Below are 55,605 nucleotides of genomic sequence, written 5' to 3'. Positions count from 1 at the left end.
AGAAGAACATCTTCGGCAAGCTCGACAAGATCGCAAAGCAGGGAGCCATCCTGGCGACGAACACGTCGGCGCTGGACGTCAACGAGATCGCCGGCGCCACCGCGCGCCCCGAGAGCGTGATCGGCCTGCACTTCTTCTCACCCGCCAACGTGATGAAGCTGCTCGAGGTCGTGCGCGGGGAGAAGACGGCCAAGCCCGTCATCCGCACCGCGATGGAGCTTGCCCGCAAGATCGGCAAGGTCGCCGCGCTGGTGGGCGTATGCCCGGGCTTTGTCGGCAACCGCATGCTGGCCCAGCGCCAGCGCGAGGCACAGAAACTGGTGCTGGAAGGCGCGCTGCCGTGGGATGTGGACCGCGTGCTCTACGACTTCGGTTTCCCGATGGGCCCGTTCGCCATGAGCGACCTGGCCGGCCTGGACCTGGGCTGGAGCCGCGAGGCATCGAGCAGCTCCACGCTGCGCGAGATCCTGTGCGAGATGGACCGGCGCGGCCAGAAGACCGGCGCCGGCTACTACGACTACGACGAGAAGCGCAACGCCGTGCCCTCGCCCAAGGTCGAGCAGATCATCCGCGCCTTCGCCGCGCAGCAGGGCAAGACCAGCCGCGAGGTGTCCCGGCAGGAGATCCTGGAGCGCTGCATCTACCCGATGATCAATGAAGGCGCCAAGATCCTGCAGGAAGGCAAGGCCATCCGCGCCTCCGACATCGACGTGGTGTGGGTGAACGGCTATGGCTGGCCGGTCTATCGCGGTGGCCCGATGTGCTATGCCGACACCATCGGGCTGGACAAGGTGCTGGCGGCCATGAAGCGCTTCGAGGCCAGCTTCGGTGCGGATTTCAAGCCCGCCAGGCTGCTCGAAGACCTGGTGGCGCAGGGCAAGTCGTTCCGCGACCTGAAATGACGACCTGAGGTAAGCCGGCTGCGGCCGGCCTCCCCACCGTTCGCGTTCAGAACCGGTGGCGCAAGCCCACCCCGAGGGTGTCCGCGTGCGCTTGCGCCGTCAGCCGGTCATAGAAGTACGCGGCGTACACGTCGGTGCGCCTCGACAGGTTGTAGTCATACGCCAGCCCGGCCGTGTTGCGGCGGAATTCGCCCGCGTTGCTGCTGGTCCTGGCGTAGGCATACGACACCAGCATGCTGCCGGCGCCGAGCGGGACCGACGCGCCGAGCTGCCCGTTGGCGTGCCGGATATCGCCGCTGGCGCTGTCGACGCCGGTCTTGATGTACTGGCCCTGCGCGAACAGCTTGACCACCTTGAAATCGTAGCTCAGCCCGCCCTGCACCGCATTTTGCCTGCCGAAGCCGGCCAGCGCCGCCGGCGCGGTGACATCGCCCGGCGCGCCGTTGAACTTCGCCTGCTGGAACGCCACCGTCGCCGCGAACGGCCCGTTGAAGTACAGGACGTTGCCGCCCCACTTGTTCTGGCCGCCGCTGCCGGGCTGCTCGCCGAAGGCATAGATCAGGTTGACCGTCAGCCCGGCCAGCACCGGGGTGGAGTAGACCACCGAGTTGCTCCAGCCGGAGTCTCCGATGATGCCGGGATCATAGAGCGCGCCGCTGCCCGCCGTCTTGTAGGTCTGGAAGATCGACGGCGCGAAGTTGTACGAGTCCACCAGCGGGTTGAACAGGATGGTGGAGAGAAAGTACGGCGTGGTGTTGCGGCCCAGCTTGAGCGTGCCATAGCTGTTGCTCTGCAGGCCTGCGAAGGCGTTGCGCGTGAACATCGGATCGGTATCGGAGCGGCCCGACTTGCCCGCATCGACGCGCAGGAAGCCGTTGAGATCGAAGATCGCCTTGAGGCCGCCACCGAGTTCCTCGCTGCCGCGCATGCCCCAGTACGAAGTCTGCATGCCGCCGGCGCCGAGCACGTAGGCGCGGTCGCCGCCGGCGGCGCGGGTGCTGCCGACAAAGCTGTCCACCTGCCCGTAGAGCGTGACGCCGGACTGCGCGTGCCCTGTGCCGGCCACGCAGAGCGTGCCGAACAGCAGCAGCGCTGCCTTGCTCCTGGCCATTGACGTTCTCTTCGCGATCTTCCGCATGTGTTTCCTCCTCGTCGTTGTTGTCTTTGCGTGTGGCTCTTGTGTGTCTCTTGCTTGTGGCTCTTGCTTGTTGTCCTGGCTTGCCTGGCCGCCGGCGTTGCCAGTGCCCTGCCCGCCGGCTGACGGCAAAAGGGGGCCCCGCCGCCTGCCTGCTGTGGCGGGCGGCCGGATGATTGCTCTGCGGGCGAAAGGCGCGGGCTAGGTCGGCAGCGTGCCGATGCCGCCGTGGTCCTGCGACCAGCGCACGGGGTCGTCGAGGAAGCGGCGCAGCTCGTCGAGGCTGCGCTGGCCGACATGCCCTGAGGCCTGCGCGGCATCGAGGATGTCGCGCCAGTCCGCGAGCGCATGCACCGTCACCTGCCATGGCGCGAGCGCCTGTGCGGTGGGGAAGGTGCCGTAGTCGAACAGCACGAAGATGTCCTTCACGGTGGCGCCGGCGGCGCCAAGCGCCGCGCAGAAGATGCGCTTGGAGCGGGCCGCCGCCATCATGTCGTCGACCAGCAGCACGCGGTCGCCCGCGGCCAGCAAGCCCTCGACCTGCGAAGCCGGGCCGAGGCCCCTGGCTTCCTTGCGCACGTACAGCAAGGGCAGGTCCAGCGTGTCGGCCACCCAGGCGGCGAAGGCAATGCCGCTGGATTCCGCGCCGGCGACGGCGTCGATGCCCTCCAGGCAATGGCGGTCCCGCAGCATTGCCAGGCCGCGCGCCACCAGTTCGCGCCGCAGGCGCGGAAAGGCGATCAGCCGGCGGCAATCGATATAGACCGGGCTGGCCCAGCCCGACGGCAGCCGGAACGGCTCGTCGGTGCGGAACTTCACGCAGCCGGCCTCCAGCAGGGCCTGGCCGACGGTGGCCGCGAGCCCGAGACGGGTTCGTAGTTCAGACATGGCTTGCTCCATTGCTTGCTACCGGGATCGGGCTTCCGGCTTGCCGGGTTGGCCGGCATCCGCCAGCCGCCATTGCAGTGTTTCGCCCGCCAGGAAGGGCCGGATCGCTCCGCCGTCCGGCAAGGCAATTGATTCCGGCGCACGGCCGGGCTCGCGCACGAAGGTGATGCTGCCCTCGTTCGGCGCCAGGCCGTAGAAGCGGCTGCCGTTCTCGCTGGCGAAGGCCTCGAAACGGTCAAGCGCGCCCTCCTCGCCGAACACGCCGAGATAGGCTTCGAGCGCCACCGGCGCGCTGAAGATGCCGGCGCAGCCGCACGCCGCCTCCTTGGCGGCGCGCACATGCGGGGCCGAGTCCGTGCCGAGGAAGAAGGCCGGCGAGCCCGATGTGGCGGCGCGCCGCAGGGCCAGCCGGTGCCGCTCGCGCTTGAGCACGGGCAGGCAATACAAGTGCGGCCGGAGCCCGCCCGCGAACATCGCATTGCGGCTGTACATCAGGTGCTGCGGGGTGATGGTGGCAGCCAGCCGCCCGCTGCCGTCGCGGCCGACGAACTCGGCGGCCTGCGCCGTGGTGATGTGCTCGAGCACCACCTTGAGGCGGGGAAAGCGCTGCAGCAGCGGCTTGAGCGTCTGTTCGATAAACACGGCTTCGCGGTCGAACACATCCACGGCGGGATCGGTGCTTTCGCCATGGACCAGCAGCGGCATGCCGATCTCCTGCATGGCGGCGAGCACCCCGGCCACGCGGGCGATCCCGGTCACGCCATGTTCCGAGTGCGTGGTGGCACCCGCGGGATACAGCTTGGCCGCGGCGAACACGCCTTCTGCGTAGCCGCGCCGCAGCTCGGCGGGGTCGGTGGCGTCGCAGAGGTAGCAGGTCATCAGCGGCGTGAAGCGCGCGCCGGCCGGCAGCGCGGCCACGATGCGCTCGCGGTAGGCATGGGCCGCGTCCACCGTGGTCACGGGCCGCTCCAGGTTTGGCATGACGATGGCGCGCGCAAACTGCCGCGCCGTATAGGGCAGCACCGCGCGCAGCGTGTCGCCGTCGCGCAGGTGCAGGTGCCAGTCGTCCGGGCGGCGGATGGTCAGGCGGCGGGGGTTCGGGATCATCTCGGGGGTCTCCTTCCGGTGTGCGGGGCGTGGCGCGTCAGAGGCGGGCGATGGTGCCTGCCAGCACCCCCACGCCGAGCATGAAGTCGTCCAGGTCCATGGCCTCGTCCGGGTTGTGCGAGCCGTGCTCGTTGCGGATGAACAGCATGCCGGTCGGGATGCCGGCATTGGCGAACAGGGACGCATCGTGCCCTGCTCCGCTGGCGACCATCTCGAACGGCGTGCCCTGCGCGCGGCACTGCTGCGCCAGCAACTCGGACAGGCCCGCATCCATCGTCGCCGGCGCGGAATCCACGCGGCGGTCGAAATCGAAGCGCACGCCGCGGTCGCGCGAGATGGCCTTGCACTCCGTGCGCATCAGCTGGTAGAAGCCTTCCAGCGTCTCCACGCTCTTGCTGCGCGCCTCGAAGCTGAAGCTCACCGTGCCCGGGATGCGCGAGACCGAATGCGCCTCCGGGCTGGTGGTGACCACGCCGGTGGTCACCACCAGGTCGATGCCGCGCTCGAGCAGCACGCGCCAGTGTTCGTCCAGGCGCACGATCAGCTCGGCCACGGCGAACATGGCGTCCTTGCGCAGCCAGCGCGGCACGGCGCCGGAATGCCCGGCCTCGCCGAGGCAGGCGATGCGGTTGTGGCGCACATTGCCGCGGATGCCGGGCACCACCGCCAGCGGCAGGCCGCGCGCCACCATCACCGGGCCCTGCTCGATATGCAGCTCCAGGTAGGCGCGCGCACGGGCGCGGTCGAACAGCGGCTGCTGCGCGCGGATCGCTTCCATGTCGGCGCCGAGCGCGGCCATGCACTCGGCCATGGTGCGGCCGTGCTGGCGGTGGCGCAGCGCGAGATCGTCGGCCGACAGCTTGCCGAGCGCGGCGCCGGAACCCATGTAGGCCTTGCCGAACCACGCGCTTTCCTCGCCACGAAAGCCGATCACGTTGAGTGGCACGGGCGACGCGCGGCCCGCGCGCTGCTGCGCGACCAGGCACAGCAGCCCGGCCACGATGCCGGCCATGCCGTCGAAGTTGCCGCCTTGCGGCACCGAGTCCAGGTGCGACCCGACCCAGGCGGCGGGGGTGTCGCTGGCCGCGCCGCCAAGGCGGAACACGAGGTTGGCGGCGCCGTCGGCCTCCACGTGCAGGCCCTCGCGCTGCGCGAAAGCGCGCAGGTAGTCGGCCGCCGCGGTCTCGCCCGCGCCGTAGCTGTCGCGCGTCACGCCGACGCCGTCTGACGACAGCGCGCGGATGTCGTCGAACAGCATCTGCGCGAGCGGCTTGAGTTCCTCAATATCCATGACAGATGTCCATTGATGCGGTGCGGGCGCTCAGCCCGATTGCTGGGCGAAGCGCAGCCAGCGGTCGCTCAGCTGGCGGTCCAGCCTGACCTGCCCGGTGAGGTCGCGCAGCGCCGGGGTGCCGGTCTCGTCGCAGTACGCATGCAGGCCGTCGACGATCTTCTGCATGACGCCGGGGTCGCGGAACGAGGCGGTACCGACCTGCACCGCGGAGGCGCCCGCGAGCATGAACTCCACCGCGTCGTGCGCGCTCTGGATGCCGCCGCAGCCGATCACCGGGATGCGCACCGCGCGGTAGCACTGGTGCACCAGCCGCAGCGCGATGGGCTTGATGGCCGGCCCGGACAGGCCGCCCATGACATTGCCGAGCCTGGGCTTGCGCGTGTGCACGTCGATGGCCATGCCGAGCACGGTATTGCCCATGACGATGGCATCGGCACCCGCGTCTTCCGCCGCGCGCGCCACCGCCGCGATATTGGAGGCGTTGGGCGTGAGCTTGACCCAGAACGGATGGCGCGTGCGCCGGCGGATCGCCGCCACCGCCTTGTAGGTGGTCTCCGGCAGCATGGCGAAGGCCATGCCGTCGGCCTCGAGGTTGGGGCATGAGATATTGGCTTCGATCACCGCCACTTCGGGCAATGACATTGCCTCGCATGCCAGCGCGAACTCCTCGGCCGTATCGGCGGAGATCGACACCACCACCGGCGTGTCGTACCGCGTGTAGGGCGGCAGCACGTGCGCGCGGTAGTAGTCCAGCCCCTTGCTCGGGATGCCGATGGAGTTCAGCATGCCGCCGTGGGTTTCGGCCACGCGCGGCGTGGGATTGCCGGCGCGCGCCTTGGGCGAGACGCTCTTGATCACCAGTGCGCCGAGCTGGTTGAAGTCCAGCGCCTCGCGGTACTCGATCGCGAAGCAGCCGGAGGCGGGCATGATGGGGTTGCGCAGCGTCAGATCGCCAACCCGGACGGATAGATCAGCCAAACTCCACCTCCCCTACCACTTCGCGAATGGAAAATACGGGGCCTTCGCGGCAAACCCGCAGGAATTGCTTGTCGCCGTCGCAGTCGAACATCCGCACGCAGGACAGGCAAACGCCCATGCCGCAGGCCATGCGCTGCTCCATGGCGACCTCGCCGCGCACCTGCGGGTAGTCCGCCAGCACGCGCTGCAGCAGCATCAGCAGGCGGTGCGAGCCGCAGGTGTAGAGCGCATCGGGCCGCTGCTCGTCGATCAGGCGGCGCAGCAAACCCTCAACCGCCTCCACCGCGGACGAACCGTCCTCGTCGAACACGCCGTGCACCTGTGCGTCGGCGCCGCGCAGGAACTCACTGTCCATCAGGTCGTCGCGGGTGCGCGCGGACATCACCGCGGTGATCGCCACGCCCGCCTCGGCGGCCTGCCGCACCAGCGGCGCCATGGTGGCCAGGCCCACGCCGCGCGCCACCACCAGGATGCGCCGGTACGCGGGCTCGAAGGCGAAGGTATTGCCGAGCGGGCCGACGATATCCATATGGCCGTCGGCCGGCAGGCTTGCCATGGCCCGCGTGCCCAGCCCGGTGACGTTGTAGAGGAACTCGATGCGGCCGTCTTCCGGGCCGGCGCCGTACACGCTCATCGGCCGCAGCAGGAAGGGCTGCGCTTCGTCGCTGACCGGGCACTTGAGCTGGTAGAACTGTCCGGGGCGCGTGATGCGGGCGATCGGCGCATCGGCTTCGAGCCGGATGTACTTGTAGCGCCGGTTGACCCAGTAATGCTCGACGACGCGGCAGCGGTACGACGCGACCGTCGCGGCGCTGTCCGCGCCGCACAGGGATGGTGACATGGTGACTCCTGTCTGTTTGATGCCTGCCGGCGGCGGCCGTGATCCGGTCCGGCGATGTGGTTCGGGCGATGTGGCTCGGGCGATGTGGCTCGGGCGATTCGGTTCGGGCGATGCGGTCCCGGCTATTCCAGCTCCACGCCCTTGAGCTCGGGAATAAGGAAGAAGGTGGCGATCATGTCCAGCACATAGATGCTGGCCAGCAGCGCGATGGCGACCTGGAAGGAGTACGTCGCGGCGAGCGCGCCCACCACGATGGGCCCGAATCCACCCACGGCCCGGCCGATATTGAAGAGCACGTTCTGCGCGGTGGCGCGCGCCGCGGTGGGATAGGCTTCGGAGATCAGCGCGCCGTAGCCGCCGATCATGCCGTTGACGAACATGCCCATCACGGCGCCGGCCCACAGCATCGTCACCGGGTCCGACATGCGCGCATAGGCCAGCACCATCGCCACCGCGCCGGCCTGGAAGATCAGGAAGGTGGGCTTGCGGCCGATGCGGTCCGCCAGGTGCCCGAAGACATAGACACCCACCATCATTCCCACGATCGTCACCGAGGTCCACATTGCCGACTTGGTCAGCGAGAAGCCCAGCGCCCGCGACAGGTAGGTGGGCAGCCAGATCATGATCCCGTAGTAGCCGAAGTTCTGCACGGCGCAGAGGATCACGATGCCGAGGCTGGTGCGCGTGGTGCGCGCATCGGCCACCAGCAGCCGGAAGGCGTTGACCTTCTTCTTCTCCGCGCTGCGCACGAACACCTCGGGCTCATGCAGCCGGTTGCGCACGAACCAGGCCACCAGCGCCGGCACCACGCCCAGCAGGAACATGCCGCGCCAGCCGATATGCGGCAGCAGCAACGGCGTGAGCAGCGAAGCCATCAGCACGCCCGCCTGCCAGCCCAGCGCCACATACGACGACACCCGCGCCCGCTTGCTGGCCGGCCACGCCTCGGCGGCCAGCGCCATGCCGATGCCGAACTCGCCGCCCAGGCCGATGCCCGCGATCGTGCGGTACACCAGCAAATCCCAGAAACCCTGCGCGAACGCGCACAGCCCGGTGAAGACCGCGAACAGCACGATGGTCCAGGTCAGCACGCGTACCCGGCCGTAGCGGTCGCTCAGGGCGCCGAAGATGATCCCGCCCGCCACCGCGCCGATCAGCGTCCATGTCACCAGCGCGCCGGACTGCCCCGTGCTCAGGCTCAGCGCAACGCTGATGGCCGGCAGCATGAAGCCGAGGATCAGCAGGTCGAACCCGTCCATGGCATAGCCGATGGCCGAGCCCGCCAGCGCCTTCCAGGCGTAGGACGAGGTGCGCCCGGGCCGTGCGGATCGGGTGGAGAGCGCCTCGGCGGGCGATGCCGGCGCTTTTGCGTTTGCTTCCATGTGGGTTGCTCCTGCTGTTGTCATGCTGGTCTGGCGACACTGCCGCCTGGTTTGGGTCTGACGGCCGGCGGGTGTGGCGCCGGTCACCGTCTTTGAGTTGATCTCATTTTTTAGACAATATCGCCGAAAATTTGCCCGAAGCATCGGAGTGACTGCTATCGGGCCGCATCTGCATGCCTATCTCTTTTTTTAGATTACGACTCGGACTTTGGCTTTGCAAGGGGTTTTTGCGTGCCTAGGGTATCTCCGGAGATGGGGGAAACTGACACCCCGCAGGACGTCGGCCACATGATGGTTGCTGTCCGTCCAATTACTGAGACAAACACCAGCAAGGTCACTTGGGCATGCCCCACCGTCACGAAGCAGGGGCCGGGGCACCCGCGCGCTCCGGGCCTGCCGGGTGCACGGGCCGTCCCGGAAGCACCCCGCGCGCCAGCGTGCGGCTGCACATTGCTTTGTACCGCTGTGTATCCAGGCCGCCCGCCGACAAGAAACACCGCATTTCCGGCTCCTTGCTGAAACAGGCCGGATACACGCGGACGCTGAAATGCCGTGACGGCCCCCCGGGTTTCAGAACGCCGCACGCGATGCGGACATGGAGAGAGAAAATGACGACCACCCAGCATGACGCGCACGCCGCACAGCCGGCCCAGCAGTGGCTTCGCGTCGAGACCTACACCAGCGGACTGATCGGACCCAGCCAGCCAATGCTGGGGCCGCTGGCCGATGGCGGCACCCTGGTTACCGGTACCCCGCCAGGCTGCTGGGGGCCGATGATCACGCCGTCGTTCCAGGGCGGGCACGAAGTGACGCAACCGGTCGCGATCGCCGGCGCCGAGATCGGCGACGCCGTCGCGCTGAAGATTCAACGCATGCGCGTCACCTCGGTGGCCACCTCCTCGGGCGTCATGCGCTTTGTCGAAGGCCGCTATCACGGTGACCCCTTCGTTGCCAAATTCTGCGCCGCATGCGGTACCGAACACCCGGCCAGCCACGTCGAGGGCATTGGCGAGGAGGCGATCCGCTGCAATCACTGCGGGGCCGAGGTGAGCGCCTTCCGGTTCAGCCATGGCTACGTGATCGTGCTGGACCAGGAAAATCAGGTCAGCCTCACCGTCAGCCAGGAAGTGGCCAACCGCCTGGCGGGCAATGCGGCGGAGATGTCCGCACTGCCCTCGCTGGCAGCCCAGCACTCGATCCTGTCGCTGGCACGCGCCGACATCCCTGGCGTGGCGGCGCATATGCGCCCGTTCCTCGGCAATATCGGCACCACGCCGGCACGCGACTTGCCGGACTCGCACAATTGCGCCGATTTCGGCCAGTACCTGGTGGGTGCGCCGCACCGGTACGGCATGACCCAGGAGGAGTTGCACGCGGCCAAGACTGACGGCCACATGGACACCAATTCGGTGCGCGAGGGCTGCATCCTGATCTGCCCGGTCAAGGTGCCGGGAGCCGGCGTGTACATGGGCGACATGCATGCCCAGCAGGGCAACGGCGAGATCGCCGGCCACGCCACCGACGTGTCCGGCGAAACGGAACTGACGGTGGAGGTCATCAAGCACCTCACGCTCGACGGGCCGATCCTGCTGCAGAACATCGACGACCTGCCCCCCATGGCCCGGCCGATGAGCGCCGAGCAGCGCCAGCGGGTGCGTGAACTTGGCGCGCGCTGGGGACAAGGCGAAATCGAACAAAACGGCCCGATCACCTTTATCGGCAGCGGCGTGAACCTCAACGCCGCCACCGAGAACGGTCTGCGCCGCGCCGCGGCCGTTACGGGCCTACCCTATGAAGAGGTACTCAACCGCGCCACCATCAACGGCTCCATCGAGATCAGCCGCCTGCCCGGCACCGTCCGCGTCACGTTCCTGTGCCCGCTGGACACCCTGGACCGCATGGGGATCGGCCACCTGGTGCGCGAAAAGTACCAGCTGCCATAAGGCGCAAGCCGCGCCAGGAAGACCGGCCGGCGCGCGAACCTTGCCGGCCGGCATCGCTCCCAGCCACCTACTTGCCCGTCAGGGAAAGGATTTTCATGCCTACCACTGTCAACGAACGGCGTCGCCTGCTCTTGAAGGGCGCCGCCGCAAGCGCTGCCGCAAGCGTCGCCCTGCCGCAACTGGCATTTGCCGCCAAGGCCCAGGCCGATCCCGGAAACGCCGCGGCGATGCAGCAGCTTGGACCGCTCAAGCACATCGACGCCGGGGTCCTCAACATCGGCTACCACGAATCCGGGCCGGCCGACGGACCGCCCGTCGTGCTGCTGCATGGCTACCCGTACAGCGTCTACAGCTTCATCGAGGTCGCACCGATGCTTGCCAGCCGTGGATGCCGGGTGATCGTGCCGCATCTGCGCGGACATGGACCGACCCGGTTCCTCGATGCCGCCACGCCCCGGTCGGGCCAGCAGGGCGCGATCGGCACCGACGTGATCGCGCTGATGGACGCATTGCGCATGCCGCGCGCGGTCCTTGCCGGCTTCGACTGGGGCGGCCGCGCGGCATGCGTCGCCGCCGCGCTCTGGCCCGAGCGATGCGCCGGGCTGGTTTCGGTCAACAGCTACCTGATACAAGACATCGCCAGATCGACATTGCCCATCCCCCCGCAGATCGAATCCGGGCTGTGGTACCAGTACTACTTCCAGACCGAAAGGGGAAGGGCGGGCCTGGCGGCCAACAGGCGTGAAATCGCCAGGGTCATCTGGAAGCGGAACTCGCCGAGCTGGCAGTTCGACGACGCCACGCTGGATCGTGCGGCGAGCGTGTTCGACAACCCGGACTACGTCGACGTGGTGATTCATTCCTACCGTCACCGCCTGGGTCTTGCCCCGGGATTCCCGGCATACGAAGCGACGGAGAAGCGACTTGCCGCCCAGCCCGTCATCACGGTCCCGGCCATTACGCTGGACGGAAAGGCCGACGGGAATTTCCCCGCGACCGATGGCAAATCGTCCGCCGCGAGGTTCAGCGGGCCGCGCTCGCATCGCGTGGTGGACAACGCAGGGCACAACCTTCCGGAGGAAGCGCCCCAAGCGTATGCTGCCGCGGCGCTGGAGCTTGCCGGCATTGCCCGCTGAGCCCGGCAAGGGGGCCGCGGGGCGCCGCATGCGCCCGGCATGCGGCGCCCCGCGTCAGCCTTGCGCCGCCCTGGTGCTGGCCGGCATGGCGACCAGGCCTGAGGCGAACACCACGCCCAGGATCACCCCGCCCGCTCCCACCACCTGCCATGCGTTGGGGGGCACGCCGAGCACGGTGGAAACCAGCATGGTGAACACCGGCGCCAGGTTGAAGAAGATCGAAGTGCGCGCCGCGCCGATGTGGTGGATGCCGCGGAACCACAGCAGGTAGGCCAGCAGCGAACCGCCCGCGGCGAGATACAGGACGGCGGCATGGATGCTCGCGGGCGCGGCGGCGATGCTCGCCAGCGGCCGTTCGAAGACGAAGCCGAGGATGATCAGGCCGATGGCGCCGAACAACATCGAGAAGCCCGTGTTCTCCAGCGCCGTGGCGTCCTTGACGAAGCGCCGCGTGCCGACCATGTTGGCGGCCCAGGCCAGGCTGCCCGCGAGAATGATGGCATCGCCGCGCGCCACCTTGAGCGCGAGCAGCATGTGGATGTCGCCGCGCGTGATCACCAGGCCTACGCCGAGCAGGCCGAAGACCAGGCCGAGCGCGCGCCCGGGATCGATACGTTCGCCCTCGAAGACCACCGCGAGGAGCATGGTCCACAACGGCGTGGTGGCAAGGATCAGCGCGCCGTTGATCGGGGTGGTGGTCTGCAGGCCGAAAAACGTGGCGAGGTTGAATGCGGTGAACCCCAGCAGGCCCAGGCCGATGTATGCCCACAGGTTCTTGCGCAGCACGCTCAGGCGCAGCTTGCCCTGCAGGCCAAAGATCAGCAGCAGCAGGACGGTCGAGATGACGAAGCGCTCGATCGAGGCGCTGATCGGTGTCATATGCCGGATGATCAACGCACCGGCGTTGAAGTTCGTCCCCCAGAAGAAGGTCGAGACGACGATGCCGAGATAGGCGAGGCTTTCTGGCTTGCGCATGGCTGACTCCTTGTCAGTTGAGTTGCATGCGCCTGGCAAGCCCTGGCCGTGCCGCGCATGCGTGTGGAAAGTCGCCGGGCAATCCGCAAGGACCGCTGTTGCTTGCGTCGCGACGGCATGGCTGCCATTCTGCAAGCTTCTCCGCCTGTGTAAAATTCCCCAAATATTCACATCGCATGTGAGAAATCACCCATGTTCGACTGGGAGGATCTGCGCCATTTCGGTGTCTTCGCGCAGGAGAGTTCGCTGTCCGGCGCCGCGCGGCGGCTCAAGGTCGACCATGCGACGGTGGCGCGGCGCATCGCCGCGCTGGAAAGCTCGCTGGGACTCAAGCTGGTGGACCGGCGCCCGCGCAGCTATCTGCTGACCGCCGAGGGCGAACGCATCGCCGCCCTGGCCACGCGCATGGAGCACGAGTCATATGCCGTGGAGCGTACGGCGGCGGCCGGCCAGACCGGCGTCAGCGGGGAGGTCACCATCAGCGCGCCTCCATCGATGGCCGCCGCGGTGATCGCGCCCCGGCTGGGCCAGTTGCGCGCGCGGCATCCGGCCTTGCGCGTATGCCTGACCGGGGCCACGCGCGTGGCCTCGCTGACCCGGCGGGAGGCCGACCTGGCGGTGCGCCTGAGCCGTCCGGCAGAAGGCGAGCTGGTGGTGCGCAAGCTCGGCACCGTGGCGTTCTCCCTCTATGCCTGCGCTGCCTACCTGGACGCCACCGCGCCGTCCGACTACGGCTATATCGCCTATGACGACAGCATGGAAGGGTCGCCGCAGCAGGAATGGCTGAAACAGCAGGCGCTAGGCCGGCCCATCGTGATGGTCAGCAACGAGCTGGACATCCAGGCTTCGGCCGCCCGTGCCGGCGTGGGCATCGCGGCGCTGCCCCATTTCCTGGGCGAGCGCGACGGCGCCCTGCGGCGCGTGAAATGCAAGGGAAAGCGCCTGACGCGCGAGATCTGGCTGGTCGTGCACGCCGACATCCGCCGCGCGCCACGGATCCAGGCCGTCATGCAATTCCTGGGGCTATGTTTCGCGGAGCATGGCGGGCTGTCCTGAGGCACGCCCCCTGGCGGTGTCGCGCGGCATTCGGTGGCGGGCGCCGCCTGCCATCAATGCGCCCGCAGCGCATCGACGATGTTCATGCGTGCCGCGCGCAGCGCCGGGAGGAAGCCGCCGATCAGGCCCATCGCCATCGAGAATGCAAGCGTCTTCACCACCACGGAAGGCGTGAGGATAAAGCGGAACGAGAGGTCGGCAAAGGTCTGGAAGTTGGTCGTGGAAAACGAAGCCAGCTGCATCAATGCCGCGCAGCCCAGGCCGAAGATGCCGCCTGCCAGGCCCAGCAGCAGGGCCTCGACCAGGAAAGCGGTGAGCACGTTGACGCGCTTGAAGCCGAGCGCGCGCAGCGTGCCGATTTCCGCGACGCGATTGGCGACCGATGCGTACATGGTGATCATGGCGCCGATCATCGCCGCGATCGAGAAGATCGTCGACAGCGTGAAGCCAAGGATGTTGATGAAGGTGGAGAGCGCCTTCGACTGGTCGCTGTAGAAGGCCTGTTCGCGCTTCGCCTCGTTGGCAAGCCGCGGGTCGACATCGATGTCGGCCTTGAAGCGCTCGAAGCTGCCTGTCTGCGCCAGGCGGAACACCATCGCCGAATAACTGGTCCGCCGGAACGATTGCATGAGCTGGTCGACATCGCCCCAGATCTCCGAGTCGAAGCCGCTGCCCCCTGCATCGAAGTGCCCCACGACCGTCCAGTCGCGCTGGGCAAAGCGCAGGTGTTCGCCGATCTGCACGCCGCTGAATCCCTTGGCGATGCCGCTGCCGACGATGATCTCGGACGAGCCGGACCGGAACATGCGCCCCGCCACCAGTCTTACCTGCGGGCGCAGATCCAGGCCCGCTGGCGACACGCCGCGAATCACCACGTTAGACGGCCGCTCCGAACTGGTCTTGGTGAGCGAGATGAGCACCACGGCTTCCTTGGACACCAGGGGCCGTCCGCCACCGCCCATCGCCACCGCCGGATGCATCTCCATGATGCTGGCCTGGTCGCGCGAGATGCCGCTTTGCACCTCGGTTTCGGCGCCCTTGCGGATCACCACCACGTTGTCTTGCTCGCCGGTGGTCACGAGTGTCTTCTTGAGGCCCGCGTCGAGCATCAGCATGGTGGCGAATACGAACACCACCAGCGCCAGCCCGCCGGCCGTGAGCGACGTGGTGAGCCGGCGTGCCCACAGGTTGCGCGCGATATAGGAAAGCGGAATCGCCATGGCTGCCCCGGATCCGCTAGCCGATGGCCCGCAGGCCTTCGACGATGCGCACGCGCGCCGCCTGCACGGCCGGCACGATGCCGGCGGCGACCCCGATCACCAGCGCGCATGCCGCCTGCAGCCGGAACGTCTCGCCCGACACGCTGAAGACGGGAAACACACCGCCCACTGCCTGCTTGAACAGGCTCGCGACGGGCGACGTGGCGAGCATGCCAATGCCGCCGCCCACGATCCCGATGGCGATCGATTCACCGAACACGAGCAGCGCCAGGAACCCGGGCCCGAAACCGAGCGCCTTGAGCGTTGCGTACTCGACGGTGCGCTCGCGCGCGCTCATGGCCATGGAGTTGGCCATCACCGCCATGATGATCACGATCACCACGTAGGAGACGACGCGGATCGCCGCGATGATCTGGTTGGACATGGCCACGAAGCCGAGCTGGAATGCCTGCTCGGTCTCGGTGAGCGTCTCGGCAAGGGAGTTCTTGAAGACGCCATCCACGCCGCGCGAGATCGCCGCGGCATTGTCCGGGTTCGCCACGCCGATGACAAAGACGCCGACCTGGTCCGCCTGCCGGGGCGAGCGCTTGCGCACGGTCTCGTTCAGGTATTCCCAGTGGAACACCATCTGGCGCGTGATGGTGCTCTCGTCGCGGCCGTCGAGGATGCCGCGCACGACGAACTCCCAGGTGCCGGGATAGATGGTGCCTTTGATCGGGATGACGTCGCCCACCTTGAACCCGAACTGGTCCGCGAGCTGGCGCCCGACCAGGGCGCCCTTGCGGTCGCGCTGGTAGTCGGCGCGCTGCTGCGGCGGCACGACGAACTCCGGGTACAGGTCGAGATAGTTGTCGGAAACCGCGAACTGCGCAAAGAAGTTCTTGGGATCGCGGTAGACGCCCCCGAACCAGTTGGAACGGGCCACCAGCGTGACCCCGTCGACACCACGGATACGGTTCTCATAGCTCAGTGGCAAGGCGAACACCAGCGAGATGGCGTTGCGGGTCACCAGCCGCGCATTGGATGCCGCCGCGGCGCCCGCGTACCAGGCGTCGACCACCGTGCGCAACAGCCCGAAGGCCAGCACCGCCACCACCAGCCCCACCACGGTCAGCGTGGTGCGCAGCTTGTGCCGCAGCGCGTTCCTGACGATCAGCTTCAGCACGTACATGGCATACGTCCGCAATGCCCGCAATGCCCGCAACGCCGTTCAAGCAGCCTTCCCATGGCTGAGTTCCCCCTTCTCCAGGTGCACCAGCGACTTCGCCGCGCCGGCGGCGTGCGCATCGTGCGTGACCATGATGATGGTCTTGCCGAGCTCCGCGTTGAGCCGCTGCATCATCGACAGGATCTCCGCGGCGGAGGCGCGGTCCAGGTCGCCGGTAGGCTCGTCGGCCACGATCAGCATCGGGTCGGTGATCAGCGCGCGGGCGATGGCGACGCGCTGCTGCTGGCCCCCGGACAGTTCGGAAGGATAGTGGCTCATGCGGTCGGCCAGGTTGACCATCTCGAGCACCAGCCCGACCCGCGCGCGCCGCTCCGCGCGCGTGAGGCGCGTCAGCATCAGCGGCAACTCCACGTTCTCGTAGGCGGTGAGCACGGGCATCAGGTTATAGAACTGGAAGATGAAACCCACGTTGGCCGCGCGCCAGTCGGCCAGCGTTGCTTCCGCAAGCCGCGTGATGTCGAGCCCGGCGACCAGCAGCTCGCCGCTGTCCGGCCGGTCGATGCCGGCAATCAGGTTCAGCAACGTGCTCTTGCCCGAGCCGGACGGCCCCATCAATGCGATGAATTCGCCCTCGCCGATGTCGAGGGTGATGTCGGTCAGGACCGGTACGGTCTGCGCGCCGCGCCGGTACGATTTGGCGACGTGGCGGATGGCGACGAGCGGCGCGGTGTTCACGTTACTTCTTCGCCACGGTGACCTTGGCGCCGTCCCGGATCTTGTCCCCGGGAGCCAGCACCAGCACGTCGCCCGGAGCCACGCCGCCGACCGCGACGAGATCCCCCAGCCTGGCGCCCGTGGTGACCGCGACTTCGCGCACCATGCCGTCCTTCACCACGAAGGCCACCTTCCTGCCGCCACGCTCGACGATCGCGCCCGGTTGCACCGCAACCAGGGGCTGCCGGTCCTGCGGCGATACCGGCTTCGACAGGAACGCGATCTTGGCGCTCATGTCGGGCAGCACGCGCGCGTCGCGGTCAACGAAACGCACCTTGACCAGCACGGTCGCCTTCGACCGGTCCACGGTGGGCACGATGCGCGAGACCCGGCCCTCCATCCTCAGCGCGGGCAGCGCGTCGAGCTGGAGTTCGCAGGGCTGGTCCACGCTGATCTTGCCGATATTGGACTCCGCCACGTCCGCTTCGACTTCAAGGGTCTCCATGTCGGCGATGGTCACGACGGCACCCTTGGTGTCGGACGCGGACGAGAACGGTGTGATGTTGTCCCCGACATTGGCATGCTTGATCAGAACCACGCCATCGAAGGGCGCGCGGATCACGGTCTGGTTCACCGCGACCTGGGCGACACGGGCATTGGCCTGCGCCGAGGCAATGGCGGCGCGGGCGCTGCCGACCGATGCCCTGGCCTTGTTGTAGCGCGCCAGGTCGGCCTCGTACTGCGCCGTGGAAATCGCCTGTGGCACGAGCAGGGTCTCGGAACGGCGCAAGCTGGTTTCCGCATCCTTCAACTCGGCGACCTGCAGCTCGAAATTGGCCTGCGCCACGCCCACCTGGGCCGACGCCTGGGCCAGGGAGGCCTCGACGTCCCTGCTCTCGATCCGGGCAATGATCTCGTCCTGCTTCACCCGGGAGCCTTCCAGCACGCCGAGCCATTCGAGCCGGCCTTGCGCCTTCGAGCCGACCGCCGCCTTGCGCTGCGGCACCACATAGCCCGTCGCGTTGAGCATGGTGTAGTTCTGCGACGGGTAGGCCGAAGTGACGGTCGCCGTTTCCACGGCCTGCGGGGCAGTCAGCCGGACGGCAATGCCGGCCACGGCGGCGATGACCAGCGCAATGGCAGCGTAAGGCACCCAGCGCCGGCGCCGCGGCGCCGGCGCGAGCGAGCCGCGGTCGATTTTCAGCCTTGCCAGATCGTGATCAGCCAATTTTTCGGACCTTTCCCAGAAAACCAGAGCGTGTTCCGGAGCGCCTTGCAAGGCGCACGCCCCGGCGAAGCGCCCCGCCCGCATGTGCTGCGGCAGACAGGTCCCCAGTATAGTGCCGCGCCCGGACAGTGCTTGCAATGCCACATCGGCAGCGACACGACGGAGATACGGCGGCCCGGACCTGGCGGGCGGCCGGCATCGTCCTTCCACGCGCCCGCGGAGATGCCGGCGTCAGGTATCCCCGACGACGCAGGGCCGCCAGGTCGAGGCTCGCCATTCATGCACGCCGCCTGATGCCTCACTGATAGTGATGGATACCATCAAAAATTATCGTTGTACATGATTCGACCCGGCGCATAACTTTAGTGCACACGCTCTCGGGTCCATTCCCCAGGCCATTTGAGCGGACAGCCAGGCCGCTTGCCCGGCGATCGACTTGATCGATCAGGCAGGCGTCGAGCGGCACCGGCCAATAAAGAAATTCAAATAATTGGAGGAGACATGACAGAACGGATCGGCTATGCCGGGATTCAAAGCAATCCCGTGTTCAAGGAGCTCGTCAGCAGACGCAGGCGGCTCACAATTCTTCTTTCCGCGGTGACGATCGTCCCTTACTGCATCTTTATCCTGGTTGCCGCACTAAGCCCGGGTTCGCTTGCATCGCGGCTTTCCGGGCAAAGCAATATCACGATCGGCTGGGTCGTTGGCGCGATGCTTATCCTGGGAAGCTGGCTACTGACGGGATTCTATGTCCGGCAGGCCAACGTCGACTTTGACCGACTCACGGAAAGACTGGCACTCGGGGCTGAAAAATGAAACCGAAGCTAAAGGCAGCGTTCATTTTCTTGTCTTGCCCGCTCGCAATGCCATCCTACGCGGCCCCGGGAGCGCTGCAAAACATAGAGGCGCAGCCGATCAATACCGTCGCCATTCTCATGTTCCTGGCATTCGTGGTCGCCACCCTCGGAATAACGTACTGGGCCGCATCCAAGACGAAATCGCTGGACACCTTCTACACCGCTGGCGGCGGCATCTCCGGATTCCAGAACGGACTGGCCCTGGCGGGCGACTATATGTCGGCGGCCGCCCTGCTCGGGATCAGCAGCATGATCTTTTCCAGCGGCTACGATGGCTTTATCTACTCCATCAGCTTCTTCGTCGCCTGGCCACTGCTTCTGTTCCTGTTCGCGGAGAAAATCAGGAACCTTGGCAAGGTCACCATATCCGACATCGCAGCGTACCGGCTGGACCAGAACACGATACGAATATCCATGTCGATCGGGTCCCTCACCGTCGTTTGCTTCTACCTGGTCGTGCAAATGGTCGGCGCCGGACAACTCATCCAACTTCTCTTTGGCCTGGACTACAACTATGTCGTCATCGGCGTGGGCCTGCTGATGATGATCTACGTCACGTTCGGGGGCATGGTCGCGACCACCTGGGTACAGATCATCAAGGCAGTCCTTCTCCTGGCCGGCGGAACGCTTCTGGCAATCCTTGCATTGTGGAAATTCAATTTCTCGATTGATTTCCTGCTGGCCAAAGCCGTCGAAAGCCACAAGGCCGGCGCGAAGATCATGGCACCCGGCGCCCTGGTGTCAGACCCGGTCTCCATGTTTTCACTGGCGATCGGGCTGGTGTTCGGTACTGCAGGGCTGCCTCACATCCTGATGCGGTTTTTCACGGTTCCGAACGCCAAGGAGGCGCGCAAGTCGGTATTCGTGGCAACCGGGTTCATTGGATTCTTCTTCCTTGTCGTCGCCGTCCTTGGACTATCCGCCATCGTCATCGTCGGCAAAGACCCTGCCTTCTTCGTCGGAGGGGACATCGGCGGCAAGCTCATCGGCGGCGGAAACATGCCCGTCATGCATCTGGCCAAGGCCCTCGGCGGCGACGTGTTCCTCGGATTCCTGTCAGCGGTAGCCTTCGCGACCATCCTGGCCGTTGTCGCCGGTCTCACCATGGCCGGATCGTCCACTATCTCCCATGATCTGTACGCCAGGGTAATCATGAAGAACCGGGCGGACCCGGCGCGCGAGATGCGGGTGTCCAGGGTTGCCTCGGTGTGCATCGGTGTCGTCGCCGTTGGCCTGGGAATTCTCTTCAAGGACCAGAACATCGCCTTTCTCGTCGCCCTGACCTTCGGCGTTGCCGCATCCGTGAATTTCCCGATCCTGGTGCTCTCCATCTACTGGAAAGGCCTGACCACGCGCGGCGCATTGATCGGCAGCGTGGCGGGGATCCTCTGTTCAGTGGGGCTCGTGATCCTGTCGCCGGCGGTCTGGGTGAAGGTACTTGGGTACAAGACGGCGATCTTCCCCTACGACTATCCCGCGATCATTTCGACGAACGTGGCCTTCCTCGTCACCTGGCTCGGATCCGTCACGGACCGGAGCGCCCGCGGCCGCCAGGAGCGCAAGGACTACGAAGGTCAGTTCGTCCGGGCCCAGACCGGAATCGGGGCGTCCCGGGCCGTCAGCCACTAGCCACGCTCCTCCGCTCGGCAAGGTATCGGCCAGGTCCACCTGCCTGGCCATTTCACGATCATTGAAGGCGGAATCAGTTTCCCTTTCATGCAGGCCCACGCCTAGGAATTTCTGGAGCTGAAAATGCAGTACAAAGACACCGGCCTAAGGTTTTCCCGCATTACGATTTTCATTCATTGGCTGATCGCGGCCGCCGTCGCGCTGATGGTCTGGCTTGGCCTTTCCGCCAGCCAGCTGGAGAACGGCCCGGAGAAGGCCGAAATCCTCCGGGTGCATGGCGGCGTAGGGGTGCTCGTCCTCGTCGTTTCCATCTATCGCCTGTGGGCGAGACTCACTTCCTATCACCCCCTCCCGCTCGGGTCGCCGAATCCGATCGAAGTCATCATCGGCAGGTCCGTGGCGGTTGGCCTGGCTCTCGCGACCGTTCTCTTGCCATTGGACGGATGGCTGGCCATGTCTGCGGCAGGCGAAGTCATCACGCTGCCCGGCGGCATCGTGCTCCCCGCCCTGATGGGACCGAATGCCGAGGTGGCGTACGTCGCGAAGCTGCTTCACAAGGTTGGCGTGTACGCGTTTCTCGCCGGACTGGCCCTTCATATCTTTGGCGCCGTCAAACATCACTTCGTTCTCAGGAACGACACGCTGAAGCGAATGCTGGGCAAGAACGTGGAGCTCTGATCATGAAGCACGAAAGCCAAATCATCATGTCGAAGAATCCAGCAACAACATTGTGCGGCATCGAATATCCGGTATTCCAGGCAGGCATGGCCGGCATTTCCGGGCCGGCGCTGACGGCGGCGGTGTCCAATGCCGGCGGCCTGGGACACCTCGGCGGGCTGCGCCTGCCACCCCTGGCCCTGAGAAAGTGGATTCGCGAGACGCGGGAACTGACAGACAAGCCATTCGGCGTGAATCTCGTCCCGTCCTTCGGTGGCCCGGATGTATTCGAAGCGCAGTTCCGCGTTGTGCTGGAAGAAAGACCGCGGGTACTTTCGCTCTTCTACGGCAGCTTCCACGAGATGATTCCACGGGCGAAGAATGCGGGAATCACGGTCATCGTCCAGGTCGGAACGCTGAGTCTTGCCAGGGAGGCGATCGCGCAGGGGGCGGACATCATCGTCGCCCAGGGGGCCGAGGGTGGCGGACACCTCAACCAGGGAACGATCGGCGTGATGTCGCTGGTCCCTGCCATCGTCGCCATCTCGAAGGGACGCCCCGTCCTGGCCGCGGGCGGCATTACGAACCGTGCCGACGTGCGGGCCGTGATTGAAGTTGGCGCTTCGGGAGTCTGGGTTGGCACCGCTTTCGTGGCAAGCGATGAATCCCTTGCGCATGACCTCTACAAGCAGAAGATCGTGGCGGCCACGGTGGACGATACCGAATATCGGACCGGATACTCGTTCGGCTGGAAATTCGGCACCCCGCACAGGGTGATTCCCAACCGCAAGAAATGGAACCTCGTGAAATATGTAGGTGGCGGAGCGCGCGTCATCGACAAGCCCGAAATGGCGGAAAAGCTGTCGCTATACGCAGGCCAGGGCGTCGGGAAGATCGATGGCATCGTCCCCGCCCGCCAACGCGTTGCCGAGCTGGTCGAGGGCTTCTCCCCCTGGTTGCCCGCAGACGCCCTGCCGGCGCTCCACGGCACTCACGAGACGGCCTGAGCCGGCGCCGGGCAGTTCCGGGGGGCCTGGATATCCGGCCTTGAGATGTCCAGGCCCCCCGATCGGGGCCCGGGGCCGGACACGGGAAGTCCACACGGACTACTCCCCGATGGATTCGAATTGCTCGTGCGCCATATCGACCATGGCACGGACGGCCGACGTCTCGAAGGTATCCTTCCTGCGGACGAACACGGTCGCCACGCGCGAGAATTCGGACGGAAGCTTGTGACAGCGGATCAGCTCCCGCGAGCCTTGATTTTCCACGACGGCGCGGGGAAGTATCGTCACACCCATCCCTGCCGTCACGCACGAGATGATCCCGTCGAGCGTGCCCAGTTCCAGTATCTGTCCCGGAATGAGTCCGGCCTGATAAAGCCATTGCTCCAGGGTGGAACGATAGAAGCAACCCGTGCGGAAAACGAGGACCGTCTGCTGAGCCATGTCCTTCGTAAGGCTTGCCAGCGTCCGATACTTCCTGCTGCTGACGAGGACGAGCTCCTCCTTGAAGATTCCCTCCTGGTGCAATACCGCGTTCTGGTGGAACCCACCGACGAACGCCCCGTCAAGCCGGTGACTCTCCACTGCCTTGATGAGCTCCACGGTCGTGCCGGTGATGAGCGAGAGCTGGACCTGCGGATACTTTTCCCGATAGCCGGCCAGTACCTTTGGCAGCCTGACCGCCGCGGTGGTCTCCATCGATCCCAGCCGCAATATCCCGGTCGGCGTCGACGTATCCAGCAAGACACTCCGGCTCTCGTCGGCCAGCTGAAGAATGCGCTGCGCGTATCCGAGGAAGGTCTCTCCCGCCGAAGTGAGCGTGATGCCGCTCTTCTGGCGAATGAACAGAGGCTGCCTGAGTTCCTGTTCGAGATCCTTCACCCGCATTGTCACATTCGACTGGACGCAATGCACTTTCTCCGCAGCAGCAGTGAAGCTACCTTCTTCCGCTGCCGCGCAAAACATCCTTAGCTGGCGCAGCTCCATGTTATCGACTCCAGATATTACATTTTATGATGGCTAGAATTCTTGGAAATCAGATGTAGCGATGCAGCGCCTAAATTATACTTCAGCTATCCACCGCGAAGCTTAAGTGAAATTATTCGTTTTTCCCGGTGCGGATGTCTTTTACAACGTCACGTCAATGCCATTTCAGACAAGTGATCGGGCTGTTACCAAAGGCAAATGGAATGCAGTCCTTATAAATTCCCGTCCCTGGTTCACATGAAAGGAATGAAGCATTTTTTCATGAACGGAAATAAGCTCCCTCTTCTATTTCACCGCGGTCATTTCACTACGGCGCGCGCAAGATCCTCCTGCCCCGCCGCCGGTCGCCGCTAGTCGCCGCTTGTCGCGCCACTTGCCCCGTTAGCCGGCGAGTTCACACATTTCTGCAAAGGTGAAGTTGATGCAAGATCCGGGTATTAGCGCCGAAGTCGAAGGGATTTTTGCCGGCGGCATTGGCATCCTTGGCGAAGAGGGCCATCGAAGCGGAATCTTCAAGAGACGGATCCGCGGCGAGGCCAAGGTGTCCGTCGATGGCATCGAAGGTGACGAACATGCGGATCCGAGGGTTCACGGTGGCCCCGAAAAGGCCGTCCATCATTTCGCCGCCGAGAACTACCGGCGCCTGGCGGAATGCTTTCCCGATTGTGCGGGCATCCTTGTCCCCGGCAGCCTCGGCGAGAACATATCAACGAACGGGCTCACGGAGCGGAACGTACATATCGGTGATGTCTTCAGGATGGGCGGAACGGTCCTGCAAGTGTCCCAGCCGCGAAGCCCATGCTGGAAGATAAATCACCGCTTCAATGCGGACGGCATGTCTCTCGTGGTCGCGCAGGAGCGCATGACCGGTTGGTATTACCGAGTGATCGGCAGTGGGATCATTGGACCGGGCGACAAGTTAGAGCTGATCGAGCGCGAAACAGAACGGTTCTCGATAGATGAATTCTGGCGCGTCCAGTCGTCCAGCCGGCCTGGCATCGACGACATGCTGGCCCTCATCGCCGTTCCGGGACTCGCCAATAGCTGGAAGGTGCGCCTGAACGACCGGGTACGGTGGATCCGCCAACGACACCCCGGATTGTGAGGTGCCGGCCGGGCGCACCGTCCTGATGGACTACGCCATGCCCCTCCGCCCGACTGGCGCCCGGCAGCCGCATGCGGATCTCAAGGCGCCTCCGGCTTGTGCCGGGGATCGTCGTTCGGATCGAGGTATTCCAGCCCGAGCGGCCCGGTGCCGCTGACCTGGGTGATGTACTCTCCCGACCTCGCCCAATGGAAGTGCGGCGTGCCCCCTGGCAGCACCACGACACTGCCGGGCGGATAGGCCGTCAGTTTCTGCGGGTCGAACTCATTACCGATGCCAATGTAGAACACCCCCGCGATCACGGTATAGACCCGGTCCTCGGGATGAACATGCGGCATGAGCTTCACGCCGCCCGGCACCTTTACGCGAACCACGTAGGGACCGGGCTTGCCCGGATCGCCGACCAGCACGGACAGCTGCGCACGCCGCGGGAAAGCGGCGAAGGACGACCACTGGATGTCTTCCTGCTGAATGGAGCCGACCTGCTTCGGCGAAAGCCCCCCGGCAAAGGCGGCGTGCCCGGTGATCAGGCACGACACGGCACAGACGATGCCCGCGACATTGGTCAGAATCTTTCGCATACCAGATACTCCTTTCTCCGTGAGCGGCCGCTCGGCAATGGGCCGCGACTGCCTCGACGTGAAGGCCCCGGAACCGCCCGCCTTCGGGTTCGTTCTCGCCGGGATCGCGCCGATCGACGTGACCAATATATTTCCTGCATGGATTCCGGTACACATCAGGGCGCTAACAAGAGTTGGTACACCGTGTAAAAGATGCCATCCGTCATCGCGTCATCGCGCCGGCCCGCGCGGCCTGCCGGGCTTCGCCGCCGGGCAGCGTTGCAAAGCCGCCGCACCCGCCGCGGCCATCGCGAGCGCGATCCAAAGCGCGATCACGCATGCGTGGAGGAACGGCTGCGTGACTCCCGGCAATTGAAAACGCCCGGCCACACTCCCCCGGGCGTTAGTCGTCTCGACCTGGCTGGCAATCCAGCAGGCGGGAAAGTGTCAATCCCTGGTCCGAGCTGTAAAATCCTCGCCGTTGATCCGGCTCGAGATGCTGATGTTCTCGGCCCGATGCTCGTGCAAGATCACGTTGATGATCTTCGGATCCGAGCCGATCGAGTCATGCGTCACCTGGATGATGTCTCTGATCAGCCTCGCACGACGCTCCTGCGTCAGGCCGGCATTGATGTGGCATTCGATAAATGGCACGGTTATCTCCGGGAATGATGTTATTTCAGGCGGCTGACCAGGTCCTTGTCGTTGGCCGCGCCTTCGACATAGTCCGGCAGGTGCTCGCCATGCTCGACGAAATTGATCCCGCGGCCTTCCCGGATCACGAAGAAGATGTCGTCCTTCGTCTCGCCGGTCGCTTCGCTGACCACCCGCAGCAGTCCGGCCGCGAGCTGCCGCTTCTGCTCATCGGTTCTGCCAAATCGCATGTCACAAGAAATGAGGGCCATCCGGGTCTCCTATAGGCCTCTGTCGTCACTGGATTCCCGGGTGCTTCGCCGGGAACTTCGGTACCGGACTTACCCTCGTCATGAGCTGCATCAGCTCAGCAACCGAGTGCGCATCCAGTGCAGAGACCAGATCGATGATCCGGCCTCGAAGCGTTTCATCAGCGTATTGCTCGCTGAGCCAATGGAATTTCTCGACCGTGCGGTCCCAGCTGAGCGGGTTGTCGAGCCCGCCTTCAAAGCCGACGTGCTCGGCGGAGAACACCCTTCCGTCCTTGCACCGGATCGTGACCCTGGTGTTCAAGGCACTGGGGTAACGGGCGGTGAATGCGGGGTCGGGACGCACGACGACCCGCTTCAGCAGGGCCTGCGCATCGTCCGCCTGCACTCGGCCCGGCTCCAGCTGGGCAGGTCCGACCTGGTCATCGAGCATAGCGGCCGCGATAAGATACTTGAGGTTGTAGTCCGCCTGCTCCTTGGTCCGCGGATCATCCTTCGGGCCGAAGCCGCCACCACCCGCGATGTCGAAGCCGGTCTGGAAGATGTCGCACACCACTTCCTCGACCTCCTCGCTTTTCACATCGTTCGCGCGCTTGAGGGCGAGCGTCACCTCAAGCACCGGTTGCCCGTGAATCAGCGAGCAGTACTTCTTCATCACCGTCTGGAAAATGATCTCCAGCCGCTGATCCTCCCATTCGACATCGATTGGCTGGTCGAACATGCGGACCAGTCCGTTCGGCCCTTCGAACAACCGCAGCGGGCCGGTGAAGCCGCGCTTCGCAAGCGACGCCGCGTACACCGCGCGCATCCCGGTGATGCCCGGCGAAAATCCCTTCCATTGCGAGACCGGTTCGGAGTGAACGCAGGTCAGCGAGATGTTGTCTACCGTGGCGATCGCTATCGCATGGGCGAGCTGGTCCGCGTCGAGGCCGAACAACCTGCCGGACGCGGCCGCCGCCGAAACCGCGAGCTGAATGGCATGGTTGAAGCCCTTCGCCATCACGGGGACGATCGCCGTGATGCGGCACTGGATTTCATACGCTACCGCCAGCGCGAGCATGAACGCCTCGCCACTTGCGCGCGCATGCTCGGCCGCCGCGAGCACCGCGCCGAAATTATCGCTTGGATGACAGAGCCCGCCGGGAGACATATAGCTGTCCAGCAGATCGACGTAACGAACCAGGCCCGAGTTGTATAGCGCTGCCTGGTCGGGCGACGTGGTTCCGCCGCCGATCAGCGAGCAGGACCCCGCCGCCGGGCCGCGGTATTCCTCGAACTGCTCTCGCAAGGCCGTGAACGGCGTGCCAGGCAGTGCCGCAATCGCACAGCCGAGGCTGTCAAGGATGTTCCGCTTGAACAGCTGGCGGGCCTGCGGGGTGAGATGACTTGCTCGCGCGTTCGAAGCGAACGTCGCAATGCGCTGGACGGTGGTCGGTGCGGTCATTCTTGACAGTTGCCTGTTGGATGATTTCAATTCATGCGAATTTCCATCCGCTACTTCCGCAACGTCTTGCGCTCCCGATATTTCATCTCGCTTCGCGCAGTTGCATTGCAACTGATATTAGGTGATCGATTGCGGCGCCCGAAACGAATTGTTTTGATAGCGGCAATCATCGAAGCAGATAGCCACCGCCCTCAGGCGCCAGGAAAGCGCCGCGATTTCCACAATGCCCGCTCCGCGGATCAATGCTGGCGTCCATGCCAGTGCGGCAGGGAGCCGGTGCGGCGTTTCCTGACGACAAGCCGGCCGCACCCCGATCAGTGCAAGCGGCTCCCGCCGTTCGCGAGGCTCAGCAGCGCTTGCTGGACTTTGGCCGCGGGGAGGTAGCCCGAGCTGAGCTGGCGCAACTTTCCGTCGGCTTCAACGAGCAGCGTCGGGAATCCCGAGACCCCCCACCTGCGTGTCAGCGCGAAATCCGCCCGCGCCGCCTGCACTGCCTCCTCCGACGCCCAGGCGCTATGGAAGGCATCGGCGCTCGTCGGGTAGCCGGCGGCCGTCAGTGCGCGTGCGCCGATCTCTGCCAGGACATTGCCGTCCGTGGTGTCGAGCCCGTCGACATAGAACGCACGCTGAAATGCCTGGAAGACCGTCAGCAGGTCCACCGAAGGTTCGACCAGGCGAGCGGTGGCCACGGCGCGGCAGACCGGCTCGGTGTCGTAGACGAAGTCCTTGCGCGCGAGCAGCGCCTCGCGGTTGAACTCGGCGCCGCTCATCTGTTCCACGCGTGCCCAGTGCGACAGGCGGAACTGCTTGCCGGCGTCATCGAGCACCTGCGTCGATCCGGCCCCCATGGCGCCCAGGACAATATGCACGTCAAGGTCGGGCATGCTTTCGACGATGGTGGTCATCTCCTTGCCAAAGCCGTAGCACCAGGAGCACATCGGGTCGCCAACAAATATCAGTTTCATGGTCTGTTTCCAGTGGATCGCGTTTGAACGGGGATGGGCACTTCGCGGCCCATCGGCCGCAACGCCCCGGGGCTGCGGCACCGGAACTGAATATAGGACCGAACCACACCGGCACCAACAGCGCCAGCCGCAATTCAGTTGTTACGCTGCGTAACCAGAGCGAGGCCGGCCCGATGTTCCGCAGCGACCCGACCATGGCGGGGCGTCCCAGGCAACGCAAAAGAGGCGCCGTGCGCGCATGCTCCGCGCGCGGCGCCTCGCTGCCCCTGACTGCAGACAGGCGGCCGGGACCGCTTACTTGGCCGTCGGCATCGCGAATTCGGCACCCTTGTCGGTGCTTTCCGGCCAGCGCTGCATGATGGACTTCTGCTTCGTATAGAAGCGAACGCCTTCTTCGCCGTATGCGTGCGTGTCGCCGAACAGGCTGCGCTTCCAGCCGCCGAAGCCATGCCAGGCCATCGGGACCGGAATGGGTACGTTGATGCCGACCATGCCCACCTCGATGCGACGGCCGAATTCACGTGCCACATGGCCATCCCGCGTATAGCATGCGACGCCGTTGCCGAACTCGTGCGCATTGACCAGGTCCACGGCTTCGGTGAAGTCCTTGACGCGCACGCACGCGAGGACCGGCCCGAAGATCTCTTCCTTGTAGATGCGCATCTCCGGCGTGACGTTGTCGAACAGCGTGCCGCCGGTGAAGAAGCCATCCTCGTGTCCCTTGACCTGGAGACCGCGACCGTCCACCACCAGCGTCGCGCCTTCGTCGACGCCCAGGGCAATATATCCCTCGATGCGCTCGAGCGCCTGCCGCGTGACGATCGGGCCCATTTCGGCGTCGGCCTCCATGCCGTTCTTCACGACCAGGTTGCGCGCGCGCTCGGCCAGCCGCGGGATGATCTTGTCGGCGATATCGCCCACCAGGACAGCGACCGAGATCGCCATGCAACGTTCGCCGGCGGAGCCGTATCCAGCCCCGACCAGCGCGTCGACAGCCTGTTCGATGTCCGCATCCGGCATGACGACCATATGGTTCTTCGCGCCGCCGAGTGCCTGCACGCGCTTGCCGTGCCTCGCGCCGGTCTCGTAGATATAGTTGGCAATGGGCGTCGAGCCGACGAAGCTGACCGCCTTCACGTCGGGATGGGCCAGCAGCGCATCGACGACCACCTTGTCGCCCTGCACCACATTGAAAATGCCATCGGGCAGGCCCGCTTCCTTCAGCAACCTCGCCATGAACAACGACGCGGACGGGTCGCGTTCGCTCGGCTTCAGGATGAACGCATTGCCGGCGGCGATCGCAACCGGGAACATCCAGCAAGGCACCATGCACGGGAAGTTGAACGGCGTGATGCCTGCCACGACACCCAGTGCCTGGCGCACCGTCCAGTTGTCCATTCCCGTCGAGACCTGCTCGGTGTAGTCGCCCTTGAGCAATTGCGGAATGCCGCAGGCGAACTCGATGACATCGATACCGCGCGCGACCTCGCCTTGCGCATCGGAGAAAACCTTGCCATGTTCTGCCGTGATGATCGCGGCGAGTTCATCGCGGTGCTTGTTCATCAGTTCGAGGAAACGCAGCATGATGCGGGCACGGCGGATCGGCGGCGTATTGCTCCACTTCGGAAAGGCCGCCTTCGCACTTGCCACCGCAGCGTCGACATCGGCAGTCTCGCCCAGCAGCAGCTTGCGCGGACGCTCGCCTGTCGCCGGATTGAAGATGGCCTGGGTACGCGCACCCGAACCGCGAGCCGGCTCACCGTGTATGAAATGTGTCACATCGGCCGTGTCGTTAAACGCTTGCATCTCGACTCCTCAACATTGGTTGGTATGGACGGAGTTTAGGAAGGTGCCGCACGTGTGCAAAGGTGCTAACATTGAATTGATTGTTTTCATTAATGAACAATAAAAACATGGATACCCGAACGGTCGAAAGCCTCTGGACCCATTTGCACTGGTTGACGGTCCTTGCCGAACAGGGCAGCTACACCGCAGCCGCGGCACGCCTCGGCGTCAGCAAGGCGGCAATGAGCCAGCGCATCGCCGAACTGGAACGGGCGGCGGGCGTCGCGCTGGTTCAGCGCACCACACGCAGCGTGCGCTTCACCGAAGCCGGGCAGCGGCTTGTCGAAGACACGCGCGGGGAATACGAGCACATTGCGACGAGCTTCGCCACGGTCAGGGAAATGGCGGGCGTGGCGCGCGGATTGATCCGCGTGACGGCACCGGTGGCGTTCGTCCGACAACAGCTGGTGCCGCGGATGTCGGCTTTCCTGCGTGCCAATCCCGAAGTCCGCGTGCAACTCGAAGTGTCCGACCGGCTCAGCTCGATCGCCACCGAAGGATTCGATCTGGCCATCCGGCACAGTGCGCAAGCGCCTGAAACGCATGTCGCATGGAAGCTGTGTGAAACGCGCTCCGTGATCGCCGCGACGCGCGCGTACATCAAGCTGCGGGGCCTGCCGAAGGCGCCGGCGGACCTCTCCTCGCACGACTGCCTGTTCTACCCCCGCGCCCTCGGCGCCGGGATCTGGTCTTTCGAGCGAAAGGCGGCGCGCAAGCCGAGCCCCGGGCCGGTCACGGTCACGGTGAACGGACCGTTCTCGGCCAATAACAGCGAAGCGCTGCGCGACGCCGCGCTCGACGACATGGGCATTGCCCTCCTGCCTGACTTCACTGCACAGGCGGCAATCCGGGCCGGCAAGCTCGTGGTCATACTGCCGGACTGGCGTCCGGTCGGTGCCTTTGCCGACCAGCTCTATGTCGTGCGACCTTACACGCCCCACGTGCCGCGCGCGGTCGCACTGTTCGTCACGTATCTTCGCGAGACGTTCGCTGACGGGTTTCCCGTCCAGTAAGCTGCATTGGCATCTTGCGGCGCCCGCCTCGTCCATTCGCGCCTGCATTATTGTTTCCCGCCACGCAAAGGATATTTTCCGATTCGCTCGCGCCTCGCCAACGCGGCCAGCGGTACAGTCCACCGTTTACTCGTTCTGTACGGGCTCCGGTCTAACGATCGCGAAGCTGGAAAAGCATGAGCAGGTCTGCCACTCGAGTATTCCTTGTCACCGGCGTGAGTTCAGGCTTCGGCCGCGCGATATCGCAGGCCGCGCTCGCCGACGGCAGCACTGTCATCGGCACCGTCAGGAATGAGGCCGATAGAGTGGCGTTCAGGAAGCTGGCTCCGGGGCATGCCGATGCGCTTGTCCTCGATCTCACCGATCTCGATGCCATCGGCCCGGCGATCCAGGGCGCTGTCGAGCGTGTCGGGCCGGTGGACGTCCTGGTGAACAACGCTGGCTACGGTCATGAAGGCACGCTGGAAGAATCGTCCCTCGAAGCGCTGGTGCGCCAGTTCGAGGTCAACGTCTTCGGCGCGGTGGCAATGATCAAGGCCATCCTGCCGTCCATGCGGGCCAGGCGGACCGGCCACATCTTCAATATCACCTCGATGGCGGGCTTTGCCGGGCTTCCCGGCGTTCCGTACTACTGCGGAAGCAAGTTCGCGCTCGAAGGCATCTCCGAATCGCTGGCCAGGGAAGTCGCCGGCCTTGGCATCAAGGTGACGTCGGTCGCTCCTGGTTCATTCCGGACGGATTGGGCAGGCCGCTCAATGGTACGGACCGACCGGAGCATTGCCGACTATGACGCGGTATTCGAGCCCATTCGCCGCGCCCGCCGGCAGAAGAGCGGGAAGCAGGCCGGCGATCCCGCAAGGGCCGCGCGCATCCTGCTCGACCTGGTGGGCCGGGACGACGCGCCCGTTCATCTGTTGCTGGGCGCCGATGCACTCAGCCTCGTGCGGGGCAAGCTGGCAGCGCTGGCCGAAGAAATCGACACCTGGGAATCCGTGTCGAATTCCACGGATTTCTCGTAGTCGACAGCCGTTCGGAGCATGGCGGCGACCCGGATCCCGCCTTGACCGGCGGCGGCGGCGCGGTGCACACACTCCCCTCGCGTGAAGCCGGATGCGCATTCCTTGGCGTGCGCCCGGCCGCGGCGAGGCACCCTTCACTTGTTCACGCTGCGCAAGACTGTTTGTCCACCGTGTGCCTTCGCATCCGCAGCCCGGTCGCCTAAATTTACTACCTATCGGTACCGCCAATTTCGGCGGGGACAACCGAGCTAACCTTTTCGAGATCATCATCATGAGCAATCAACAGAAAGTCGTCGTTGTCACCGGTGCATCCCAAGGTATCGGCGCTGAAGTGGTCAAGGCATTCCGCGAGCAAGGCTATCTCGTGGTCGCCACTGCGCGTTCGATCAAGCCGACGAGCGACGAGGGCATCCTCGCAGTCGCCGGCGACATCAGCGACCCGGCGACCGCCAAGCGCGTGATCGCGGAAGGCGTGGCCCGCTTCGGCCGCATCGACTCGCTGGTCAACAATGCGGGCATCTTCCTGGCCAAGCCGTTCACCAGCTATACCGCCGAGGACTACGCAGCGGCACTCGGCGTCAACCTCAACGGCTTCTTCTTCATCACCCAGCTTGCCATCGCCGAGATGGAGAAGGTCGGCGGCGGCCACGTCGTGAGCATCACCACGAGCCTCGTGGACCACGCCATCAGCGGCGTGCCCTCGGTGCTGGCATCCCTGACCAAGGGTGGCCTGAACTCCGCCACCAAGTCGCTCGCCATCGAGTATGCAAAGACCGGCATCCGCGTGAACGCCGTATCCCCCGGCATCATCAAGACGCCCATGCACGCGCCGGAAACCCACGCGGCGCTGGGTAGCCTGCACCCCGTCGGACACATGGGTGAGACGGCAGACATCGTGCAGGCCATCCTGTACCTGGAGTCGGCCAAGTTTGTGACGGGCGAGATCCTCCACGTCGACGGCGGCCAAAGCGCCGGTCACTGATAGGACACGCGGGCGCCGCCTGGCGGCGCCCTGCCTTACCCCTGACTTGCCCACGAAACCGGGAGTACACAATGCCGATCGTTACGATCCAGGTAACGCGTGAAGGAACGAAGCCGGGCGCGCAAGCCGTGACCGCCGATGAGAAGGCGCTGCTGATCAAAGGCGTCAGCGAACTGCTGCGCGACGTCCTGAACAAGCCGCTCGACGCGACTTTCGTCGTCATCCAGGAAGTCGAAACCGAAAACTGGGGCTGGGGAGGGCTGCCGGTCGACGCCTATCGTCGCCAGCACGCAAAGCCATCCTCATAAAGCGCCACGCTTCGCTCTGCGCCGTGCCTCTGACCGCGTCACGAATCCGCATGGGCGGCAGGCGACGCTCAGGCAGCGACACGCAAGCCAGCGTCGGCGCCTGAAACGGGCCGGCGCGGCGAGCCCTCGTCGGCAAGCGCCGAAGGCCGGTCAGCATGGACGAACTGCGTGCAGAAATCGATAAACGTGCGCAGGCGCAGCGGCATCAGTTCGCGGTGCGCATAGAAGAGACAGAGCTCCTCGGTGGCATCCGGGCCAGAGCACCCCGGCAGCACGCGCTCAAGCCGCCCCGTGGCGACGTCCTCCGCGACCATCGCTTCGGGCAAGGTGGCGATGCCGGTGCCGCCCAGCGCGGCGAAGCGCAGGAACACGTCGTCGCCGTCCATGGAGGATCGCGGCAGCACGCTCACGCGCCGCCCGTCCTCCAGCAATTCGAGAAAACTCGTGTTCTTCTGCCTGGAACCGGGCTCCACCAGGAGAAAGTGACTCGCCAGGTCCGATGCCTGCCGCGGCACACCGTTCTGGCTCAGGTAGGCCGGCGCCGCCACCAAGACCCGCGACGTACTCCACAGTGTGCGCCTGATCACGGCCGGTTGATCCACCAGCCGCGCCGGCAGCACGGCTATGTCGAAATGGCCGTCGTACAGGTTCACCGGCCTGTCCTGCACGGAAATCATCAGGTTGACGTCAGGCGCGGTCGCCCGGTAGCCGGACAGGAGGCGCGCAAGCGTGCAGCCGGCAAACATCGGATGGATCACCAGCCGGATCCTGCCACTATCGACCTCGCGCTCCTGGCTGATGCGCCGGTTCGCCTCATCGAATTCCTCCAGCAGCCGCACGCAGCTGAGGTAGTAGGGCTGCGCGACGTCGGCCAGCTTCACCGACCGGGTCGTCCTGTGGAGCAACCTGGTCTGGATGCTGGCTTCGAGCTTCGCAATCGCCTTTGAAATCGTACCAGTCGTGACGCCAAGCGACTCCGCCGCCTTGCTGAAACTCTGATGCTGCGCGGCGGCAACGAATGCGCGCAGCATATACAGCTGATCCATGGTGACTCCAGACGAAATTGGTGCGCTGCCTGGCAGCAACGGAACAACAGAACAACAGAACAACGGGGGCATGGGAGCCGGAGCGGAAGACCGGACCCGAAGCAAGGCTCAGGGCACACACGGCATGGCCGTCTTGCTCGGATCGTCTTCTTTTTCGGATTGGCTTCGCAAGGACACCGTTTCTGTCGTGCGTGGAAACAAGCTTAGCCGTGTTTCCGGGTCACACGCGCGGTTTGTAGCGATAGGGGTATCGGGAAAACAGATACCCATCCCTGCGACCGGCCGCCCCGGCGCCGGCCCGCTCACACCTGCCAGTGTCGGGCGCGATCCGGCTCGGGCACACGGACAACGGGACTCCGCCCTCGGCAAGATGCGCCTTGCAGCGCATGGCGACGCCCCGGGCGAGCTGGCGCAACTCCGCAACGGCACCGGGAGAGTTGCTCGTCACAAGCCAGAATGCACCTCGCGCGTGCCGGTCCTCTGCCCGGGCCGGCACGCACTAAGCCGCGGCTGTCTTCATGCCGCCGCCTTCAGGGACTGGAACTCGCCCCGGGACACCTCGACGAAGGCCCGCATGGCGTTGGAGACATAGGCGTCGTGCCGGCGAATGAACAGGGTCTCGACATCCCTGTGCTCCGGGGCGACCTCGTGGAGCGCGACCAGCGCCTGGCGCGCCGCGCCCGCGACGACGCTCCTCGGCAGCAGGGTGATGCCAATGCCGGCCCCGACGCACGCGATGATGGCATCCAGCGACCCGAACTCCAGGGGCGTCGCTACCAGGATCCCCATCTCGGCGAGCAGTGCGTCGAGCCGCTGGCGGTACGAGCATCCCTGCCGGAAGACGATGGTCTTGAGGCTCGGGATGGCCGCCAGGGCGCCGAGCGAGGAAACGGTGCGCGCCGTCACGACGACCAGTTCCTCATGGAAGATCGCCTCACCGTGCAGATCGGGATGATCGAGCGGGCCGGCGATAAAGGCGCCGTCGAGCTTGCAGTCGGCGACATCGGTGGCCAGGCTGCAACTGGTGCCGGTCGTGAGCGACATCCGCACCTGCGGGTACATACGCGCGAAGCTGGTGAGAATGGGGGAAAGGCGCAGCGCCGCCGTCGTCTCGAGCGTCCCGAGCACCAGGTCCCCTCCCGGGGCGCCCTCGTCAGTCGCGGCCAGCCTCGCATCTGCGACGAGCCTGGCGATGCGCCCGGCATACGGGAGCATTCTTTGCCCCGCAGGAGTGAGGCTCACGCCGCGCACATGCCGGCTGAACAGCGGCACGCCAAGCTCCCGCTCCAGCGCCCTGATGCGTGCCGTCACGTTGGACTGGACGGTGTGCAGCTCGGCGGCCGCCTGGTTCATGCTGCCGAGGCGGGCGACGGCTTCGAATACCCTGAGATCGGTCACATCCATCTTCATACCTTTCCAATTCGGACGGCGGGCCGCCGCCTCATGAATCGCCGCTGCCAGGAAGGCCTGGCCACATCCGGGCTTGCCGACGCATGCGATCGATGGCGAAGGATAGTCCGCGGTCGCCTCGCACCAATTCAGGATGCACGCGCATCAAGTCTTCATCGCCGGGGGTGAGATAGTCAACCGATGTCGTGGAAAAACGGCGTTGCGCAAGCGGAATCAATACCGTGCCGCCTTGTTCCATGTTCCCTGTTCCTTGCGGTCTCGCGGGAACGCCGGGCACTGCTTGCGTCTTCGCGCGGGGCCACGCCGTCGGAGCCATTACATCATGTACTAACTGATGTTTCCCCGTGGTGGTTTATCGCGTGGCCAAAAGCCCCTACATTGCGATCCAGTACGGAAGCACCGGATACCGCGGCATGAGCTTGCCGGGCACGGTGCTCCGTTGCGCAAACGGTCAGCGGAGCAACTACCATGAGCAAATACGATTTTCCAGAGATAGACGGGGATCACCAGGCTATCCTGAAACTGCTGTACGTGTATCTTGACGCCATCTACGACGGCAATGCGACATGCCTTGGCTCGACCTTCCACCCCGCGGCCGCGGTGTTCGGCCATGTGAATGGCGAGGCCACCCACAGGACCGTGGCCGCCTACCTGGCCGCGGTAGCAGGACGAGCAAGCCCGGCCTCGCAAGGCGAGCCATACCGCATGTCGATCCTCTCCATCGACGTGCTCGGCGCCATGGCCAGCGCCAAGGTTCGCGTCAGGATGTTCGGATTCGACTACTACAACTTCCTTTCGCTGCTGAAGGTCGACGGCAACTGGCTGATCGCCAACAAGCTGTACACGCACCACGAAGAAGGTTGATGATCACGTACGCCATTTGCCACTCCGCACGAGTTCGCTGACCGCATCCGCGAACGCGTCGGGCGCCTCTTGCGGCAGATTGTGGCCAACCGCGGGAATCTGGCGGTGGATGCGCGGGCCCGTGAAGCGGGCCGCCGTTGCCTGACCGTCGGTCGCCGGCACGACGCCATCCGCCGTGCCGTCCAGCGTAATGGCCGGCACGGAGATCGGCGGTGTCGCCGCGAGCTTTTTCTCCGCTTCGTCGTATAGCGGATAGCCAGGAGCAAGACCGAGCCGGTGCCGGTAGGAGTGGATCACGACCTCGACGTAGTCCGGATTGTCGAAAGCCCGGGCCGCCCGCTGGAACGTGGCTTCGTCGAAGTGCCATGTCGGCGAGTTGTTCTTCCACAGGATGCGGGCGATATCGCGACGGTTCGCCTCGAGACCCGCGCGCCCGCGTTCGGTCTGGAAGTAATACTGGTACCAGAGCCCCCGTTCGACCTGCGCGGGCAATGGCACGGCCGCCTTGGCGATATCCTGGATAAGATAGCTGTTGACCGAAACCAGCCCGACGCAGCGCGACGGCCGCAGCGCCGCCGCGACACAGGCAGCACGGCCACCCCAGTCGTAACCCGCGAGCACCGCTTCCGGAATGTGCAGCGCGTCCATCAGGGCGATTACGTCCTGGCCGATGGCGGCTTGCTGGCCCGCGCGCGGCGTGGCGGGGTCCAGGAAGCGCGTCGTGCCATGGCCCCGCAGATGGGGGACGATCACGCGATAGCCGCGCGCCGCCAGCATCGGCGCCACCTCCACGTAGCTGTGGATGTCATACGGGAAGCCATGAAGCAGGACCACGGGGCGGCCGCCTGCGGGGCCTGCCTCGTGATAGCCGATATCAAGCCACTCCGTGCGCACCTGGCGAACGGGCAGGCTGCGCAGGGAAGCGCCCCGCGCGGCGGCGGGTGCGGCCAGCGCCGGCTTGCCGGCAAGCAGCGTGGCGCCCGCGACGCCGGCAGCGCCCGACAGCAAGAACTGCCGGCGGGACAAGATATTCTTCGACACGATGTGTGATTCCTCAGGGTTGGATGGCGAGCGAACGACTCAGTCCGCTTCAATGCTGGCGATGAGATCGCTGCCGAGCCAGCCGGCGAGCAGCGCGCCAGCCCTGGCGATGCCTTCGCTGTCGCCGAGGCGCTCGACCAGGTGGGTGCAGAGCGCGGCAAAGCTGCCGCTGGCCTGCAAGCTGATCAGTGCGTCGCGCTCTATGGCATCGACCTGGCGCAGGTAGCAAGTGAATTGCCGACGCCAGACGATCAGCCCTGCTGGCGCCGCCAGCATCTCGCCCTCGGGCGGCGACTCGCCCTCGCTCAGCGCGGTCCAGATCCGCTCCGCGTTGGTCGTGGCGACGCGGACCGCGAGGGACGGCGCAAGACGCAGATGCGCGGTGTCCCAGTCGACATCCGCCATGGACGCCATCGCCAGCGGCGCCGCGTCGCGTGAGACAAAGGCCTGGGACAAGGCATGCTCGATCCATGCGAGTTCATGGAGATCGGGGTTGTCCGGATACTGTGCGGCCAGCGTCTGGCCAAAGCCGTCGGCATAGGCGTCGAGCGTCCAGGCGTGCGGGGGATGAAGGTCGATATGGGCGATGGCAGCGGCCAGGAACAAATCCTCTCCCATCCATTCATGCACCAGCGGGAACGACGATTCGAGGCAGCCCACGAGCTGGGCGCGGTAGTTGTTCTGGTAGACGGCCACACCCGCCTCGCCGCCGGGTTCCAGCCGGCGTGCCGCATCGGGCGATGCCGTCACCAGCCACGCGCGGAAATCGCGCTGCAGTTCGGCCAGGTTCATGCGGCCTCCCGCGCGATGGCACTTGTCTCGCCGGCGCCGATGGCGCGTGCGAACGCTAGTTCGCCCAGCAATTCGGAGAGCGGCGGAATGTCGTCGTCCCGCTCGATCATGGTCGCGACGGGCCCGAGACGCGACATTGCCCTGGCGTAGAGTTGCCATACCGGCTCGCACACGGGGCTGTCATGGGTATCGATCAGCATGTCGCGGCCCTGGCTGTGCCCGGCAAGGTGAACCTGGCGCACGCGCCCGGCGGGAATGCCGTCGAGGAAGGCGTGGGCATCGAATCCATGATTCGACGCGCTGACAAAGACATTGTTGACGTCCAGCAGCAGATCGCAGCCGGTCCGCTTGCACATGGCAGCGAGGAATTCCCACTCGGTCATGGCAGCGCCCTGGAAGGCAAGGTAGCTGGACGGATTCTCGAACAACATGGCGCGACCGAGCACGTCCTGCGCCATGCCGATGTTGGCGCAGACGATGTCCAGTGCTTCCTCCGTGTAAGGAACCGGCAGCAAGTCATGCGAATTGAAGCGGCCGATGCGCGACCAGCTCAGGTGATCGGATACGTAGAGCGGCTCGATCTCGTCGACCAGTGCCTTCAGGCGCAGGAGATAGTCGCGGTCAAGCCCGTCCGCGGAGCCGACAGACATGGAGACGCCGTGCATCGCGACGTGATATCGCGCGCGTATCTCGCGCAGGATATGCCGGGGCTGGCCCCCGGCGACCATGAAGTTCTCGGAGATGACCTCGACGAAATCGACCGGGACATCCGTTTCGAGGAATTCACGGTAGTGTTCCTTGCGCAGGCCGAGGCCATAGCCTGGGAAGGTCGGACTTGGAGCGAGCATGGCGCGTACTCAGATGACGTGGGTAAGACGCGGCCGGCCCGGCGGGCACATCCCGTACCGGGCCGGCCGGGCGATCACTTCGGCTCGGTCAGCGTGCCGCCTGCCTTGAGGCATTCCGACTTGGGCTTCACCAGGACGCCCTTGCCCTTGCAATCGTTCAGGCCCTTGCAATCGTTCTTGGCCGTCGCGCACAGGCTGGTTCCCTTGCAGGTATTGACCCCGTAGCAGCGGCCGGGCTCCTCCTTGCCGGCGGCATGCGCCGGGCTGGCGATCGAGAAGGACGCGAGCGCGACCAGCGCTGCGGCGGTGGCGATGCTGGCACAGGATTTCTTGGTGATGTTCATGGTGTTTCTCCGGGGTTGGGGTAGGAAAAAGGTTTTGGTCGGGATGGAAATGCGGAGGGGCGCTGCGTGCCGCCCGCTCGCTTACTTGACGTCGCGCGCAGCTTCCTCGATCACCTGCGCGACAGCCTCGGGCTGCGAGATGTAGACAGCATGGCTAGCCTTGATCTCGGTCACCTTCGCGCCGGCGCGCTTGTACATCCAGCGCTGGAGGTCCGGGTTCAGCGCGCGGTCTTCCGTGGCCACGATGCCGTAGCTGGGCTTGTCGTGCCATGCTGCCGTCCATGCGCCGGCGGCAAAGGCCGCGGTCGTCACCGGCACTTGCGAGGCGGCCATGAAATCGGTCCGGTTCGACGTCAGGTCGCCGGCGAAATCGGTGCCGAACCTGGCGGGATCGAAGAACAGGTGCCCATCGCGGGTCGGGCGGACACTGGCGCTCGCTGCCGGCATGGATGCCGCGAGCTGGGCCACGCTTTCGCCGACGTCCGGTTCCAGGGCGGCGACATAGACCAGGGCCTTCACCTTCGAGCGCGCGCCGGCGATCGTGATGACCGAGCCGCCGTAGCTGTGGCCGACCAGCACGACGGGCCCCTCCTGCTCGTCGACGATATCGCGCGTGGCAGCGACGTCTTCACTGAGCGTGGTGTGGGGAAGCTGCACCACACTGACCTTGTAGCCCTTGTGGATCAGGATGTCGTGGACCACGCGCCAGCCCGATCCATCGACGAAGGCGCCGTGGACGAGGACGATGTTTTTCGCACCCTGAGGCGCGGGCGGCGTCGCCGCCGGGGCGAGCGACGGGATTGCCGCGGCCAGGGCGATGGCGAGTGTCGGGATGAATCGCATTGAAGTTCTCCAGCAGGCCAGGCCTGCCTTTTTTTACGTGAATGAACAATGGGTATTGGAACGGGCAGTGACGCTAGGCCGCACGCGCGCGGGAGAGCGGGCGAGCGCGTCGCAAGACGTGGTCGAGCGACCAGGCGCCCCCGCCCTGCGCGATCAGCGGCAGGAGCAAGCCCGCCCAGCTGAGGTGCGTCGGCCATGCGTCGGGGTAGACGAAGATCTCGATGACCGCCGTCATGCCCAGCAGCGCGGCGGCCGCCGTTCGCGTGAGCAAACCCAGGACCAGCAGGATCGGGAACAGGTGTTCAGACCATGTTGCCAGCTGCGCGGCCAGCTCGGGCGGCACCAGTGGCAACGCATATTCCGATGCGAACAGGCTGTAGGTCGTCGCCTTGATCGCCAGGAAGCCGTCCACCTTGGTTCGCCCCGAGAGGAAGAAGACCGAAGCGATGCCGGCTCGTGCAAGCAGCAGCAGCAAGGCTGGCGGAAGCAGACGCTGCAGCGCGGCGCCCACTGTCCCGCTTGCCGCCGGGGCGCTCTGACCCACCGGTGATGCCATTCTTTGGCCAGCGCGCGAAATCATTTTGTCGCCTTCAGCGAACCGTGACCCTTGGGCGTCTTGATCTGCGTGCAGCTACCCTTGTCCACCAGGGTCCAGGCATCGCCCTGGTAGTCGACCTTGGACGTTCCCGCGCAGCTGGTACCCGCACCGGCGGCGCAATCGTTCTTGCCGGCGAGTGACACGCCATAACACTTCTCCGTGGCCTTGGCCGGCTCCGCGGCATGGGCGACACCCGCGAGGGCGTTGAGTGAAATGGCGAGGGTGGCCGCAAGGACGGCGTGTGTGCTTTTCATGGTGATCTCCTTGGCAAAGGCGTTTGGTGGCATGGGACTACCGCTTCGACGGCGCCGGCCACTTTAGTCGGTTCCGTTTCAATCGCGTCCGATGCATTATTGAAGGTCTTCCGGATTTAGTCAACCCGATTAGATCGGATACGATGTATATATAATGTGTCCAGATACAGTCAGATACAGAGCGACACAAACAAACCACCGATGAAACCCAAGACCAAACCCGCGCGCAGCAATCCCAGGCTGGCAGACTTCCTCTGCTTCGCCATCTATTCGGCCAATCTCGCCTTCGGCAAAGCCTACAAGCCCATTCTTCAGGCACTCGGACTTACCTATACGCAATACATCGTCATCATTGCCTTGTGGGAAGAGGACCACCAGACCGTCAGCGGGCTTGGCGAGAAGCTCTTCCTGGAATCCAACACATTGACACCGATCCTGAAGAAGCTCGAAGCCATGGGCTACATCCGCCGGCAACGCGATGCCGCCGATGAGCGCCAGGTTGTGCTGAGCCTGACCGATTCAGGCCGACGCTTGCGCGAGACAGGCTTGAGCATGGACCTCGTGGAGGCTTGCGGCCTCGCGCCCGACGAATTCCGGAATATCCAGAAGGCGGTCACGACGCTGCGCGACAATCTCATCAGCGCCACGCCGGACAAGGGCTAGCAAGCGCCCGTCAGCCACTGGCGCCCATCTGCCGCCGATGGTTCGCGACCGGAGTCCTGTCGCGAACCACGGCGTCTCATCCTCCCGTGCGTTCCATGGACAGGTCGCATTCGCCAGAAGCGAGTATTTGCGATGACGCCCGTCACTGAACTGCGGTCAGGTCCAGGTGGAATCACGCATCAGCGATACGTCTCGTGCGCCGGAAAGCGGGGGACGATGTGCGTAGCGAGCTCATCCATCACGTCGGCGGCGGGCCGGCTTCCGTACTTGAGGTTGAGCAGGACATGGTTCACGCCGGCGAACTCGAGGAACTCCAGGTGGCGCAGCAGCGCCTTTCGTCCCAGCTTGTGCCCGCCATGGATCGGCACCGGCGCAAGATCGGGGTCCGCATCCAGATCGATGTGGTAAGGCTGGGAAAAGGGCTTGAATGCCGCCGGATCGATTTCCGCCACCGTGTCATGCCAGTTCTTCACCAGCTGGGCCTGCAGATCGAGCCTGCGGGGATAGGTAATCCAGCCATCTCCATGCTCGGCGATCCATTCGATGCTTTGCTGGCTGTGACCGGTGACAATCAGCGGGACCCGGCGCGCTACCGGCTTGGGAATGACATCCGCGCCGCCGAGGTAGCCATAGCCACTATCCAGGGCCGGATACGCGCTGCCCCACACCGTGTCGAGGTATCCGGAATGCGCAGGATTCGCGAATCGCTCGAAGGTATAGGGAAGCTCTTCGAAAGCGGCCCTTTCCAGCCACGTCCCCGCCGGGAGCTCATCGGCCCAGTGAGGGATATCGCCCTGCTGCTCGATCGGTTGCTGAGAGAACTGTGCTGCTTGCATGATGGACTCCGGTTTGGGCGCGGCTCATGGGCGGCAAGTGCCTGTCACGCCGACGAGGCTGCGCGCCTCGGTACCGGAATTCTTGTCTTTTCCCGCGGAAAGATAATCCGCCCCGACCGCAATTCAGTTGTTCCATCGCGGTAACCGGGACATTGGATCCACCGCTGCCGGTGGCAGGAAGTGCTGCGTGGCGGACCATTGACTGGTGCGGCGCAAGGCGCCAGCCGGTGCTGGAGGCGCGCGGTTCGAGGCGCAGTGCCGGCCTGTCGTCGCCGGACAATATGCCTACCGGCGATCGTCGGCTTGCTGCCAGGCACGGGCACGGAGCTTCGCGTCGAAACCGGGATGCTGCCTGTCTATCGGCAAATCGCCCCGCGAAGTGCAACGCGGGGCCCGATGCTCGCCAGGCGCCGGCAGTGCATTGTCAGGCGTTGGAGACCCGCAGCTTGAAAGACCGGCCCCATTGGTTGATGCCGGCACACGCAACCAATAGCAAGCCGGTCACGTAGAACACCGCATGCAATCCGACATGCGCGCCGATCTGTCCGCCGATCAATGGCCCCACTACCTGCCCGGTGAACTGGGCGGATTGCAGATAGCCCAGCATCTTCCCGGATTCCCGTTCGTCGACCGATTGCCGCACCAACTTGGCAATCGCAGGAAGCAAGCCGGCCAGCGTCATTCCCATCAAGCCGCGCAAGATAGCCAGTTGCCACCATTGCGTCACGAAGGCCTGCGGCACCATGACCAGTCCCGTTGCCAGAAGACAGCCGATGATGACGTTCCAGCCACCGATGCGATCGGCAAGCGCACCAAGCCGCGCGGCGGTCAGCATGCTGCCTAACGCGGAGGACGCCATGACAATGCCGGCCACGCGCGCGAGATGGTCGGTGGGCACGCCAAGGCTGCCGATATACACCGTGATGATCGGCTCGATGGACATATTGGCGAGAAGCACCATCATTGCGGTCAGCAGCAGAGTGACAGTGACAGAGCGGTTCGGCGCCGGTGAGAGCCCCGCCGACGCCGAGGGCTTCTTCACATCGGACTCGCGGCGAAAATCTTCTTTCACCAGCAGGATGACCAGGAGAGCCGTCACCGCGATCATTGCGCCGCCGACGAAGAACGTGCCACGGATGCCAACCCAGTCCGGCAGGAAGCCACCCACGAGCGGACCGATCAGATTGCCCGCAAGCGCACCCGTAGAGAGGATGCCGAGCGCCCAGCCGGCACGCTCGCGCGGCGCCTGGGTGCCGATCATGACAATCGAGGCCGATGCGAAGCCACCGATCAGGCCCGCGACCAGGCGCAGCAAGACGAGCACGAAGACGCTGTGGGCGAGCCCGATCAGCGACATCACGATCGCCATGCCGATCGCTGCGCGCACCAGCATCGGCTTGCGCCCGTAGCGGTCGGCGAGACGCCCCCAGAGCGGCGCGGTGATCGCGGTACCGAAAAAGGTCGCGCCGAAGGCCACTCCCGACCACTGCACGACGGCAGAAGGCGATACGACGCCGAGCTGCTGCACATATAGCGGAAGGAAAGGCAGCAGCATGCTCAGGCTCACCAGCGTGGTGAAGGAGCCGAATACGCAGATGGCGAGATTGCGCCGCCAGTACGGCGCATTGCGCTCTGAGTAGCTGGTGCTGGCGAGCGGTCTCGCCGCCGATGTGGGTGGGTTTTCCGGGGGATTCATATTGTCATCGCCGTTCTGAAGATTGACTTGGAGTCACTTTCGGTGTTGCAACACGCGCTACGCCGCGGACGCGTCGCTCATTTCACGCGCGAGCCGTTTGGCCAGTTCGCACGCGGGCAACGAAGTTGCAAGCGACCCACATTGCCTGACCCATTGCACTGCCGGATGCATCACGGCCGCCCTCTGAGAGGAAAGTGAATAGTCATAGCATAGTATCTCTCAAAGAGAATACAAAGCAAATTACATTCGTTTTTCACGATATATGGCGAGCGCGCCGCCCGGGTGATATTCCGTTCCGTGCCGCGCAGCCGGCGTCACCCGCGCGACCTCGGCACTTGGGCGGAGTACGGCCGGACGTCATCGTCCGGATTCGGCAAACGGGGGAACCGGGCGTGGCGCCGCTCCGGCGCGAGGCCTGCCGCCAGGACATGTCGGGACAAGTTGGGAGGATTGGCGCCAGGAGTGCGTTCCGCGCCCGGCAATCAGGGGCGGGGGCCCGGGGCGGGGATGGGCGCTATTGCGGGAGCCTGTGCGGCTTGCCGGCGGGATGGAAGAGGGAATCGGTCGGGCCGTGCCCCCTGGCTGGCGTGCCGGGGAACGATGCGCGGCAAGGCGGCCGCCTTGCCGCGCACATGTCCCGACGGAATGGCGCGTCCGCATCTTGTCGGCGGACCGCCTCGATGCCAGTACCGATCAGGGCGCTAGGCGCACTCCAGGGCCGCCTCGGCCGGCACGCCGAAGTCGGCGGGCGCGAGCCACGTGCCCAACAGCCGGCCGAATGCGTTGAGCAGTACATCGGAGGTCAATCCGGCGCTGCCCGCCAGGGCCGGACAGTTGATCCACGTCGTGCCGTCCTTGTCGAACACCCGCAGGATCCTCACCAGGTCCGCCGGCTGCAGTGGCAGGTCCTGGCCGGCCGCGTGCTCCAGCCCGAAGGCGTGCAGGTAGTCCTCGGCATGGCGATAGCCGAGGCAGACCACCAGCTTGGGCCGCCAGCGCGCGCATGCCTGCTGCAGGAAGCGGAAGCGCCCGCCCTGCCGGCACAAGTTCAGGTAGCGGTCCTTGGGCACCAGTTCCGACTGGCCGCGGAACACCTTGGACCACGGCGTCAGGCCGTCGAGTTGCGCCGGCAACGGGAACAGGTTCAGCTTGAACTCGCTGCCGCCGGGCGCGTACAGGCGGTCCCGGTAATAGTGCTTCCAGTCATCGTCGCCCAGCCGCTCGCCCAGCGCCTGCGCGCGGGCGGCCGCCATGATGCGCGCGATGCGCTGATGATGCAGCCAGCGCTCCATGTCATCCCGGTGCCGCAGGCGGAACGCCGCATCCCATGCGGGAGGCTCGGTGCGTGGCCGCAGCGGCCGCACCAGCGGCTCGGACCATGGATGCGGGCTGCGATCGCAGATCCAGACGGACGCGCGCGGGTTACCGCCCTCCATGCCGACGAAGGATGAAAAATAGTTGTCCAGCTCTTGGCTCGTGAATACCCCTGGGTACTGCATCCATGCCCCTCACCGTTGAGATTTTGGACCCCATTTACCCGTGCCAAAACGTGCCGCGCAGATGCCTCCCGGCTCTCGCGTACCGCCATGGTCATTTCCCGAATGCAGCGCGTGCCAGTGCATGCCGCGCGGCGGGCTCGAACCCGCTCTGCACGGCACTCCTCGCGCCCGGCGTACCTTCGGCGAGTTCTGTCTTCTCCGGACGGCTTGATCCTTGATCGCTATGGGTGCTGGACACCGCCAAGGACGTGAATGTACTTTCCTGATACCGATTTAATACCAACTACATACGACCGGCATATACGCCTGACATATACGCCTGACACATGAGACTGACATATACGACCGACATATATGACGGCGCCCTACCCCTCCTTGCGAGTTATTGCCTTTTGCGCCCGGCCGGGTCGCGGCCATGCGAATCGCATATCCGGTCGCGACAGCCCTGGAAGCCACAACCATGCGGCGATTCGCGCAAACTATAACCCAAGACATTTTTAATACATATATTGTAGTTTTAATTTCTGACATAAAAATCTCTGAGAAATAGACGAATTTCAGAAGTTCACAGGTTCTTGTCCCCCCTGATGGGGGAATCTGTTTTCATCCCATCCGCGGACTGCCATGGCCCGGCGCGAGCCTGGTGATCCACATCCGCCGTTCCCCCGGACCAAAGGCGCGCCGGCTGCCGTGAGCCGTTCAACGGCCTGGATCCGGTGTCGCCCGGGGCGGAGGATGCTTTCGAATCGATTACAGATTTGTCATTCAGGGCTATCTCGCCAGCGACTATCATCCGGGCATGCAGGCGCCGTTTGCACGCCTGCCGGCATTGGCTAGACGAGGACGAGCATGAGACTTCTGGTGGTGGAGGACGAGCCCAAGACCGGCGAATACCTGCGCAAGGGACTCACCGAGTCTGCCTTCGTGGTCGACCTGGCCGTGACCGGCACCGACGGCCTGCACCAGGCCCTGGAAGTCAGCTACGACCTGGTCATCCTGGACGTGATGCTGCCGGGCATGAACGGCTGGGAAGTGCTCAAGCAGCTACGCGAGCGCAAGGACACGCCGGTGCTGTTCCTGACGGCGCGCGACGAGGTGGAGGATCGCGTGCGCGGCCTGGAGCTCGGCGGCGACGATTATCTCGCCAAGCCCTTCGCCTTCGTCGAGTTGCTGGCGCGCGTGCGCACGCTGCTGCGGCGCGGCCCGGTGCGCGAGGCTGACCGCATCGAGATCGAAGACCTCGAGATCGACCTGATCCGCCACCGCGTCACGCGTGCCGGACAGCGCATCGAACTCACCCCGCGCGAGTTCTCCCTGCTGCATTTCCTCGCACGCCGGCACAGCGAGGTGCTCAGCCGCACCCAGATCGCTTCCCATGTCTGGGATATGAACTTCGACAGCGATACCAACGTGGTGGATGTGGCCGTGCGCCGCCTGCGCGCCAAGATGGACGACGATTTCCAGCCCAAGCTGATCCATACCGTGCGCGGCATGGGCTATGTGCTGGAGCGCCGGCAGTCCTGATGCGCAGGCTTTCGCTCACCTCCCGCCTGGCGCTCGCCTTTGGCCTGGTCGCCGCGCTCGTGTTCGGCGGCGTTGGCGCCTACCTCTATCGCGCGCTGGCCACGCAAGTGATCGAGCGCGACGACGCGGAGTTGCTGCGCAAGGCGGCGCGCGTGCGCAATGAACTGGCGGAGCGAAGCACCCAGGCCGCTGCCGAGTGGAAGGAGGTCGGCAGCGTGGTGTCCGGCAACGACGAATTCACACTGCTCGTGCACGGCGCCGACGGCAGGGTGCTGGTGGCCGCCAATACCGGGACGGACGCACCGCCCGCCTTGGCGCCGCTTGCTCCCGATGCGCCGATCGGCCCCGGGTCGATACGCAGCTGGACCACGCAGCAAGGCTATCCCGCGCACGGCGTGAGAGCACTCGTACGGCCGGGCGCGGATGCGGGTGCTGGTACCGGAACCGCCGCAGCACAGCCAGCGCTGACCTTCACGCTCTACCAGACCGCCATTGCACGCAGCACGATGCTGTACGCCTACCGCGCCAAGCTGCTGCTGGCCGGTCTGCTCGGCACGCTGGCGGTGGCCGCGCTTGGCTATCTGGCGCTGCGCACCGGCATGGCGCCGCTGCGGCGCATCGCTGCCGGCGCCTCGTCGGTCACGGTGCGGCGGCTGGAGTTGCCGGTAGACCCGGCCCAGTTGCCGCCCGAACTGGAGGAACTGGCCACGGCCCTGCAGCAGATGATGGACCGGCTGCGCGACGGCTTCGAGCGGCTTTCCCAGTTCTCCGCCGATCTTGCGCATGACTTCCGCACGCCCATCGGCAACCTGCTGGGACAGAGCCAGGTCGCACTGGCGAGCGAACGCAGCGCCGACGAATACCAGGCCCTGCTGGCGTCCAATATCGAAGAGTACGAGCGGCTGGCCCGCATGATCGAGAACATGCTGTTTCTCGCGCGGGCGGAGAACGCCCGCGTGGCCGTCAAGCCCGCGCGGCTGGACCTGGCGCGCGAGCTTGGCGCGCTGTCCGATTACTTCGAAGGACTGGCCGAGGCGCGCGGCGTGGCGATCGCGGTGGATGGCAGTGGCGCGGTGCAGGCAGATCCTCTGCTGCTGCGGCGCGCTGTCAGCAACCTGGTGGCCAATGCCATCCGCTACACACCCCCCGGGCAGACGGTGGTGATGACGGCGCGCTCGGGGCCGGCAGGCGGCAGCATTGAAGTACGCAACCCCGGCGCCGGCATCACGCCAGAACACCTGCCCAGGCTATTCGACCGCTTCTTCCGTGGCGATCCGGCCCGCGCCAACTCGGGAGAGTCGGCAGGCATCGGTCTGGCCATCGTGAAGTCCATCATGGACTTGCATCACGGGCGCGTCGAGGTGGAGTCCAAAGTCGGGGGGACAACGGCATTCAGGCTGTTCTTCCCGGCAGGCACGGCGGATTCCGCATCGGCTCAACACCGTACCTGAGGCGATCGAACCATGATCCGCCTTCGTGGCGACGATGCTTTATCGCATCGATCGATTCAGGGTTGGCGCACTGGACGCATGGCTTGCATATGCGGAATCAGCCTGCCGCGGGAATGTGGCAGCGTCCGCTTGCTCCGCAATACGGAACGCCGAAACCGCATGCCGCAACGTGGCCGCCTGTTCTTCGAGCGAATGTGCCGCCGCGGAAGCCTCCTCCACCAGCGCCGCATTCTGCTGCGTGACCTGGTCCATCTGTGTCACCGCCCGATTGACCTGTTCGATGCCGCTGCGCTGCTCCTCCGATGCCGCGGCAATCTCACCCATGATGTCAGTGACGCGACGGATCGATTGCGTGATCTCCGTCATGGTCGAGCCAGCTCGTGTGACAAGTTCGGATCCGCTCCGGACGCGCTCGACGGAAGTGCCGATCAGGGTGCGGATTTCCTTGGCGGCGGTCGCCGAACGCCGGGCAAGGCTGCGCACTTCCTCTGCTACGACGGCAAAGCCGCGGCCCTGTTCCCCGGCCCTCGCCGCCTCGACCGCAGCGTTGAGCGCGAGAATGTTGGTCTGGAAGGCGATGCTTTCGATTACACCGATAATGTCGGCGATCTGACCCGAGCTCTCGGCAATCTGTGCCATGGTGCTGACCACCGCACCTACTGCCTCGCCGCCCTGGTTCGCGATCTCTGACGCATTGTTTGCCAGCCCGCTCGCCTGGCGAGCGCTCTGCGCATTGTGCTGGACGGTGGTGGTCAGTTCTTCCATGCTCGCGGCCGTCTCCTCGAGCGAGGCGGCCTGCTGCTCGGTACGCGAGGACAAATCGGCATTGCCCGCGGCAATTTCGGCGGTCGCAGTAGCTACCGAGTCCACCGACTCACGAATCTGCGCCACCGTGCCGGCGAGCTTGCCCTGCATGCGTTGCATGGCGTAGAGCAAGCTGGAGGTGTCGTTCCCGCGAAGCGCTACGTGGCGGGTGAAGTCACCAGCCGCAATGCTGCTCGTTATCGAGGCGGCATAGGCCGGCTCTCCGCCCAGCTCACGGTGAACGCTACGCAATAGCCAACCGGCAAGCAAGGTCGCGGCGCCCCCCAGGAAGACCAGCAGCACGATGGAGTGAAGAAGCTCCTCGCGAAAAGTCGCCTCGATATCGTCTATGTAGGCGCCTGTAGTGACAGTCCACTTCCATGCATTGAACGGCTTTACGTAGCTGAGCTTACGCACCGGCTCGCTTGCTCCCGGCTTGGCCCACATATAGCTCACGAAGCCGCCGCCCTGGTCGCGGGCAACCTTGGCAATCTCGACGTAGATGGCCTTGCCGGTCGGGTCCTTTAGCCCGCTCATGTCCTGGCCCTCGTTCTCCGGCTTGAACGGATGCATGATCGACCGACCGGAAAAGTCCGTAATCGAAACATAGCCATCCACACCGAAGCGGATTGGCCTAAGCCTCTCCTTCGCCTGCTTCCGGGCTTCCTCCATCGACATGCTACCGCTCGCGGCCTGTTTCTCGATTGCCACGAGAATGCTGGCCGCGGCTTCAGCAATGCTCTGCATTTCGCGCTGACGACCGGCAAACTGCTCCGCGCGAGTGACTGATGCCTCGTAAGTAACGATGCCAATCATCGCCAGCCATATCAGCCCGAAAGGGATCCAGAGCCGTTGATTGAGGGTGAGTTTTCGATTTTCGTTCATGGTTGCTTCTTGAAATACGGTATCGGCAATTCGGACCGTCTCTCGACCTTTGGCCGGGAGACGATGCTGTTAAATTCACGGCCAGACGTCCCGCAGGAATCCGCATGGCGGGCGTCTCCTTCCCGACACAGCCGATATATGCGCGATCCGATTCATGCCCGATATATGCCGCAACCTGCTGGCTACGGTATTTAGCGGCGACTTCCCCCGTGGTTCGGCATTCGAGTTTCGCTTGCCGCCGCCGCTTGTAGAGGATCTCGATATACCTTCGAATGGAAGCAGTGGCCGGGTGCGCGTTGCGTACCGGTGGTGGTGCACCGCTTCACTTCTGCAAACTGCCCCGGATGCTCTCCATCGGCGCGTTTGGAAGCCGCCCGTCGGAAGCTTGTTGCCGCGGGGAAAAAGACAGCAGAAGATCGGGGCGGCCGTGTCTGTATGGGATATCGACGCAAGCCGAAACGAATTTCCCCCAACCTTAGTAGGACTAGACATGTCGCGCAGCAGCGGCTATGAGCCAGTCGCCGGGCGCCGTCCCAGGCCGGGAGGCCATGTGAGCGAGAAACCCCAATGGCCGACAAGCGACAAACTATGGCCAGCTTCTGGCCTATCTTCAACGCCCCGGGCTACGGGCCTTCTCTATAGTTGAAAAACCCGCCGCGCCCTGTCGCCGATGCGGCGGGCGGGAAGGCCAGTCGGATTCCTGCATGTTCAGGTTGCCCGCGGCGAGGGCGAAGGACAGAGAAATGACGCATCCCCACCTGGTCCCGGCGCAAGAACCTTCCGGGCCCCTGCAGGACATGATGAGGCCGGGGCTTTCGGGCGTGTTCTGCGGATTGAATCCCGGGTTGCAGGCAGCGATGACCGGCTTTCACTTTGCCGGCCACGGGAACCGCTTCTGGCAGGCGATCCATCTCGCAGGGTTCACCGACCGCGAGCTCAGGCCCGCGGATTGTCATCTGTTGCTTTCGTATGGATACGGTCTGGCAACCGCGGTGAGCCGCCCAACAGCCAGTGCGAGCGAACTCTCGCACGAGGAGTATGTCGGTGGTTCGCCGCAGCTGGCAGCGAAGCTCGAACGCTTCAGTCCGGCCTATATCGCATTCCTGGGTAAGGCCGCCTATGCGGCCATGACCGGGCAGCGGGTGGTCAGTTGGGGGCCACAGCGGCAGCCAATAAGCAGTTCGAAGGTATGGGTATTGCCGAACCCAAGCGGCCGAAACCGTGGCTTCAGTCTCGCCGACCTGGTTGACGCCTACGGCGAGTTCCGCCTCGCCGCGGAGAGTTAGGCCGGCGATGAGGATTTCCTTGCGGTGTCCGGCAAACAGCGGCAGTTCAAGATGAACAGGAGGTAGTGCAAGATGGTATGGACGACCGAGCAGATGCTTGAGCGCGCAGCAACGCATCTCAAGGATGGAGAATTTGTCTACCTGGGCCCCGGTTTGCCGGCGGCGGTAGCAAGTCGGGTTCCGACGGATACCGAAGTCTGGTTGCATGTTCATGACGGCGTGCCAGGCATGATGTCGTATCCGACGGACGATTTCATGGATGCGGGCTTCATCGCTGGCAGTCGGCAACGGCACGGCGATGCCCGGCAGAGGGAGGTATATCACTCCACCGATTCATTCGCCGAAATGACCAGCCCGTCCATGGACATGGCGATCATCGACGCAAGCGGCAAGCATGGAGATGGTGTTGCGATTGCCCGCTGGGCGATCGGCAGCGGGGCCAAGCGGGTTGTACTCCTGCTTGGATCGGCTCGCGGGATCAAGGACATGGCCGGTTCCCTGATGGACGGCGAGAACGATGGTGTCCCCTACAGAATCATCTCCGACTCGGTTGTCATCGATGTCACCGGCGAAGGCGTGACATTCGTCGAAGCCATGGCCGGCGCAACGCGTGCTGACATCGAGACACTGACCTCGCTTCGATTTGCATGACATTCGTACCACCCCGTCACGGAAGGCCTGAGCATCCACGCCGATCGGGCCGATGTGCCTGGCTTACTTCCGTGGTTCATGGTGGCCAGAAACTAGAATAATTTGGCCCCAAACAGCCTTGCGCGGGAGGAACTCCGCTCTGCATCCGAACTTATACTCCCCAAATCGCTACGTCGCTGCGATTCCGTGGTACGGCCATTTACTGAGGAGAATCGATGCAGGCTTTACAACCACCCGCCAAGCACGCAATTGAGAAACGTGAGATGTCGGTGAAGCATCTTCCGGTGAATCTCTTTGCCTCGGTCATGGGTATTTCCGGGCTTTCGCTTGCCTGGCGACTGGCCGCCAATCAGTATGGCGTCAGCCCGATCATCTCTGGTGTGATCGGACTCTTGGCGGTGATCGCGTTTCTGATTCTGGCAGTCTCGTACGCGGTGAAGATCGCAAAGTATCCGGATGCCGTGATGCATGAGTTTCGGCATCCAATTGCCGGAAACTTCTTCGGTACGGTGCCTATCGCGGTCTTGCTGATCTCTTCGATCATCGGCCAGGCCAGTCAGGCAACGGCGGAAGTCGTCTGGACCATTGGCGCCATCGGCACCATCGCCCTCGCGTTCACTATTGTCAGCCGGCTTTTCCGCGGAAAGATCGATTCCGGGCATGCACTGCCGGCGTGGCTGATCCCCGGCGTCGCGACGCTCGATATCGCCGTGGCGGGGGGAACGATGTCCATGCCGTGGGCGCACGAGTTCAATATCTTCTCCCTGGCCGTCGGGACCATTCTTGCTCTTGTGTTCTTCACCATGATTGTGTCCCGGCTGATTCATCATGAGAAGTTGGCGAGCGGCATGATTCCCTCGCTCATGATCCTCATCGCTCCGTTCGAAGTGGGGTTCCTGGCCTACACGAATTTCACGCAAAGAGTTGATGTGTTCGCGGCGGTCCTGTTCTATTTCGGATTGTTCCTTTTCTTTACCTTGGTCTTCAAGGTGTTCCGTCGGAGCATTCCGTTTGCCGCGGGCTGGTGGGGCGTCAGCTTTCCGGTTGCGGCATTGACGAGCGCCGCATTGAAATACGCGGACACGGTTCGTGTCTGGCCGATTACCGTGCTGGCGATTCTTCTGCTCGCGTTCTTGTCCGTGGTGATCGTCGTGCTCTTCGTGCGGACCATGCGGATTGTGTTCAGCGGTGACTTGCTATCCGGCGGATGATCCGGCTATGGCAGACGAGGTTCAGGAAGCGGGGCCGCGCAATTCAGCGTTTAGCGATAGCAACTTCGCGCGATGACGTGATCCGAATATCGTCCCGACGCAGCTTGCCCGGCAGCGGATGCTTGTTGTGGCTGCTTTGGTCCGCAATATCGCCTGACCCACCCTCGTTCTCCTGGAAGCGCTGGCGATACTGCTTGGGTGTGATGTCGAGGCGTCGCGAAAAGATCATCCGCATGTGCGTGGAGCTATGGAATCCACTCCTGAACGCAATCGTCTTGAGAGGCACATCCGTCTGCTCGAGCAACTTCCTGGCGAAGTCGACGCGTACCTGCTCGACAAAGACAGAAGGGGCAACCTTGGCGTGCTTCGCAAAGGTGCGGCTGAACGTGCGCCGGCTCACGCCTACCGCGTCCGCCAATTCCTCGATCGAGAAGGCATCTGCGATATGGTCGTTGACGTACCGCAGCGCCTTGCTGACGATGGAGTCTTCCTCCGGGCCGACAGCGAGGTATGGACTGTACTGAGATTGTCCGCCGTCCCGGCGAATATAGACAATCAGGCGCTTCGCAACCTTCACCGCGAGCGCGTGACCCAGGTCTTCGGCGACCAATGCGAGGCACAGGTCGATGCCGGCGGTGACGCCACCACACGTGAACAAGCTGCCGTCACGGACAAAGATCTTGTCTGGCCGCACGAAGGCACGCGGAAAATGCTCCTGGAGTCGCTTGGTCTCGGACCAATGCGTAGTGACTTCCCGTCCATCAAGGAGCCCGGCGTGCGCAAGCAGAAATACGCCGTTGCAAACCGCTCCGAACCGCTGCGTGGTCAGCGCTTTATCGTGAAGCCACGACAGGAAATCCGGGTCGGGACGCATCTCCGGAGCACGCGGCCCCCCTGCCACCAACAGGAGATCGCAATCGTCGGAATAGTTGCGATAGTCCACCGGCACACTAATTTCCATGCCGTTCGAACAGGTGACGCTATCGGGGCGCACGCCCACCAATGAAATCTCGTACCGCTTATGGGGTGGCAATAGTGCGTTGGCCTCCGCGAATACATCCATCGGGCCAGCAATGTCTAGCGCTTGTACTCCATCAAACACGACAACAGCGAGTTTCATCAATGGATCTGTTCGTTCACTTCTATACCGGCGTAACGGCTACGCCATCCTGGGCGCTGCTGTAAGGGTTGTTCGAACAAAGTCAACCAACCGGTGGCTTTGCCAAGTGCACTATGGAATGCATGGCCGCCGACGCGCTCGAATCTATGCAAGTTTGCTCAGAATATCAGATGTTCGTCCGACGGCGTGCCCCCTGGGGCCGTGACTGGACCGGATTAATTGTCATTGAAAAGCGTATTTACATACAAGCAGGCCCACGTCGATCTGGACACCGGAATCCCGGCAGTCAACGGGGTCGTATGACCGCTCCGTTCATTCTCGCCATTCCGGTCGGAGCCTGCAGCCGCCGACGCACAGTTACAGGTAGATGAGGCTGAACAGATGCGATTGCAATACGGCTTCGCTCAGGAAGACGGGCAAACGCTCCTACCGGTCGCCTATGAACAAGGCCCGGTGACTCGCGAGGGCAGTACGTCCGCCCCTCCGATCGACAAGGCCGGCGCCTACAGATGCAAGCTGATCTGCCTGGCAAAGGCGCGTATCACTTCTTCATTCCGAGAGAGGAGGATCCACTGCCCCACCCGGGTCTGAACAAGAAGGCCGGCCTCGACCAACGTTGCGACATGCGCCGATACGGTCGACTGCGACAGGCCACTACGCGCGTGAATCACAGTCGACGGCACGCCATGACCAAG

55 protein-coding genes (1 of these 55 only partly in view) are annotated in these 55,605 nt (G+C 64.6%); 20 read left to right on the top strand and 35 right to left on the bottom strand.

The window, feature by feature from the left end; genetic code table 11:
• On the top strand, positions 1 to 902 hold the 3' portion of the coding sequence (locus AC1DKV_RS05435; RefSeq protein ID WP_441649779.1) for a 3-hydroxyacyl-CoA dehydrogenase NAD-binding domain-containing protein. The gene continues 1,180 nt to the left of window position 1, outside the view; 902 of the gene's 2,082 nt are visible here — the last part of the coding sequence; its start codon lies off the left edge, out of view; it ends in the stop codon at positions 900 to 902.
• Between the two features lie 46 nt (positions 903 to 948).
• Here AC1DKV_RS05435 and AC1DKV_RS05430 read toward each other — a convergent pair whose 3' ends face one another.
• From AC1DKV_RS05430 to AC1DKV_RS05400, 7 genes are all read right to left on the bottom strand, one after another.
• A complete protein-coding gene (locus AC1DKV_RS05430) occupies positions 949 to 2,013 on the bottom strand; it encodes a porin (RefSeq protein WP_441649778.1) in 1,065 nt (354 codons plus the stop codon).
• Between the two features lie 225 nt (positions 2,014 to 2,238).
• Positions 2,239 to 2,925, bottom strand: a complete 687-nt coding sequence (locus AC1DKV_RS05425) for an orotate phosphoribosyltransferase (protein WP_441649777.1) — start codon at positions 2,923 to 2,925, stop codon at positions 2,239 to 2,241.
• 18 nt (positions 2,926 to 2,943) lie between these two features.
• Positions 2,944 to 4,032 carry a dihydroorotase gene (gene pyrC, locus AC1DKV_RS05420; RefSeq protein WP_441649776.1) on the bottom strand — a complete coding sequence of 363 codons (1,089 nt, stop codon included), beginning with the start codon at positions 4,030 to 4,032 and terminating at the stop codon, positions 2,944 to 2,946.
• Positions 4,033 to 4,069: 37 nt separating this feature from the next.
• The gene (locus AC1DKV_RS05415; RefSeq protein WP_441649775.1) at positions 4,070 to 5,323 is read right to left on the bottom strand and encodes a Zn-dependent hydrolase; all 1,254 of its coding nucleotides are present in this window, start codon (positions 5,321 to 5,323) and stop codon (positions 4,070 to 4,072) included.
• 30 nt (positions 5,324 to 5,353) lie between these two features.
• The gene (locus tag AC1DKV_RS05410) at positions 5,354 to 6,304 is read right to left on the bottom strand and encodes a dihydroorotate dehydrogenase (RefSeq protein ID WP_441649774.1); all 951 of its coding nucleotides are present in this window, start codon (positions 6,302 to 6,304) and stop codon (positions 5,354 to 5,356) included.
• A complete protein-coding gene (locus AC1DKV_RS05405) occupies positions 6,297 to 7,145 on the bottom strand; it encodes a dihydroorotate dehydrogenase electron transfer subunit (RefSeq protein WP_441613874.1) in 849 nt (282 codons plus the stop codon). Before AC1DKV_RS05405 ends, AC1DKV_RS05410 begins: the two co-directional genes overlap by 8 nt.
• 122 nt (positions 7,146 to 7,267) lie before the next feature.
• On the bottom strand, positions 7,268 to 8,527 hold the full coding sequence (locus AC1DKV_RS05400; protein WP_441649773.1) for an MFS transporter: 1,260 nt from the start codon (positions 8,525 to 8,527) through the stop codon (positions 7,268 to 7,270).
• A gap of 608 nt (positions 8,528 to 9,135) precedes the next feature.
• On the opposite strand from AC1DKV_RS05400, the gene AC1DKV_RS05395 reads away from it, so the two are divergent.
• Positions 9,136 to 10,470 carry an acetamidase/formamidase family protein gene (locus tag AC1DKV_RS05395; protein ID WP_441613872.1) on the top strand — a complete coding sequence of 445 codons (1,335 nt, stop codon included), beginning with the start codon at positions 9,136 to 9,138 and terminating at the stop codon, positions 10,468 to 10,470.
• 95 nt (positions 10,471 to 10,565) lie between these two features.
• Positions 10,566 to 11,606, top strand: coding sequence for an alpha/beta fold hydrolase (locus AC1DKV_RS05390; RefSeq protein ID WP_441613871.1), 1,041 nt, complete (start codon positions 10,566 to 10,568; stop codon positions 11,604 to 11,606).
• Between the two features lie 54 nt (positions 11,607 to 11,660).
• Here AC1DKV_RS05390 and AC1DKV_RS05385 read toward each other — a convergent pair whose 3' ends face one another.
• Positions 11,661 to 12,581, bottom strand: a complete 921-nt coding sequence (locus AC1DKV_RS05385) for a DMT family transporter (protein WP_441649772.1) — start codon at positions 12,579 to 12,581, stop codon at positions 11,661 to 11,663.
• 192 nt (positions 12,582 to 12,773) lie between these two features.
• On the opposite strand from AC1DKV_RS05385, the gene AC1DKV_RS05380 reads away from it, so the two are divergent.
• The gene (locus AC1DKV_RS05380; RefSeq protein ID WP_441649771.1) at positions 12,774 to 13,637 is read left to right on the top strand and encodes a LysR family transcriptional regulator; all 864 of its coding nucleotides are present in this window, start codon (positions 12,774 to 12,776) and stop codon (positions 13,635 to 13,637) included.
• Positions 13,638 to 13,690: 53 nt separating this feature from the next.
• On the opposite strand, the gene AC1DKV_RS05375 is transcribed toward AC1DKV_RS05380, so the two are convergent.
• The 4 genes from AC1DKV_RS05375 to AC1DKV_RS05360 are packed head-to-tail and all read right to left on the bottom strand — an operon-like array spanning position 13,691 to position 17,967.
• Positions 13,691 to 14,857, bottom strand: a complete 1,167-nt coding sequence (locus tag AC1DKV_RS05375; RefSeq protein WP_441643202.1) for an ABC transporter permease — start codon at positions 14,855 to 14,857, stop codon at positions 13,691 to 13,693.
• 16 nt (positions 14,858 to 14,873) lie between these two features.
• Entirely contained in the window at positions 14,874 to 16,028 is a 1,155-nt protein-coding gene (locus AC1DKV_RS05370) for an ABC transporter permease (protein ID WP_441643201.1), read from the bottom strand.
• Between the two features lie 39 nt (positions 16,029 to 16,067).
• Positions 16,068 to 16,760: an ABC transporter ATP-binding protein gene (locus AC1DKV_RS05365; protein ID WP_441649770.1), complete on the bottom strand. Its 693-nt coding sequence runs from the start codon at positions 16,758 to 16,760 to the stop codon at positions 16,068 to 16,070.
• A gap of 1 nt (position 16,761) precedes the next feature.
• Positions 16,762 to 17,967, bottom strand: a complete 1,206-nt coding sequence (locus AC1DKV_RS05360) for an efflux RND transporter periplasmic adaptor subunit (protein WP_441649811.1) — start codon at positions 17,965 to 17,967, stop codon at positions 16,762 to 16,764.
• Between the two features lie 501 nt (positions 17,968 to 18,468).
• On the opposite strand from AC1DKV_RS05360, the gene AC1DKV_RS05355 reads away from it, so the two are divergent.
• The 4 genes from AC1DKV_RS05355 (at position 18,469) to AC1DKV_RS05340 (ending at position 22,117) form a co-directional block, all read left to right on the top strand.
• Positions 18,469 to 18,783: a DUF485 domain-containing protein gene (locus AC1DKV_RS05355; protein WP_441649769.1), complete on the top strand. Its 315-nt coding sequence runs from the start codon at positions 18,469 to 18,471 to the stop codon at positions 18,781 to 18,783.
• A complete protein-coding gene (locus AC1DKV_RS05350; protein ID WP_441649768.1) occupies positions 18,780 to 20,453 on the top strand; it encodes a cation acetate symporter in 1,674 nt (557 codons plus the stop codon). The genes AC1DKV_RS05355 and AC1DKV_RS05350 overlap by 4 nt, the downstream gene beginning before the upstream one ends.
• A 123-nt stretch (positions 20,454 to 20,576) precedes the next feature.
• The gene (locus AC1DKV_RS05345; RefSeq protein ID WP_441649767.1) at positions 20,577 to 21,131 is read left to right on the top strand and encodes a cytochrome b; all 555 of its coding nucleotides are present in this window, start codon (positions 20,577 to 20,579) and stop codon (positions 21,129 to 21,131) included.
• Between the two features lie 2 nt (positions 21,132 to 21,133).
• Positions 21,134 to 22,117 (top strand): NAD(P)H-dependent flavin oxidoreductase, encoded by a 984-nt coding sequence (locus tag AC1DKV_RS05340; protein ID WP_441649766.1) that lies wholly within the window; start codon positions 21,134 to 21,136, stop codon positions 22,115 to 22,117.
• 99 nt (positions 22,118 to 22,216) lie between these two features.
• Here the strand turns inward: AC1DKV_RS05340 and AC1DKV_RS05335 are convergent, their stop codons facing one another.
• Positions 22,217 to 23,101, bottom strand: coding sequence for a LysR family transcriptional regulator (locus AC1DKV_RS05335; protein WP_441649765.1), 885 nt, complete (start codon positions 23,099 to 23,101; stop codon positions 22,217 to 22,219).
• Positions 23,102 to 23,522: 421 nt separating this feature from the next.
• Here AC1DKV_RS05335 and AC1DKV_RS05330 point away from each other — a divergent pair, with 421 nt between their 5' ends.
• Positions 23,523 to 24,206 carry an MOSC domain-containing protein gene (locus tag AC1DKV_RS05330; protein WP_441649764.1) on the top strand — a complete coding sequence of 228 codons (684 nt, stop codon included), beginning with the start codon at positions 23,523 to 23,525 and terminating at the stop codon, positions 24,204 to 24,206.
• A gap of 80 nt (positions 24,207 to 24,286) precedes the next feature.
• Here the strand turns inward: AC1DKV_RS05330 and AC1DKV_RS05325 are convergent, their stop codons facing one another.
• The 6 genes from AC1DKV_RS05325 to AC1DKV_RS05300 form a co-directional block, all read right to left on the bottom strand.
• Positions 24,287 to 24,787 (bottom strand): cupin domain-containing protein, encoded by a 501-nt coding sequence (locus AC1DKV_RS05325; RefSeq protein WP_441613858.1) that lies wholly within the window; start codon positions 24,785 to 24,787, stop codon positions 24,287 to 24,289.
• A 426-nt stretch (positions 24,788 to 25,213) separates the two neighbouring features.
• Positions 25,214 to 25,420: a tautomerase family protein gene (locus AC1DKV_RS05320; protein ID WP_441613857.1), complete on the bottom strand. Its 207-nt coding sequence runs from the start codon at positions 25,418 to 25,420 to the stop codon at positions 25,214 to 25,216.
• Between the two features lie 20 nt (positions 25,421 to 25,440).
• Positions 25,441 to 25,671: a tautomerase family protein gene (locus tag AC1DKV_RS05315; protein WP_441649763.1), complete on the bottom strand. Its 231-nt coding sequence runs from the start codon at positions 25,669 to 25,671 to the stop codon at positions 25,441 to 25,443.
• A 25-nt stretch (positions 25,672 to 25,696) separates the two neighbouring features.
• On the bottom strand, positions 25,697 to 27,112 hold the full coding sequence (locus AC1DKV_RS05310) for an MmgE/PrpD family protein (protein ID WP_441649762.1): 1,416 nt from the start codon (positions 27,110 to 27,112) through the stop codon (positions 25,697 to 25,699).
• Between the two features lie 314 nt (positions 27,113 to 27,426).
• A complete protein-coding gene (locus AC1DKV_RS05305) occupies positions 27,427 to 28,077 on the bottom strand; it encodes a DsbA family protein (protein ID WP_441649761.1) in 651 nt (216 codons plus the stop codon).
• Between the two features lie 294 nt (positions 28,078 to 28,371).
• Positions 28,372 to 29,883 (bottom strand): CoA-acylating methylmalonate-semialdehyde dehydrogenase, encoded by a 1,512-nt coding sequence (locus tag AC1DKV_RS05300; protein WP_441649760.1) that lies wholly within the window; start codon positions 29,881 to 29,883, stop codon positions 28,372 to 28,374.
• A 107-nt stretch (positions 29,884 to 29,990) separates the two neighbouring features.
• On the opposite strand from AC1DKV_RS05300, the gene AC1DKV_RS05295 reads away from it, so the two are divergent.
• The 4 genes from AC1DKV_RS05295 to AC1DKV_RS05280 all read left to right on the top strand — a co-directional run bounded on the left by AC1DKV_RS05295 (position 29,991) and on the right by AC1DKV_RS05280 (position 33,244).
• The gene (locus tag AC1DKV_RS05295; protein WP_441614067.1) at positions 29,991 to 30,935 is read left to right on the top strand and encodes a LysR family transcriptional regulator; all 945 of its coding nucleotides are present in this window, start codon (positions 29,991 to 29,993) and stop codon (positions 30,933 to 30,935) included.
• Positions 30,936 to 31,111: 176 nt separating this feature from the next.
• The gene (locus AC1DKV_RS05290; protein WP_441613852.1) at positions 31,112 to 31,954 is read left to right on the top strand and encodes an oxidoreductase; all 843 of its coding nucleotides are present in this window, start codon (positions 31,112 to 31,114) and stop codon (positions 31,952 to 31,954) included.
• A 271-nt stretch (positions 31,955 to 32,225) separates the two neighbouring features.
• Positions 32,226 to 32,936, top strand: a complete 711-nt coding sequence (locus AC1DKV_RS05285) for an SDR family NAD(P)-dependent oxidoreductase (RefSeq protein WP_441613851.1) — start codon at positions 32,226 to 32,228, stop codon at positions 32,934 to 32,936.
• Between the two features lie 71 nt (positions 32,937 to 33,007).
• Positions 33,008 to 33,244, top strand: coding sequence for a tautomerase family protein (locus AC1DKV_RS05280; protein WP_441613850.1), 237 nt, complete (start codon positions 33,008 to 33,010; stop codon positions 33,242 to 33,244).
• Between the two features lie 68 nt (positions 33,245 to 33,312).
• Here the strand turns inward: AC1DKV_RS05280 and AC1DKV_RS05275 are convergent, their stop codons facing one another.
• The 3 genes from AC1DKV_RS05275 to AC1DKV_RS05265 form a co-directional block, all read right to left on the bottom strand.
• On the bottom strand, positions 33,313 to 34,275 hold the full coding sequence (locus AC1DKV_RS05275) for a LysR family transcriptional regulator (protein ID WP_441649759.1): 963 nt from the start codon (positions 34,273 to 34,275) through the stop codon (positions 33,313 to 33,315).
• Positions 34,276 to 34,806: 531 nt separating this feature from the next.
• Positions 34,807 to 35,694, bottom strand: coding sequence for a LysR family transcriptional regulator (locus AC1DKV_RS05270; RefSeq protein ID WP_441649810.1), 888 nt, complete (start codon positions 35,692 to 35,694; stop codon positions 34,807 to 34,809).
• Positions 35,695 to 35,731: 37 nt separating this feature from the next.
• The gene (locus AC1DKV_RS05265; protein ID WP_441649758.1) at positions 35,732 to 35,938 is read right to left on the bottom strand and encodes a hypothetical protein; all 207 of its coding nucleotides are present in this window, start codon (positions 35,936 to 35,938) and stop codon (positions 35,732 to 35,734) included.
• A gap of 230 nt (positions 35,939 to 36,168) precedes the next feature.
• Between AC1DKV_RS05265 and AC1DKV_RS05260 the strand changes: the two genes are divergently transcribed.
• Positions 36,169 to 36,564 (top strand): nuclear transport factor 2 family protein, encoded by a 396-nt coding sequence (locus AC1DKV_RS05260; RefSeq protein WP_441613847.1) that lies wholly within the window; start codon positions 36,169 to 36,171, stop codon positions 36,562 to 36,564.
• Positions 36,565 to 36,567: 3 nt separating this feature from the next.
• On the opposite strand, the gene AC1DKV_RS05255 is transcribed toward AC1DKV_RS05260, so the two are convergent.
• From AC1DKV_RS05255 to AC1DKV_RS05225, 7 genes are all read right to left on the bottom strand, one after another.
• The gene (locus AC1DKV_RS05255; RefSeq protein WP_441649809.1) at positions 36,568 to 37,593 is read right to left on the bottom strand and encodes an alpha/beta fold hydrolase; all 1,026 of its coding nucleotides are present in this window, start codon (positions 37,591 to 37,593) and stop codon (positions 36,568 to 36,570) included.
• 51 nt (positions 37,594 to 37,644) lie between these two features.
• Complete coding sequence (locus AC1DKV_RS05250) at positions 37,645 to 38,397, bottom strand: HvfC/BufC family peptide modification chaperone (RefSeq protein WP_441649757.1); 753 nt, start codon at positions 38,395 to 38,397, stop codon at positions 37,645 to 37,647.
• On the bottom strand, positions 38,394 to 39,245 hold the full coding sequence (gene bufB, locus AC1DKV_RS05245; RefSeq protein ID WP_441649756.1) for an MNIO family bufferin maturase: 852 nt from the start codon (positions 39,243 to 39,245) through the stop codon (positions 38,394 to 38,396). The genes AC1DKV_RS05250 and bufB overlap by 4 nt, the downstream gene beginning before the upstream one ends.
• 74 nt (positions 39,246 to 39,319) lie before the next feature.
• Positions 39,320 to 39,589, bottom strand: coding sequence for a BufA2 family periplasmic bufferin-type metallophore (gene bufA2 / locus AC1DKV_RS05240; RefSeq protein WP_441613844.1), 270 nt, complete (start codon positions 39,587 to 39,589; stop codon positions 39,320 to 39,322).
• Between the two features lie 81 nt (positions 39,590 to 39,670).
• Positions 39,671 to 40,432: an alpha/beta hydrolase gene (locus tag AC1DKV_RS05235; protein ID WP_441613843.1), complete on the bottom strand. Its 762-nt coding sequence runs from the start codon at positions 40,430 to 40,432 to the stop codon at positions 39,671 to 39,673.
• A 73-nt stretch (positions 40,433 to 40,505) separates the two neighbouring features.
• Positions 40,506 to 40,988 (bottom strand): DoxX family protein, encoded by a 483-nt coding sequence (locus AC1DKV_RS05230; protein ID WP_441613842.1) that lies wholly within the window; start codon positions 40,986 to 40,988, stop codon positions 40,506 to 40,508.
• A gap of 20 nt (positions 40,989 to 41,008) precedes the next feature.
• On the bottom strand, positions 41,009 to 41,284 hold the full coding sequence (locus AC1DKV_RS05225) for a BufA1 family periplasmic bufferin-type metallophore (protein WP_441613841.1): 276 nt from the start codon (positions 41,282 to 41,284) through the stop codon (positions 41,009 to 41,011).
• A gap of 201 nt (positions 41,285 to 41,485) precedes the next feature.
• Between AC1DKV_RS05225 and AC1DKV_RS05220 the strand changes: the two genes are divergently transcribed.
• A complete protein-coding gene (locus AC1DKV_RS05220) occupies positions 41,486 to 41,947 on the top strand; it encodes a MarR family winged helix-turn-helix transcriptional regulator (RefSeq protein WP_441649755.1) in 462 nt (153 codons plus the stop codon).
• 179 nt (positions 41,948 to 42,126) lie between these two features.
• On the opposite strand, the gene AC1DKV_RS05215 is transcribed toward AC1DKV_RS05220, so the two are convergent.
• The 3 genes from AC1DKV_RS05215 to AC1DKV_RS05205 all read right to left on the bottom strand — a co-directional run bounded on the left by AC1DKV_RS05215 (position 42,127) and on the right by AC1DKV_RS05205 (position 45,978).
• Complete coding sequence (locus tag AC1DKV_RS05215) at positions 42,127 to 42,783, bottom strand: LLM class oxidoreductase (RefSeq protein ID WP_441649754.1); 657 nt, start codon at positions 42,781 to 42,783, stop codon at positions 42,127 to 42,129.
• 424 nt (positions 42,784 to 43,207) lie between these two features.
• Positions 43,208 to 44,479 (bottom strand): MFS transporter, encoded by a 1,272-nt coding sequence (locus AC1DKV_RS05210; RefSeq protein ID WP_441649753.1) that lies wholly within the window; start codon positions 44,477 to 44,479, stop codon positions 43,208 to 43,210.
• A 701-nt stretch (positions 44,480 to 45,180) separates the two neighbouring features.
• A complete protein-coding gene (locus AC1DKV_RS05205; RefSeq protein WP_441649752.1) occupies positions 45,181 to 45,978 on the bottom strand; it encodes a transcriptional regulator in 798 nt (265 codons plus the stop codon).
• 849 nt (positions 45,979 to 46,827) lie between these two features.
• On the opposite strand from AC1DKV_RS05205, the gene AC1DKV_RS05200 reads away from it, so the two are divergent.
• The gene (locus tag AC1DKV_RS05200) at positions 46,828 to 47,502 is read left to right on the top strand and encodes a heavy metal response regulator transcription factor (RefSeq protein WP_441613835.1); all 675 of its coding nucleotides are present in this window, start codon (positions 46,828 to 46,830) and stop codon (positions 47,500 to 47,502) included.
• Positions 47,502 to 48,953, top strand: a complete 1,452-nt coding sequence (locus AC1DKV_RS05195; RefSeq protein WP_441649751.1) for a heavy metal sensor histidine kinase — start codon at positions 47,502 to 47,504, stop codon at positions 48,951 to 48,953. The genes AC1DKV_RS05200 and AC1DKV_RS05195 overlap by 1 nt, the downstream gene beginning before the upstream one ends.
• A gap of 39 nt (positions 48,954 to 48,992) precedes the next feature.
• Here AC1DKV_RS05195 and AC1DKV_RS05190 read toward each other — a convergent pair whose 3' ends face one another.
• Positions 48,993 to 50,642 carry a methyl-accepting chemotaxis protein gene (locus AC1DKV_RS05190; protein ID WP_441649750.1) on the bottom strand — a complete coding sequence of 550 codons (1,650 nt, stop codon included), beginning with the start codon at positions 50,640 to 50,642 and terminating at the stop codon, positions 48,993 to 48,995.
• Between the two features lie 743 nt (positions 50,643 to 51,385).
• On the opposite strand from AC1DKV_RS05190, the gene mug reads away from it, so the two are divergent.
• The 3 genes from mug (at position 51,386) to AC1DKV_RS05175 (ending at position 53,790) form a co-directional block, all read left to right on the top strand.
• Entirely contained in the window at positions 51,386 to 51,928 is a 543-nt protein-coding gene (gene mug, locus AC1DKV_RS05185; RefSeq protein ID WP_441613832.1) for a G/U mismatch-specific DNA glycosylase, read from the top strand.
• A gap of 72 nt (positions 51,929 to 52,000) precedes the next feature.
• Positions 52,001 to 52,579, top strand: coding sequence for a hypothetical protein (locus AC1DKV_RS05180; protein ID WP_441649749.1), 579 nt, complete (start codon positions 52,001 to 52,003; stop codon positions 52,577 to 52,579).
• Between the two features lie 215 nt (positions 52,580 to 52,794).
• Positions 52,795 to 53,790: an SLAC1 anion channel family protein gene (locus tag AC1DKV_RS05175; RefSeq protein ID WP_441649748.1), complete on the top strand. Its 996-nt coding sequence runs from the start codon at positions 52,795 to 52,797 to the stop codon at positions 53,788 to 53,790.
• A 43-nt stretch (positions 53,791 to 53,833) separates the two neighbouring features.
• Here AC1DKV_RS05175 and AC1DKV_RS05170 read toward each other — a convergent pair whose 3' ends face one another.
• Positions 53,834 to 54,910, bottom strand: coding sequence for a GlxA family transcriptional regulator (locus AC1DKV_RS05170; RefSeq protein ID WP_441613829.1), 1,077 nt, complete (start codon positions 54,908 to 54,910; stop codon positions 53,834 to 53,836).
• 503 nt (positions 54,911 to 55,413) lie between these two features.
• Positions 55,414 to 55,605 (bottom strand): ArsR/SmtB family transcription factor (locus AC1DKV_RS05165; protein WP_477137504.1); only part of this gene is annotated, 192 nt, incomplete at its 5' end.

The sequence above is a fragment of the Cupriavidus sp. 05T41 genome (assembly GCF_056396525.1).
This window is presented reverse-complemented; position numbering and strand designations above follow the sequence as displayed.

Bases quoted from the DNA above. Each gene is read 5' to 3' on its own strand.
- AC1DKV_RS05395 (WP_441613872.1), top strand. From the start codon at position 9,136: ATGACGACCACCCAGCATGACGCGCACGCCGCACAGCCGGCCCAGCAG.
- AC1DKV_RS05425 (WP_441649777.1), bottom strand. From the start codon at position 2,925: ATGTCTGAACTACGAACCCGTCTCGGGCTCGCGGCCACCGTCGGCCAG.
- AC1DKV_RS05430 (WP_441649778.1), bottom strand. From the start codon at position 2,013: ATGGCCAGGAGCAAGGCAGCGCTGCTGCTGTTCGGCACGCTCTGCGTG.
- AC1DKV_RS05310 (WP_441649762.1), bottom strand. From the start codon at position 27,112: ATGACCGCACCGACCACCGTCCAGCGCATTGCGACGTTCGCTTCGAAC.
- AC1DKV_RS05385 (WP_441649772.1), bottom strand. From the start codon at position 12,581: ATGCGCAAGCCAGAAAGCCTCGCCTATCTCGGCATCGTCGTCTCGACC.
- AC1DKV_RS05380 (WP_441649771.1), top strand. From the start codon at position 12,774: ATGTTCGACTGGGAGGATCTGCGCCATTTCGGTGTCTTCGCGCAGGAG.
- AC1DKV_RS05210 (WP_441649753.1), bottom strand. From the start codon at position 44,479: ATGAATCCCCCGGAAAACCCACCCACATCGGCGGCGAGACCGCTCGCC.
- AC1DKV_RS05230 (WP_441613842.1), bottom strand. From the start codon at position 40,988: ATGGCATCACCGGTGGGTCAGAGCGCCCCGGCGGCAAGCGGGACAGTG.
- AC1DKV_RS05250 (WP_441649757.1), bottom strand. From the start codon at position 38,397: ATGAACCTGGCCGAACTGCAGCGCGATTTCCGCGCGTGGCTGGTGACG.
- AC1DKV_RS05300 (WP_441649760.1), bottom strand. From the start codon at position 29,883: ATGCAAGCGTTTAACGACACGGCCGATGTGACACATTTCATACACGGT.
- AC1DKV_RS05370 (WP_441643201.1), bottom strand. From the start codon at position 16,028: ATGTACGTGCTGAAGCTGATCGTCAGGAACGCGCTGCGGCACAAGCTG.
- AC1DKV_RS05355 (WP_441649769.1), top strand. From the start codon at position 18,469: ATGACAGAACGGATCGGCTATGCCGGGATTCAAAGCAATCCCGTGTTC.
- AC1DKV_RS05215 (WP_441649754.1), bottom strand. From the start codon at position 42,783: ATGCAAGCAGCACAGTTCTCTCAGCAACCGATCGAGCAGCAGGGCGAT.
- AC1DKV_RS05350 (WP_441649768.1), top strand. From the start codon at position 18,780: ATGAAACCGAAGCTAAAGGCAGCGTTCATTTTCTTGTCTTGCCCGCTC.
- bufB (WP_441649756.1), bottom strand. From the start codon at position 39,245: ATGCTCGCTCCAAGTCCGACCTTCCCAGGCTATGGCCTCGGCCTGCGC.
- bufA2 (WP_441613844.1), bottom strand. From the start codon at position 39,589: ATGAACATCACCAAGAAATCCTGTGCCAGCATCGCCACCGCCGCAGCG.
- AC1DKV_RS05180 (WP_441649749.1), top strand. From the start codon at position 52,001: ATGGTATGGACGACCGAGCAGATGCTTGAGCGCGCAGCAACGCATCTC.
- mug (WP_441613832.1), top strand. From the start codon at position 51,386: ATGACGCATCCCCACCTGGTCCCGGCGCAAGAACCTTCCGGGCCCCTG.
- AC1DKV_RS05195 (WP_441649751.1), top strand. From the start codon at position 47,502: ATGCGCAGGCTTTCGCTCACCTCCCGCCTGGCGCTCGCCTTTGGCCTG.
- AC1DKV_RS05170 (WP_441613829.1), bottom strand. From the start codon at position 54,910: ATGAAACTCGCTGTTGTCGTGTTTGATGGAGTACAAGCGCTAGACATT.
- AC1DKV_RS05335 (WP_441649765.1), bottom strand. From the start codon at position 23,101: ATGGAGCTGCGCCAGCTAAGGATGTTTTGCGCGGCAGCGGAAGAAGGT.
- AC1DKV_RS05295 (WP_441614067.1), top strand. From the start codon at position 29,991: ATGGATACCCGAACGGTCGAAAGCCTCTGGACCCATTTGCACTGGTTG.
- AC1DKV_RS05340 (WP_441649766.1), top strand. From the start codon at position 21,134: ATGAAGCACGAAAGCCAAATCATCATGTCGAAGAATCCAGCAACAACA.
- AC1DKV_RS05270 (WP_441649810.1), bottom strand. From the start codon at position 35,694: ATGGATGTGACCGATCTCAGGGTATTCGAAGCCGTCGCCCGCCTCGGC.
- AC1DKV_RS05220 (WP_441649755.1), top strand. From the start codon at position 41,486: ATGAAACCCAAGACCAAACCCGCGCGCAGCAATCCCAGGCTGGCAGAC.
- AC1DKV_RS05190 (WP_441649750.1), bottom strand. From the start codon at position 50,642: ATGAACGAAAATCGAAAACTCACCCTCAATCAACGGCTCTGGATCCCT.
- AC1DKV_RS05275 (WP_441649759.1), bottom strand. From the start codon at position 34,275: ATGCTGCGCGCATTCGTTGCCGCCGCGCAGCATCAGAGTTTCAGCAAG.
- AC1DKV_RS05260 (WP_441613847.1), top strand. From the start codon at position 36,169: ATGAGCAAATACGATTTTCCAGAGATAGACGGGGATCACCAGGCTATC.
- AC1DKV_RS05305 (WP_441649761.1), bottom strand. From the start codon at position 28,077: ATGAAACTGATATTTGTTGGCGACCCGATGTGCTCCTGGTGCTACGGC.
- AC1DKV_RS05175 (WP_441649748.1), top strand. From the start codon at position 52,795: ATGCAGGCTTTACAACCACCCGCCAAGCACGCAATTGAGAAACGTGAG.
- AC1DKV_RS05205 (WP_441649752.1), bottom strand. From the start codon at position 45,978: ATGCAGTACCCAGGGGTATTCACGAGCCAAGAGCTGGACAACTATTTT.
- AC1DKV_RS05280 (WP_441613850.1), top strand. From the start codon at position 33,008: ATGCCGATCGTTACGATCCAGGTAACGCGTGAAGGAACGAAGCCGGGC.
- AC1DKV_RS05405 (WP_441613874.1), bottom strand. From the start codon at position 7,145: ATGTCACCATCCCTGTGCGGCGCGGACAGCGCCGCGACGGTCGCGTCG.
- AC1DKV_RS05225 (WP_441613841.1), bottom strand. From the start codon at position 41,284: ATGAAAAGCACACACGCCGTCCTTGCGGCCACCCTCGCCATTTCACTC.
- AC1DKV_RS05285 (WP_441613851.1), top strand. From the start codon at position 32,226: ATGAGCAATCAACAGAAAGTCGTCGTTGTCACCGGTGCATCCCAAGGT.
- AC1DKV_RS05315 (WP_441649763.1), bottom strand. From the start codon at position 25,671: ATGGCCCTCATTTCTTGTGACATGCGATTTGGCAGAACCGATGAGCAG.
- AC1DKV_RS05325 (WP_441613858.1), bottom strand. From the start codon at position 24,787: ATGCGAAAGATTCTGACCAATGTCGCGGGCATCGTCTGTGCCGTGTCG.
- AC1DKV_RS05330 (WP_441649764.1), top strand. From the start codon at position 23,523: ATGCAAGATCCGGGTATTAGCGCCGAAGTCGAAGGGATTTTTGCCGGC.
- pyrC (WP_441649776.1), bottom strand. From the start codon at position 4,032: ATGATCCCGAACCCCCGCCGCCTGACCATCCGCCGCCCGGACGACTGG.
- AC1DKV_RS05265 (WP_441649758.1), bottom strand. From the start codon at position 35,938: ATGGAACAAGGCGGCACGGTATTGATTCCGCTTGCGCAACGCCGTTTT.
- AC1DKV_RS05200 (WP_441613835.1), top strand. From the start codon at position 46,828: ATGAGACTTCTGGTGGTGGAGGACGAGCCCAAGACCGGCGAATACCTG.
- AC1DKV_RS05345 (WP_441649767.1), top strand. From the start codon at position 20,577: ATGCAGTACAAAGACACCGGCCTAAGGTTTTCCCGCATTACGATTTTC.
- AC1DKV_RS05375 (WP_441643202.1), bottom strand. From the start codon at position 14,857: ATGGCGATTCCGCTTTCCTATATCGCGCGCAACCTGTGGGCACGCCGG.
- AC1DKV_RS05415 (WP_441649775.1), bottom strand. From the start codon at position 5,323: ATGGATATTGAGGAACTCAAGCCGCTCGCGCAGATGCTGTTCGACGAC.
- AC1DKV_RS05290 (WP_441613852.1), top strand. From the start codon at position 31,112: ATGAGCAGGTCTGCCACTCGAGTATTCCTTGTCACCGGCGTGAGTTCA.
- AC1DKV_RS05400 (WP_441649773.1), bottom strand. From the start codon at position 8,527: ATGGAAGCAAACGCAAAAGCGCCGGCATCGCCCGCCGAGGCGCTCTCC.
- AC1DKV_RS05390 (WP_441613871.1), top strand. From the start codon at position 10,566: ATGCCTACCACTGTCAACGAACGGCGTCGCCTGCTCTTGAAGGGCGCC.
- AC1DKV_RS05235 (WP_441613843.1), bottom strand. From the start codon at position 40,432: ATGCGATTCATCCCGACACTCGCCATCGCCCTGGCCGCGGCAATCCCG.